Consider the following 56,447-nt stretch of genomic DNA (forward strand, 5'->3'; position numbering starts at 1 on the left):
CTGGTGATATAGCTCAGTTGGTTAGAGCGCAGCATTCATAATGCTGATGTCGGTGGTTCAAATCCACCTATCACCACCACCTTTCGGTTTCAGATCATGTCAGGAACCTTCAAAACCCGCTCTGGCTATAGCTGCAGCGGGTTTTTTGTTGTCTGATGTCGGCTCACCTCGTAACATTACATACCAACACTTTGTTGGCATATTTGTTGGTACCTGCAAAAAAACACGGATACCAACCGGCTAGATACCAACAAACTGGGGGGGGTCATGGCTCTTACAGACACTTTCGTGAAGAACAGCAAGTACAGCGGCAAGAGCGCTGGAGACAAGCACAGCGACGGACAGGGTTTGTACCTGCACATATCGGCAACCGGGAAGTATTGGCGTTTGGCCTACCGTTTCACCGAAAAGCAGAAGACGCTTTCCCTTGGTGTCTACCCCGCAGTTTCATTGGCTGAAGCCCGTAAAGGCCGGGATCGGGCCAGAGTGCTATTGTCAGCCGGGACAGACCCTAGCACCGCCAAGCGCGAGGAAAAGGCGGCAAGGACAGCGGGTGGAGAAAACACCTTCAAAGCTATCGCAATGGAATGGTACGGCACCAAGAAGGAGGGATGGTCCGTCACCCACGCCGATACCACGTTGGAGCGTATGGAGAAGAATGTCTTCCCGTGGCTTGGGAAGCGACCCTTGGTAGAGATAGAGGCACCGGAGATATTGACCACGCTCCGCCGGATCGAATCGCGCGGTGCAATCGACACCACACACCGGATCAAGGCCATCATCAGTACCGTATTTCGTTACGCGATTGCCACGGGCCGCGCGGTAAGAAACCCCGCTGCTGATGTCGGGGTGGCGCTCAAAACCACAGTCAAAGGGCACCACCCAGCCATCACCGATCCAAAGCGCTACGGGCAGATGTTGCGGGATATTTATGCCTACTCTGGCAGCAACATCGCGCGGGCGGCGCTGCAAATCCATGCCCTGACCTTCCAGCGTCCCAATGAAGTACGGGATGCCGCGTGGGCAGAAATGGACCTTGAAGCGGGTGTCTGGGTCATTCCTGCGGCCCGCATGAAGAACAACCTTGCGCGAAAGGCGCACGGAGAGGCCCACACAGTGCCTTTGTCAAAGCAAGCCGTTGCCGTCTTGAGAGACTTGCAACCGCTAACGGGCCACGGCGTAAAGGTTTTCCCCAGCGAACGCGGCGAAGGCAGGTCAATCAGCGAAAACACTGCACGCCAAGCGCTGCGGAGCATGGGCTACCTTGACCACGTACCGCATGGGTTTCGGGCGTCAGCAAGAACACTTCTGAGGGAAGCTCTTCACTGGGACAAGGATGTCATTGAGCGTCAACTGGCCCACGGTAGCGATGAGGAACTGGGAGGAGCGTATGACCGCACTCAGTTCTTAGCGGAGCGGGAAAGAATGATGCAGGAGTGGGCAGACCATCAGGACAAGCTGCGCATTGGTGCTGACGTGATCCAGCTAAAGAAGGCATGAAACCACGACACCTTGACGCAGCATTCCACAGCCACATACCGCAATTGCAACCAGTCACACCAGCTTATAAGTAACCCGTTTGTTTTTGACCACGACAGGGTTCCGTGAGCCTCACCGGATCGTTGCCACTACACGTTAGTTAGAACTCTATTGACCCGTTGCCTTTTTGAACTCAGCTATCGCTTTTTCTTTATTGCACGCATCAGAAGATCCATTTTTGCAGCGATCAGCTTGACTACTTTGTTCTTGATTGATGGTTTCCTTGGGATTTGCTGTACGCGCTGTAGGAGCGTTTCCAGCATCACTACACCCCGATAGCCAAGCCAACAGCATTAGTGATATGGTAAAAATTGACGATGATTTGTACATGTAATTTTCTTCTTCTGTTACGACAAAAAAAGCGTTGCCGAACCGCTCTAACAATCAGCGTTTAGCCTTGCTCTAGCGGGCGTAGTGCAGCCAGCTGAATGCGTTGCCGTCACTTTGAAGTGGACTGGGCTTTAGTCTTTTCCTTGGCTGTTGAGGGGCCAGTAATCTGTCCATCGGCTATGTACCTACCACATCGGGCTTCGACATCAGCACGTGACTGTCCATCGTTGTCGAGGTTGCATTTAAGAATCCCAATTGAACGCTTGATCTCTTCGGCGCGGGATCTGGCTGCAGCGACAGAAAATGACTGATCGGAATCGCGCTTTGGAAAGACCGAGATAAATTCCCGCATTAAGTCGCGCGTCTTTTCATCGGGTGCAAACTCCGTGATGCAAATCTTGAATTCAAGCGACTGTGCAGAAGCCATCTGCTCGATCTCTTCGAAAGAGGTCTTCACTCTGACCCACTCCAGTACGTGGCCAGACCCGACGGAACCTTTGTGTTCGGACTCACCAAGCTTGACACGCACGCCGTCGACAAGGCCAACGACGTGATTGCACTCGAGGTATTCCCAATCATCGTGCGTCGAAAAGAACCCAATGGTTACATAGTTGGGCCTAGACGGAGTCGTGCCTTTAAATGACGCATGCAGGCTGAACTGAAGCTGGCCAGTGGGCGGGGACACACCTGGTTTTAGAGAGACGCTGGTGAAGTCCAAAAAACGGTCGTATTCCGACTTCACTTCAGCGTTGGGCTGGGCAAGCGCCTCAGTGGAACCTGCGAGCACGAGTGTCAGCGCTGGCAGAAGATGCATGAGTTTCATAATGATTCTCTGGTAGTAGCTGTCATGGGGTAGTGTGCAGCATGGTTCGAAGGCAACTGTTCAGGCTCGCTTATAAGTAATCCGTTTGTTCTTGGTAGCGATGGGGTTCCGGGATGCACGCCGGATCGTTACCTTTAGAACTCAGTTTTGCTGACTGTGTCTTACCATGCGCCCAAACCTCAGCGAGAGCTTCTGTGAAGAGGCAATCAACTCGGGTTCACCCGTGTTGGATGCACTGGTTGGCCCAAATGACGGCGATGCATCGATTTTTCCAATGGATGCTGGTGCTGACGAACGGCGGCTTACCGGTAGGCTGGTGTAATTTCCAACAAGGGCAATTTGTGTTGGACACCTTTGTGCCGATGTTGTCTCTACGCGAAGCGCCGGCGACTTCAGCAATGCCGCGAAAACGGTCGTTCAAGTTGTCAGTCCGGTGAGTGCATCAAGTGGACTTTTGGCGCCACCCGCTGCCACTTTCAATACATGGGTGTATATCATGGTGGTGCTCACATCCCCATGACCTAAAAGCTCTTGTACTGTGCGTATGTCGGCGCCTGACTGAAGCATGTGCGTCGCAAAACTATGCCGCAGCGTATGCACGGATACATGTTTGGCGATGGCCGCGTGCTCGACAGCAATCTTGAGCTTACGACCCAACCTCTCCTCAAAGAGATGGTGGCGCCGTTCGACGCCACTACGCGGGTCAATAGACAGCGTGGGGGATGGGAATACCCAATGCCAAGCCCACGACTGCCCGGCCCTGGGGTACTTGGCTTCCAAAGCATGTGGCATAGAGACGCCTGCTTGACCGGATGCTCTGTCTGCAGCCCAAAGGCTGCGTGACTTGGCCAATTGCGCTGTCAACACTGGAACTAAGGAAACTGGCAACATCACAATCCGATCCTTGTCACCTTTGCCACTGCGCACAACGATGACCTTGCGATCAAAGTCCACGTCCTTGACGCGCAGACTTAGACCTTCTGCCAAGCGCATGTCGGTGCCGTACAGAAGCTTGGCCAGCGTTCCTTCAACCCCATCCATCAAGCCCAACACAGATTGCACCTCTAGCATCGTCAAGACGACAGGAACACGCTTGCGCTCTGGCGGACGACCAATTGAATTCATCCATTCGAGGTCCTGACCAATGACCTGCTTGTAGAGAAACAGCAACGCATTGAGGGCCTGTCGATGAGTGGCAGGGGAAACTTGCCTTTCATTGGCCAGCATGGTGAGGAAGGACTCGACCTCCCGCTTACCCATATCTTTTGGGTGACGCATGGAGCCGTTGCGGCCATGCCAACGGATGAAAAACCGTGCCCAATAAAGGTAGGCTTTCTCGGTTTGAAGGCTATAGTGCAGGTAGCGAATGCGCTCGCGCAGTTGGTCAAGCAGCCGAATCGAGCGCAAAACGGGAGCGGCGACTTTGTCAGATTCAATATACCTGTACATAAAAACAGTATATTTCTGTAAGTCCATGAAAACAAGAGATTTTTGGATGAACAACGAACCACGTTATCTGACTGGCTCCCTTGTTATCCCGCAAAACTGCGGGATATATCAAAGTTAGGCAGCACAGCACCCACCGCCCTTCTCCTACCCCAAAACATCCATGGCATCCCAAACTCAAAGGCAACTCATCAGTTCCGGCTCACCCTTCGAGGAGCAGATTGCATACTCGCGAGCAGTCGTCCAAGGAGACTGGATTTTCGTTTCCGGAACAACCGGGTTCGACTACGCTTCAATGACCATCTCGCCCAAGGTCGACGAACAAGTCAGGCAATGCCTGGAGAACATCAGCAACGCGCTCGCGAAGGCTGGCTCTTCGCTTGCGGACGTAGTCAGAGTCCACTACATCCTTCCAAACGGATCGGACTTCGAGAAGTGTTGGCCCGTTCTTCAGGAGTACTTCGGAGCGGTTCGTCCTGCAGCCACGATGATCGTTGCGCATCTGCTAGATTCCCGCATGCTCATCGAAGTCGAGGTTACGGCCATGCGTCAACATACTCAGCGGCAACACGGTGCTGCCTAACCCCTCGCTCAACCGGAGAGCCAACGGCAGGCCACCAGGCCCGGGCCTGGCGTCCTGCCGTTGTCTCCCGGTTAGCTCGAACGTTAGCACCCAAAAATGTCACACCGCTATTTATTTCTTGCACTATTTTTGATATTGCCGCGTATAGCTTTTGCTGACTATGGGCTGCCAGCATTGCGCCTTTATTGTCCCGTCGCAGGTGGAGCTATCGAAATCGAGCCGTACATTGCATGGAATGACAACAACTCTCGTTATATAGAGTTCCAGGTAGAGCAGGCTGAAAGCACCTGTTGTCATCATCCGAACCGGGATACCAGTTTCTTTTCATATGCTTGGAAGGACCAAGACTTCATCTATACGCCGTGTGCATCCAAGTCACGGCATCTCGATATATTCGTCGTAAGGGAGGCCATTACAGTAGTCGAAGATGGCGAAGCGCCAATTCAAAACCATGAGATTGGTTACGTTTGGAAGGCGGCCGGAGGCATTTCGTACCTTCAGTCAGATAAAAAGGGCGATTGGGAAATTTGCGAAGGCAGTGAAGTAAATGAAAAGCAGCCAATTGTCTGCAAGGCGCTAACCCGTCGTTCAAACGGGACGCCGCAAAAGCGCGGCGCCCCTTAACTTTACGTTAGACCTCACTCGCTAATGCTTCGCTATATCCTGTCCTTCGCATTCATGTTTGCCGCTATTGCATCGGCGGAAGCAGCGCCTCCGGAAATTCCGCCGGGCCAATATGTCCGTGATGGCGACAGCGGTACGCTCACAATTAGACGGGACGAGCAGAACAAACAGATCTTCGAAATCGAGTCTATTGGAGGGAACTGCCACATCTGCGGGGTTTCAGGTGAGATTCGTGGCGCAACTGGCCACGCTGACAGTTGGGCCGGAGACGGAAGCGACTCAAAGTGCGATGTATCTTTCTCAGCTGGCCGTTCCGCTGTCGACGTTAACCCCATTACTCAGGAAGAGTGTCGTGCCTACTGTGGAGCACGAGCCGGTTTCGACGGCACGTACCGTGTTCCATCGGCAACCTGCACGTCTGCGGGTCGGCGTGCGCAGCGCGATCAATCCCTTCGCTTGTATCGTTCTCATCGCTTTTCCCAGGCAGCGAGCAAACTTCAAGCCCTGATGGCGCAGTGTCGGCCATTCATGAACTGGATCGAAATGGATCAAGTGCGTAACGACCTAGCACTAGCGCAATATCACAATGGCGACTTCTCACAATGTTTGCAAACACTGAATGGCACGTTAGCTGCCGATGTGAAGGACGAAGATGAACTCAAGTCCGGGAACGGCAACACTTACCTTCCACCTTGCGATTTCGATAACTACATCGGTGTGGCTAAGTCGACATGGTTTAACAAAGCACTCTGCACCAAAGCAATGTCAAGGGGACGGTGAGATGGCAAGGTCTAACCTTTCGGCCCACACGGACACACAGCAGCAGGTTGCCGCTGCGCGGCGCTTGCTGCGTGCCGGTGGCCTCCAACGTTAACCTGCCATTTGAGTGACTGCTTCGAGGCGCCGGGAAAGTCGGCTTCCAGCCCATAGCTGACGGCCAGACCGAAAATTATTAAGACTGCTGCTGGCCCACTGGAGGTGCTCGCCTTATCGTAACGGTCGATTCGAAGCCGACACTCATCCAGTGGCGTGCATGACCGGTTATGGTTCACCCGGTTGTTTTCAGTAGGGCCTTTTTTAAGCCTGGCTGAAGTGAGGGCAGAGCGATTGGCAGTCACTGCAAGCGATTTAAAGACTTTAAAAAACGCCCCGCTATAGCCAGGGACTACCTTTGCAGGCACTACCCGCACCGCCAATAGGCCCGCCACGGGCTTTTGTAGGCGGGGCTGGCACCCTATATAGGTGCCAACCAGTGCATTAGCCGCGCACAGCCCTTTTCTTGCTGGGTTTGTGTAGCCCTCCATTGTGGCGGCTTACAACGCCAATACTGTCCATGACAAAGTCCCGCGCCCATTCAGCATGCTTGAGGTTGATGATGGGTAGCCTGCAATCATCGGCCACAGCCAGTAAGGCGGCCACGAGCAGAGCGTTCTCATGCGCGTGGTTCCAAATGCGGCGCGTCACATCACCTACGCTGCCATTGATTACCGAGTCGCAATAGTTGTTAAACGTATCGAGGAACAGTGAGGCTTCCGCGTCAATTCCGACGGATGTGGGGCGATAACAATCCCCCTTGCTGGTTGCAACTTGGCATAAGTTGACGATGCGTTGGAGCAAGACATCGGGGACAGGATGATCCGCATTCTCGTTTGCAGGCGGTCGCACACGGGTGCATTCAATCATCATGAAAGTGTGTATGAAGTCAGTCCCAAGCACAGAAGCGGTGAGCGTCTTGCGAACCCTACCGAGCGTCATTCTGCTTATCAAACTGTATCCAGAACAGGTTGTTGTGTCACGATGCTGCATAGCACCTTGCAAGGCTGCCACGCGGTCGTTTTTAGACGTTGCCATGCCTTCCAGATGGCTGCCAATGTCCCCAACCAAGTTTAAGAAGGAAGGACGTGACGCCAGCGATTTGGTCAATGCAGGGCCGCTTGAGTATTCGCGGAAATCGACGAACTGAGTAATTGCGGGGTCGCTCTTGGACACTGCGCTGACTATGCTACCAATGCCCTGTTCCAAGGCTTTTTCTGCGACGCAGTCTTCGGCAATGAAGACTACGCGCAAATTGAGCCCATGCCTTCCAACTTCAAAGGCTTTGCCGCAAATACCGGCGAGGGTGCCGAGTGCGACCAGGATGGCGACCTCTAGCACTGGTCGCGTAGCCGTGTCGAAAGCGAACTTGGCGAGGTCTCCGGCAACGCCGGGAGGCAGGGATAGACGTGAGGTGGGAGTGGGAGTGGGAGTGGGCGGAATTTGATCGCATTTGGTAAGGGGGTGCATGGGGGGACTCCAATGTTTGCTAACTATGTTTTTTGCTAAATGGAACCCTGCTTCACAGGGGTTAAGTAGTGACCAATTGCTTAAGTTTGGAAACGACAATTAGGCTAATTTTTTGATGATGTTGGGATAGCGCATGGGTGGCACACAGGCACCACCCTAAAGGGTGGGTGCTGTGCGTGCCGTCATATCCCAATGCGCCGCAGCACATGTGCTACCCGTGTGCTGCTACTGTGCTGGCGTGCTGCAGGCCTGTCGTTTTCGGATCGCGTCGGCAATAAGCTTGTTTTGAATCCCAGAGGTAACCCCGGCAAGGCGATAGATGTCATTGTTGACATTCAACCTGCCAAGTTTCACGAGGTCTTTTCGCACGCGCTGAAACGCCACCTTTTTTGCATTGGCCGAGACAGCCATGGACTTGGCATGAAACTCATCACGCCATTGATCAACATGCAGACCGTCGAACTCACCCGCGCTATTCAGTAGTCCCACAAGTACAGCCGCACTGTTGAAGCTGGACAGTCCGTCGGACTGATGCTCAGTAAGCTCCTTTTCACGTGGCGGCAAATCATCATGATCAGGCACAACCACACATGACGTGATGGCGTCCCCGAACTCATCCATGCCCAGCTCTATCACCTCTAAAGCAAACCCATGCGAACCACCGTCGGCCCCGTCTTTGCTCTTTGAAACCTTCCACTCACGGTAGTCTTCACCGCGTAAGACTTCAATGACTGCATCACACGCGGCAAATAAGCTGCTATGACCCCGTAGCCCCCTAGTTGAATCCTTGCCAGTATGGTGAACCAGAACGACAAGCCCCTGAATAAGGCTTTGCAGCAATTTGGCTGCCTCCAGTATTTGTCCCATGTCCTTGGAGCTGTTTTCGTCAGCGGTTGGGGCCGCTCTATTCAAGGTGTCAATAAAAATCACAGTACCTTTTGGAATAGGTGTGGCCAATTCATGCACACTGGTGAGGTCTGTTAGGTTGAATGGCTGGATCATCAGCCGCACTGGGTCCGGCACCTTCCTCCCGTGATGCACTTCCCAAGCTTGCATTCTTCGGCTCAATCCCGCTTCGCCCTCCAGACATATGTAGAGAATACGGGCGGGCTGAATCCGGCACCCAAACCAGTGATCACCCTCGGTGATCGCAATAGCCAAGTCAATCGCAAGGAACGACTTGCCGCTACCGCTCGGGCCATACAGCGCGACCAAACCCTCAGCAGGGAGGACGCCGGACACCAGCCAGCGCAAAGGGGGCATACCTCGCAGGTCATCGGCGCTTAGCAGCTTGAAGCGGGGTATAGACGCGACTGTCTCGCCAACAGTGGGGCCATTTGTCGCCATGTTTGCCAGTAGGGCAGAAAAGTCAACAGGCAACCCATACTTAGCTTTGGCGCTGCTCACCAACGCGGGTATCTGTGCCCGACGTGCTTTCCAACGGTCATCGTGGGGCGCTTGACTGGAATCCATTAGGGCGCGTAGGTGGTTGACCACAGCGCCGTCGTGCATACCTGTTGCCACCAGCGATGCCGCCAAGTCGCGCAGGCTGTCATGGAGCACTTCACCTGTGAGGATGCGTTGCACTAGCTTTGCGTGCCTCTCGTCAGGCGCAGCGATCGTGGTCTCTCCCGTTTGTGGGTTCACCACTTTGTCTGCACGGATTCGATCCGCAAGCTCTGAAAAGTGATTCAGGGGGCCGATTGGTTCGCTCTTGATGCACTGGCCCGTAACTGTGAGATAGCGTGCCGTGGAGTAAAGCTCAACGTCCAACCCTCTAAATTTCCCCTTGGCTCCTGTCTGGAGGTTTTCAGCGTATCCAAACGCCCGCAGGCCGGTTCCGGACGGGCTTTTCTCTATGTAGCCAGCCCCCAGTTCATCTAGTAGCTCCAGTGCGGCAGGGTCTGGCACGCCGTTGGTGACGCAATGGTCAATGTCCACGCCAACCAGTCCGGAACCATTCAAGACAATACCGATGCCAGTGAATCCCCCCTGCTTATAGCTAGTAGTTGCCTGGTCAAATGTCCGCCATGTGGTGGGGTCGGTCGAACTGGCTCGACTGTTGGGGCTTCCAGCTATGTAGGGTACTTTGCGCGGCTTTTCGCTCGGGTTTCCTTCGGCCCGCCAGTTCACGAACGGGCGCGAGCGAAGCTCTAGGGGGATGTTGTCAAAGTTTGGAGTGAGAAAGAAGTTGGACATGGCACCACCTCTTACGCTGCCGACTGGACGGCCATCCATTGGCGAACGTCGCTGCATTTCCATGCAGTCACACGTGCAGACAGCTTGACTGGTGCAGGGAACGTACCAGCGCGCACCATGCGCCACAATGTCGCTGCTGAAAAAGGGACGACCTCTAAGACATGCGATTGCCGAATGAAGCCGGTATCAGGCCGGGTGTCGAATCCCGGTTTGGGTTTGCTGATTTCCGTCAGTTTATGAACGGGCGCGGTGAGTTTTGGCATGGCTTGGGGCCTCCTGTGAAGATGCCCCTGATTAAATCGACACCAAACAAAAACGCGAACCCAAAACCCCCCGATAGTTATGGGGTGAGACTCCAATTCGGATGCCCAATTGATTTCCAAACTTCATAGGTCATGCTGGGGCCCAGCCTCTCAACTAACCTGCGAATGGCATCAGGCTTCGCATTTCGCCGCTTCGCAACCGCTTCACAAGCCGCTTGTTTCGGGTCAGCTTTTGATCCTGTAGATTCAAGCCTCTTCCGCTCTGCAAACACCTCTGAGGCAATTACTCGCTCCACTCTCCCGCTGTATTCGACGGGTCTACCACCACGTTTTAGCGTGCTAGAAGCCAGATCCGCCAAAAATTCCCTCGCAAAGTCTGGTATCGGCCGCGCGACGTCGCGCAATAGGACCGCTAACGGTGCCGGGTCGCGCTCTTTGCCGCCCTGCATCCATTGATAAATTGCCCATCCCCATCGTTCTTTGTTGAATTCGTCTTTCACGGCAATTGCTCCTATGACAACGTTCTAAGAACTCGATCCACATGAATTTGCGGGAACAATGCGCTCTTCCCCCCTGTTGCCGTCATGACAGCAAAAATTAGCTCGCTATCAGACATAAAATCGATAGTACTTTGCTGTGCCCCCGGAGCGATAAGTTCTGAGTCATCTAAAGACAACAGTTTATTTTTTGTTGGTATTTTTGTTGGTATTTTTCAATAACACCTTGGATAAACCTAGGAACCATGCGGGTTTTCGGGCGATTTGCGGCGGCACCTATCCCATCCATTTTTAGCCAAACTCATTTCAGTTTGGCTTTTTTTTCCAAATCCCCAACGTTTTCAAACACTTACGGCAACTGCCTCTTGAGTGGTGTGCTCCTGTTTTTGCGTCATATTGGGCGTTTTTGGCCCAAAAACCCGCGTTTTCTCTCACTTCAGCAATCTGTTTGCCCAATTGGGGCTGGCCGACGATGCATCGAGCATTGCGGATTTTTTGACCAAGCACAAAGGCATGGCTGCCGGTATGAGGTTGCCGGACGCGCCCTACTGGACACTTGCGCAGGCCGAATTTCTAAGGGAATCACTGGTTCAGGATTCCGATTGGACGAGCTTGGTCGATCAACTCAGCAAGGCTTTGCTGGCTGAAACGCCGCATCAGACACCCGACTTAGACCCCCGGCATTTCACAGAACCACTCCACCAAAAAATGAATAAAGATTGCCACTTCATGGCATGGCAACATCCATCGGCATAGGGCGGAAAGACGAGCTATTCACTGTGATCGGAAATGTACGCTGCCGCACCGACAGTATTTGTACCCTTGGCATAACGTCGCCCAATAGTTGACAGACCGAGCCTCCTGCTCATTCCCTTGTTAACTGAACTGGAGAAGCATATGAATCTATCGAGCACCCCATTGCCAAGTACCCTATCGGCTGACTCGGACATGGCAGAGCAGGCCAACCCCGGCCACGGTATCCCCTCGCAGGACCCAGATGCGGCGGCGCAGACTCCGTTGGAACCCCAGGATGTCGAGCGCGAGGCTAACTCTGTGCTGATCGGTGGCGGCGTGATGGCAGGTGCGGCCACGGGTGCCGCCATCGGGGTTGCGGTGGCCGGTCCAGTCGGCGTTTTGGTCGGAGCCTCGCTGGGTGCGGTTGCCGGTGCGCTGGGCGGAGCCGCTGCCGGAGCTGTGGCGAACGCAGAGGATTCGAACAGTCTCGACACTGTGCCTGCGGACAACGTGCACCTCCACATCGACGACAGCGGTGGCGATGGCCGACCGGTGGTGCTGATTCATGGCTGGCCGCTGTCAGCCCAAGCCTGGGAACCGCAGGTGTCGGTGCTTCGAGCCGCTGGTTTTCGCGTGGTGGCGTACGACCGACGAGGCTTCGGGCGTTCAGACAAGCCGGAGTCAGGTTACAGCTACGACACGCTGGCAGACGATCTGCAAAGGGTGATAGTCCAATGTGGACTGCAAGATGTGACGCTGGTGGGTTTCTCCATGGGCGGGGGCGAAGTGGCACGCTATGTCGCACGCCACGGCGAATCGCGCCTGCGCAGCGTGGTATTTGCCTCAGCCGTACCACCTTACCTGATGAAGACTGTCGACAACCCCGAAGGGCCGCTTACGCCCGAGAAGGCGCAACAAAAGAAACACGCGCTTGAGCAAGATCGAAGTGCCTATTTCGACCAGTTCACCCAGAATTTCTTTTCCGCAAACGGGGTGCTCCAGGTCACCGAGTCGCAGCGCAGCGAAGCGGTCGCCATCTGTCACCAGTCAGCGCAGCATGCGGCCTTGGCGTGCATGGACTCGTTCAGCACCACCGACTTCCGCGAAGACCTGAAGAAGCTAGCCGTGCCAACGCTGGTGATTCACGGCGATGCCGACGCGATCGTACCCATCGAGGGCTCGGGCCTGCGCACCCACCGCGCCGTGCACCACAGCCAACTGGTGACGGTGAATGGTGCCCCCCACGGGCTGAACCTGTCCCATGCGAAGGCATTCAACGATGCGCTGCTTACGTTCCTGCGGACGCGTCCCTGAAGAACAGCCATCGGTCGGATCAGTTTTACGGATTTCTCCTGCCCAATTCAAACCCTAAAAGGATCTTTCATGCCGCAAAAAGCCTGGAGCGCCAAGCGCGAACGTCAGTACACCCACATCAAGGACAGCTTGCTGGAAGGCGGCAAGCCTGAGTCTGTGGCCCAAGAGATCGCGGCGCGGGTCGTCAACAAGGAGCGGGCGCAGCACGGTGAATCGGTGACTGCCAGCGCCTCTTCGATCAACGACATGCCCGCAGGTCGACGTGGTGGCTTGCGCTCCCACCAAGGACCCGGTGGTCGAACCGTACTTCAGCTTCGCAATGAGGCACGTCAGCGCGGACTGAAGGGGCGTTCCGCAATGAACAAAGCGCAGCTTGAAACTGCCCTTTCGAAATGACTACGCCGCCACCCCTCACTCCTGACACGGGTAGCCCCGAAAGCCCTCCGGTGGCCGCAGCAGAGGCGCGAACCGTAGCGCCTTTGCTGGTCAGTAGCATAGAAGCTGTGGCTCAATCGCGGCTGTTTACAGTGCCTTCGGATGCGACGCTCGTAGAAGTGGCTGCGCGCTTATCCGGCGCGCAAATCAGCGTAGTGGTGGTCTGTGATGCGGCGGGTGCGGCAATGGGCATCATCACCGAAACCATACTGGTTAGGCGCTTGGGTATGGGTCAGGCCGACTTCTTCACCACCCATGCCGGAGACGTGATAACGCAAGATTTCACAACCTGCGCGCCCGAGGAGTTGCTGTCCGATGTACTGGCGACGATGCACGCGCGCGGCCTCATTCACGTGCTGCTAATGGGTGCTGACAACCATCCAACGGGGGTGCTGAATGCGCGCGACGGGTTGCGGGCGCTTCTGGCCGCTGGCAACCACGAAGAGGCGCTACTGCGCAACTACGTGATGGGCATAGGCTACCAATGACAACACGAACGTGAGCGCCACCCCAATCAAGCCCATCGTCCTGATCACCGGGGCCAGTGGCAACCTGGGTCGCTCGGTGGCCAAGGCCTTGGGTGGTCACTACAAAATTGTGGGCCTGGACCGCGAGGCCAAAGAGGTAGCGACGGACAGCGACGACTTCCCCGTTTTGGCTGTTGATCTCGGTGCGGATGAATCGGTGGTGTTGGCGCTACAGGCGTTTCGCGCGACACACGGTTCGCACATTGCCAGCGTGGTGCACTTGGCCGCCTACTTTGATTTCACCGGTGAAGACAACCCACTGTACCAATCAGTCAACGTGGACGGGACGCGGCGTTTGTTGCACGTGCTGCAGGGCTTTGAGGTGGACCAGTTTCTGTACCCCAGCACCATGCTCGTTCACGCGCCCTGCAAACCGGGTGAGCGCATCAATGAAGGGCAGCCCATCGCCCCGGGGTGGGCCTATCCAAAGTCGAAGGCGGCCGCCGAGGCCGTCGTGCGCACGGAGCGTGGGCACATCGCCGCCGTCATCCTGCGGCTTGCAGGTGTCTACGACACGAACACGATGGTGCCCACCATGGCGCAGCAAATGGCCCGCATCTATGAGCGCGACCTGCAGAGCCACCTGTATTCCGGCAGCACGCTGGTGGGCCAGTCCGCGCTGCACCGTGACGACATGCTGGATGCGCTCAAACGCACCGTGGACCGGCGCGGCGTGCTGCCGCCCGATACTGAAATCCTGATCGGCGAGGCCGAGGCGGTCGGCTACGGCGTGCTGCAAGACACCTTGGGCCAACTGATGCATGGCGCCAACGAATGGGTCACGCTGCAGGTCCCCAAGCCGCTGGCCGCAGCGGGTGCCTGGGTGCAGGGCCAGTTGGAACCTTTGGTGCCAGATGCCATCGACGGCGGCAAGCCACCCTTTGTGCGGCCGTTCATGGTGGCCATGGCCGACGACCACTATGCGCTCGACATCCGACGCGCACGCCTGTTGCTGGATTGGGAACCGACACACCGCCTTGCCGATGCGTTGCCACAGATGGTGAGCAACCTGAAGGCCGACCCGGCCGCCTGGTACACCGCCAATGGCGTCGTGGCGCCGGGATGGGTCACCAGCGCTATGGATGCCGAAGCGTCGAAATCCTCCGAAGCGCCCGCCGCGCCAGCGCCGCCCATTGCCCCCGTGGGAGATGGAAACCCGGACGTGCTGCGCACACACCACGATGCCCAGCGCCGGGACGAGCACGGCGCCTGGCGCTGGGCGCACTTTGTCAACATCGGCCTGGGTACTTGGTTGCTGACGCAACCCCTGTTGATCGGCGTTCAAGAGACCGGACTGCGCGTCAGTGAAATGGCCATGGGTCTGTTGTTGATGGCGGCTGCGGGCCTGGCGCTCTCCTGGCGCGCCGTGTGGGCGCGCTGGCTGTGTGCGGCAATCGGCACGGTAGTGATGGCGTTGCCCTTTTTGTGGTCCACCGCCAATGGCGCGGCATACCTTTCGGACACGCTGGTGGGCGCCCTCATCTTCGGTCTGGCTGTGTGCAGCAAGCCCGAGCCGGGGTCATCGGCCATCGCGGCACTGACAGGCCCCACCGTACCGCCGGGCTGGAGCTACAACCCGTCCGAATGGAGCCAGCGGATACCCATCATCGTTCTGGCGTTGCTGGGCCTGTATGTTTCGCGTTATCTGGCGGGCTACCAGTTGGGGCACATCCCTGGCGTGTGGGACCCTTTCTTTACCGGGTCGCCCGCTGACCCGCGCAACGGCACTGAAGAAATCGTGACGTCCTGGGTGTCAAAAGCGCTGCCGGTGTCTGATGCGGCGCTGGGCGGCTACACCTACCTGCTGGAAATTCTCACCGGCCTGGTGGGGTCGCGTCGCCGCTGGCGCACGGCTCCCTGGCTGGTGCTGTTGTTCGGCCTGATGATCGTGCCGCTGGGTATGACAACCATCCTGTTCATTGTGATCCAGCCGGTTGTGCTGGGTACCTGGAGCACGCTGGCGCTGGTGGGTGGCGCGGCAGTGCTGATTCAGATCCCGTATTCGCTGGACGAACTGCTGGCCACCTGCCAGTTCTTGCGCCGCCGCGCCCTTGCGGGCAAGTCGTGGATGCGGGTGCTGTTCGTCGGGGATACCGATGACTTGCCTGCCGCTGGTGCGGCCAGGCCAGTATTGGCCGGTGACAGTGACGACGAGTTCGACCGTCCGCTGGGCGCAGTCTTGAAAAGCATGCTCGGTGGTGGCGTCAGCCTGCCCTGGAATCTGGCCTTGGCGGGCACTATTGGCCTGGCACTGCTGTTCACCCGCGTCACGCTCGGAACCGACGGCACCCTAGCTCATGCCCACCACATCATCGGCTGCCTGGTGTTGACGGTGTGCGCCATTGCAGCGGCCGACGTGGCCCGGCCGGCTCGGGCACTGAATGCGGTGCTCGGCGTGGGTCTGGTGCTGGTGCCATTCGTGTTCAGTGGCAACACGGTGACAACCGCTGTTACCGTTGGACTGGGGGTGGCTCTGGTTCTTCTCAGCATTCGCCGTGGGCCTATAAAAGAGAATTACGGCAACTGGAATCGCTGGTTGGTCTAGCACTGACAGTGCAGCGGTACGCTGAAGCGTCTACCCATGGTTTGCCATCGCACAGACCTGGCTCCACTGGCACCGCAAAGTGCATTTCTATCAACCATTTTGGAAAACCATGAACTACATCGATGGATATCTGATTCCAGTGACAGCAGGAAACAAAGAGGCCTATCGCGACCAGGCGACCAAGGCGGCTGCGCTGTTCAAAGAATTTGGCGCAACACGCGTCGTGGAATGCTGGGGCGATGCTTTACCGGATGGCAAGGTCACCGATTTCAAGCGCGCTGTCAAAGCCGAGGGTGAAGAAAACGTGGTCTTCTCATGGATCGAGTGGCCCTCGAAAGCGGCGCGCGATGCAGGCAATGAAAAGTTTATGAACGACCCGCGCATGAAGGCGTGGGGCGAAATGCCTTTTGATGGCAAACGGATGATCTACGGCGGCTTTGAGCCGCTACTGGACGCGTGATCGACGATCGCTTCAAATTCACCACCACCCGAGAGGAATTCACTATGAAGGTTCAAGCCTACGTATCTTTCAGCGGACGTTGCGAAGAGGCGCTGGAGTTCTACAAAAATGTCATTGACGCCAAAATCACGAGCTTGCACCGCTGAAAGGAAAGCCCTGACGAGGCCATGAAGTCGCCACCCGGCTATGAAGAAAAAGTCATGAATGCAACTTTTAGAATTGGCGAAACCGAGCTGATGGCCGACGACGGCATGGGTGAGAAACAAACCGAGTTCAAGGGGATGACGCTCGCGATCGAGGTGGCCGACGACGCCGAAGCTAAACGCATTTTTTTGGCGCTTGGTGAAGGCGGGATGGTCACGATGGCCCTGGCGAAAACGTTCTGGACCTCTTCATGCGGCATGTTGACCGACAAGTTTGGTGTGCCGTGGATGCTGAATGTGGCAATGCCGAAGGCGCAATAAAGAAACCGCCAGGAAGGCAACCCGCAGTGTGAGCTCTGCGTTTTGCGCGGCTTCAACGGGGCTTCGAATTCAGGGTCAGATCAGTGAGCGCCGCATCGTGAATTCCCGCGCTCGCGCTTGGGCAAAACACAGCTCGATGGTCAGACTTGTCCTGCTCGCCGCCGGTGAGTTGATCCACAAAAAGCCCCGTATTGCCGAGGAGCCAGCGCCACATCCAGGAGTGCTTGCTGATGCTGTGCCGTACCTGTGCGCAACGGAATAGCTCTGGATGAAGCAGGTAAGCCGCCGCGGTCAGGTCAAAAGAGAAGAAGCCAGGTTGCCCGATTTCTTCGTGCCAAAACGACAACCACTCGCGGGACCTTTCGCTTACCCAAAGCGCCGCCGAACCAGCACGAGCCATTGCATTGAGATCAGCGTCAGTGATGGTTAACGCCTGCGCAGCCTCATAGGGAACAAACGTCATTCGAATGCCAAGTGCGAGAAGCTCCGCTGCTGCCGCACGGTCCTTGGCAAAGTTGAAGTCCTTGAATACGGGGCCGTGGCCGAAAACCATGCGGGCCACACCGCCTTCAACGGGATGGAATACATGCCCGGACCGTTGGCCCATGACCGCGACAATTTCACGAACCTGCGGAGCAATGGCAGGATGGCTTCGCAGGGCGGCTGCAATGTTCGTGAGCGGACCGAGTGCAACGATTGTCATCGGTGCTTCGGTAAGTGCGTTGCGAATGGCGCGCTCAGCCAAAGTCGGATCGATGGGGTTGTTGCCATCCAGACTTGAACTTCGACCGCGGAACACCAGTGGAAGTTGAAAACCTTCGCTGGCGAGTCGCGAAACGAGATCGCGTGTGGTGCGATCAGTCACCTCAATCGCCGCGTTCCCAAAAATGGTCGAAATACCTGCCACCTGCAAGCCTGGCGCTTTGATCAGTGCGAGCAGGGCCAAGCAGTCATCCGGGTCGGTGGTTCGACTGGCTCCACACGCCGCGTCGGTATCGATCCAGATTCGTCGGCCTGTGACAGCATGGGCGCCTGCAGGTGCCAAAGTAAGCGGTTTGATGTCCCCCCGCCCGCTTCTCCAATCTGTCACTGGTAGTGTCAGCACCACGGCAATCACGAGGGCCAATCCCAGCACAACCACCAATACAGTTAAAAGCTTGCCCGATACTCGCAACGGATACCCCCTTATCCTCGTTTCAACACCAACACTGCGAGAAACCCGCAACGCTTAAGGTGGGTGCACTTGCGATGGTCACTTTAGTTTTGTGTCTTCTAGCTTCACTTCCGCCATGGCCTCCGGTTCGAGTTCTTCGGCGTATCGATTCATCCGTACGAACAGGCCCCAGCAGGCGAGTAAAACTCCGGCAGCAAGCACGATGCTCGCTGCGTACAGCATGTGCTCGGGGTCTTTGTACGACGCCTTGAAGGTTGCGACCAAGCCTTCAATGGCCAGCGCAACCACAATGACAACGAGAAACCTTGACAGGAAACGCCGCACGCGAGTTGGCCCACTTATATGAGCGTCGCGTAAAACTTCCTCTTCCGCGATGGTCTGTGCAATCTGCAACGCCACCACTGCCGCTGCCAGTAGGCCCACAGCTTCAATAATTTGCTGTGCGGCATTGCGATCCAGTCCGCCCGAAAAGGCTTCCCAGCCAACCTTTGCGGCGATGATAATGAGCATGGATGCGGCGCAGGCGAAGAGAATTGACATCAGACCGTGGATGATCGTAAACGCTCGCAGAAAGGATTTCATTGGGAGATGATGACACAGAAGTAAAAGAACAATGGTTCTGTGCACCTCAACAAACTGCGTTTAACTTGCGCGCAAAAGATTGATCAATCGTTCGTACGCGAACTTGCAACCGATAAAAGTGATCAAGCGATCGTACGCACCATCATCGCGATGGCGCAGAACCTGAACCTGGATGTCATCGCAGAAGGTCAAGACAAAGGAACAACAGCGCATCCTCCTAAACGAGGGATGCGCCGATTGGGCCGCAAACGCCATCTCACTGGAGTCGAAATGGGCAACTAGTAAGCAGCCATTCGTGAGCGGATCTTGTAGACCTATATGCATACCTATATTCATAAGGGTCTATGGCCGAACTCGCGATGGTGACTTAGAGTGTCGGGAATCAACTAAGTTCCAGCCCCTGCTGCTCACTTTTCAGAGTTGCTCGTTGATCGACCCATCTGCCAGCGAGACAAGCTAGAGCCAACTGCTCTAGTTTCAGATTTTCACATCCATTGGTAAGACATGATTCGACAATTTCCGGAGACAGCCGTGTCAATCGTGCCGTCCGGCTAGCTTGGCCGAGATCAACGCCTTCCGCTGAAGCAATTTCCGTCAACGACCGATACCTAAAGGCCTATCCAAATGGTCGTGATGGTATTGCTACCGCAACCCGCTTACTCACCATGAAGCGACCTGATTTATTTGTTTGTGTTGACTCGGCTAACAGACGGTTGCTGGCACAGGACATCGGCATCACGCGTCCGGACAAGCTGGATTACGAACGGTACTGAGAAGAAGTCATCCTTTGCCTCCGTGATGCCACTTGGTGGCAGTCTTCTGAGCCAACCATCGATATCGAAAAGGCCGTGTGGCATGGAAGATCTGCAATGCTCGACGCGATTTTCTACGAACAGAGCAAGTTATTAATTTAAAAAATCACCGTTGGGAAAGTATCAGCCCACGACAACACCGCTGTGCAGTGCGGAGTCGGCTCGATACCAGCCTTACTTTGACTACCTTGGCAGGTGCGGCAGCGGCTCTTGACTAGCGCATCAAACTTGAGTTAACGCCAGTCTGATGGTTGCCACAATGTGAAAAGGACAATCTCCAAAAACGGGGACAAGCACCCTATACTTGCCCAACGGTCTTGGAGATCGGATTTGAACCGGCGTCCGCACTCCACCACCAGAACATAGCCCGCAAGGGCACTAGCCCCGCAGCTACTTCATTGATAGCACGGGGCTTTTTACTTGGTGTTCTAGCTTCGCCTTGAAGGCAACCAGTTGGCAGGTTGCCCCCATGCCGCGCCAGCACCAATCAGTTTTTATTTCCTATCGAGGTGCGCCATGGCTGATTTAACTTTAGAACAACTACGCGCAGCGGAGGCGGGATGCAAAGGATGCGTCCACAGCGTCCCCGTTCAGTTCGTTGGCGCAAAAACTCCGCTCAATGTCTGCGAATTCGGTGGCAAGTACGGCACACGCTGCGACGACTTCAAAGCAAAGGCTTTGGTTCACTAACGACAAGCGGTTCAAAGCCTTCACAGGCAATGTGGAGCCCCACTTTATGCAAGGCTTTGCACTGAGCTTTTCAGCAATACCTGGTTCCCAGGTATCGGGGTCTTGGGCAATCCGCTCGATCGAGTATCAGATCACAACCCATGAAATTTCCGATATAAGGATGGATTTCCACCCATTTGTGATCACAAATGCAAATGTCGGTATGATTCTGGCATCCCGTTAGTGGAGCCCCCATGACCCCGTCCCTCGCCGAATTCCTCACGCAGCACCGCATCCACGAGGTGGAATGCGTCATACCCGACATGACCGGCATTGCCCGCGGAAAAATTCTGCCGCGGGACCTGTTTCTGGCCTCGGGCGAGATGCGGCTACCCAAAAGCGTGCTGCTCAATACCGTCAACGGCCAGCAACCCGACAACGGCCCGTTTGTGGGCGACACCGACCCCGACATGGTCTGCATTCCCGATGCCAGCACGGTGCGCATCGTCCCCTGGGCTGCCGAGCCGGTGGCAGTGGTGATTCACGATTGCCAGGAATGGGATGGCAGCCCGGTGCAGCTTTCCCCGCGCGGCGTCTTGCGCCGCGTGCTGGCGCTGTATGCAAAGGAAGGCTGGCAGCCTGTAGTGGCGCCGGAGATGGAGTTCTACCTGGTGGCGCGCCAGCAAAACCCGCATGAACCCCTGCAACCACCACTGGGCCGAACCGGCAAACCCGAGGCTGGGCGCCAAAGCTATTCGATTGACGCGGTCAACGATTTCGATCCTTTTTTCATGGAGTTGTCCACCTTTTGCGGGCAGCACAAACTGGGCGTGGAGACGCTGATCCACGAAGCCGGCGCGGGCCAGATGGAAATCAACTTTTCACACGGTGAGCCGCTGGACCTGGCAGACCGGGTCTTTCTGTTCAAACGCACGGTGCGTGAGACGGCCTTGCGCCACGGCATTTTTGCCACCTTCATGGCCAAGCCCATGGAGCAGGAGCCAGGCAGTGCCATGCACATCCACCAGAACGTCAACGACGCCGCCACCGGGCGCAACCTGTTCAGCAACGCCGACGGCAGCGACAGTGCGCTCTTCATGCACTACATCGCCGGGCTGCAAACCTATATTCCGTTGGTGATGCCCATGTTTGCGCCCTACGTCAACTCGTACCGGCGGTTGACGCCCTTCATGTCGGCACCCATCAATGTGCGCTGGGGTCTGGACAACCGCACCTGCGGTATCCGGGTGCCCAAGTCGGGGCCTGAAGCGCGGCGCGTCGAAAACCGCGTACCCGGCGTGGACGTGAATCCTTATCTGGCCATGGCCGCCACGCTGGCTTGCGGCTACCTCGGTATACGCGATCAACTCAAAGCCAGCGCACCCACCCTGGACAGCGCATGGAACGTGAGCCACGAGCTGCCGCGCCACCTGGAAGACGCCATTGAGGCGATGCGTGCCTGCGAGCGCATGCGCGAGCTGCTGGGTCCCTCGATTGTTGACGCGTTCTGCGCCGTCAAGGAGCTGGAGTTCGCCACCTATAACCGCGTCATCAGTTCCTGGGAGCGCGAGCACTTGCTGCTGCTGGTGTGAGTTCGCCATGAATCCTTCCAGCTTGCCCTTGCCTGCCACCGGCATCGATCCCGAGCGCGTGCGTGCGCTCGCCGAGCGGGAGCGTGACACCTACATTCAACGCAATCCGAAGTCCAAAGCCCAGGCGCAGCGCGCGGCCCACCACCTGATGTTTGGTGTGCCCCTGCACTGGATGAACGACTGGGGCACCCCGTTTGCCCTGCAGGTGGCCAGCGCCCAGGGCGCGCACCTGACGGACGTGGACGGCCACGAGTTGGCCGACTTTTGCCTGGGCGACACCGGCGCCATGTTTGGCCATTCCCCCGACGTGGTGGCGCAAGCCTTGCGCGCCCAGTCCAGCCGTGGCTATACCACGATGCTGGCCAACGAAGATGCCGCAGTCGTGGCCGAGACGCTGGCCGAGCGCTTTGGCCTGCCCCAATGGCAGTTCGCGATGACGGCCACCGACGCCAACCGATTTGTATTGCGATGGGTCCGCGCGGCCACGCAACGCAAGGTGCTGCTGGTGTTCAACGGGTGCTACCACGGCACGGTGGACGATGTGTTTGTGGACCTGGTGGAAGGGCAGGCCGTGCAGCGCGACAGCCTGCTGGGGCAGGTGCAGGACCTGACGCAGACCACGCGCGTCATCGAGTTCAACGACCTGGCGGCACTGGAAGCCGCTCTGGCCCCCGGTGACGTGGCCTGCGTACTGGCCGAGCCGGTGATGACCAACATCGGCATGGTGCTGCCGCGCCCCGGCTTTTGGGAAGCCGCTATTGAACTGATCCACCGCCACGGCAGCCTGCTGGTGCTGGACGAGACCCATACCATCAGCAGCGGGCCAGGCGGTTACGCGCGTGCCAACGACCTGGCGCCGGATGCAGTGGTGGTGGGCAAACCGCTGGGCGGCGGCATGCCCTGCGCCGCCTATGGATTCAGCAGCGAACTGGCCGCGCGGGCGGAAGCGGCCAAGCGCAAGGCCCCACCGGGACACTCCGGCATTGGCACCACGCTCACCGCCAATCTGCTCGCCATGACCGCCATGCGCGCCACACTGACGCAACTGATGACGCCTTCCGTATACGCCCCCATGCTCGCGCTGGCCAGTCATCTGAGCGAGGGCCTGCGTCACGCAATCACCGGGCATGGAGTGCCTTGGTGTGTCACTCAGGTAGGTGCGCGCGTCGAGTTTCAGTTTTGTACCGTTGCCCCCGTCAATGGCACCGAGGCCGGTAAGGCCATGGACCCCGAACTGGAGCACGCCATTCACCTTTACCTGTTCAACCGCGAGGTGCTCATCACCCCCTTTCACAACATGATGCTGGTCTGCCCTGACACCACGTTTGCCGACGTGCAGCGCTTGCTGCAGGCCTTTGACGCGGCACTGCAAGAGCTCACAAGCAACACCACCGCATGAGCAAAACCACTTCGCCAATGCCCGTACCCACCAGCACCCAGCAGGACGGCACCTACGCCACCTTGCGCCAGTGGATCACGGTCGGCCGCTTCCTCCCCGGCGAGCGGCTCAAAATCCGCACGGTGGCCGCCGCCATGGGCGTGGGCCAAATGCCCGTGCGTGCCGCACTGCAGCGCCTGGCCGCGGAAGGTGCACTGATCAACGTGCCCAATGCCGGCGTGACCGTGCCCAGATTGTCCGTACCCGAGTTCGATGACCTGCTGCAGATGCGCATGCTGCTCGAAGGCGAGGCGGCTGAGCGCGGCTGCCTGCGCCTTGATGCCGCGCAAATCGGCACGCTGGCCGCCCTGTGCGAACGCATGGGCCGGGCGCTAGCCGCCAACGATGCCACCGACTACCTGGCGGCCAATGAAGATTTTCATGTGCTGCTGTACCGCGCGGCCGGCTCGCCCTTGCTGTTCGAGTTGATTGACACGCTGTGGCTCAAAGCGGGGCCCATCTCCAACCAGCTGTTCGACAGCCCCGAGGCCTCCCGCGTTTTAGATGATGCCCACACCGATCTGATGCGCGCGCTGGAACGGCGCGACAGCGCAGGCGTTCGCAGCGCGGTGGAAAAGGACATCTTCGTGGCCGGGCAGTTTCTGCGCCGCCGATGCAAGGGCGCATGAGGTCACGCGGCTTGCCCGCTGCTTGAAGGTCAATGCACCCGCACTCAGCGCGGAGTCGGCTCGCTTGGTAGAGTCAGGCGCATGATGAAAACGCGCGCGCTGGTGTGGTTTAAACGTGATTTGCGGGTGCACGACCACGCGCCGCTGCTTGCTGCCCAAAGCTTGGACGCCACCGTCGGCATTTTTGTCGTCGAGCCGGAATGGCTGCAGAGTCCCGAGTGCGATGCCAGCCATGTGGAAACCTGCCTGACTTGCCTTGCAGAATTGCGCGAAGCGCTTGCCCAGCGCGGTGTGCCGCTGCTGGTGCGGGTGGGCTCCATATTGCCGGTCTTTCAGGCCTTGCAGGCGCAGTATGCGTTCACCCATGTGCTGAGCCACGAAGAAACCGGCTCTGGCTGGAGCTACGCCCGCGACGTGCAAGTCGCAAAGTGGTGCCAAGGCACGGGTGTGAATTGGCAGGAGTTTTCACAAACCGGCGTCGTGCGGCGGCTGCGCTCGCGCCAAGGGTGGGCCGGCCGCTGGCAAGCCCGTATGGACGCCCCGCTGCACCTGCTGCAAGGCAGCTTTAACGCAGGGCAAAGCCTTCACGCTGATTTGGCGGTGGATGACATTCCCACCCTGGCCGCGCTGGGTTTGGCGCCCCACGGCAAAACACTGCAGGCCGCAGGTGAGCGCGCCGCCCGCCAGACACTGAAGACCTTCTTGCTGGGCCGAGGCCGCGACTACCGCAAGGCGCTGTCAAGCCCACTGACCGCCGAGACGGGTTGCAGCCGCCTGAGCCCGCACCTGGCCTTTGGCACCCTGTCGATGCGCACGGTGCACCAGGCCACCGAGGTCAGCATGGCCCGCACGGAAGACCGCGCCTTGGCGTACGGACTCAAAGGCTTTTCCAGCCGCCTGCGCTGGCACTGCCATTTCATGCAGAAGCTGGAGAGTGAGCCAGCCATCGAGTTTCAGAACTTTTCGCGTGCCTGCGATGGCTTGCGCCCCGGCGACATTCAAGGCGGCGCGGCGCCCTTTGGCGAGTTGGAAGACACGCTTTTTAAAAGCTGGTGTGAAGGACGCACCGGCTACCCGATGGTGGATGCCTGCATGCGTTCGCTCATCGCCACCGGCTGGCTGAACTTTCGCATGCGCGCCATGCTGGTGAGCTTTGCGTCCAACCACCTTTGGCTGCACTGGCGCACCACCGGTATTTTTCTGGCACGCCAGTTTCTCGACTTTGAGCCCGGCATCCACTGGAGCCAGATGCAGATGCAAAGCGGCACCACCGGCATCAACACCCTGCGCATGTACTCGCCCACCAAGCAGGCGCAGGACCAGGACCCGCAGGGTCTGTTCATTCGCCGCTGGGTGCCCGAGCTGGCGCGGGTACCCCTGCCCTACCTGGCAGCCCCCTGGACCATGGACATTGCCGTGCAACGCATGGCGGGCTGCTTCATCGGGCACGACTACCCCGCACCCGTGGTGGACGACAAGACCGCCATGAAGGCGGCCAAAGACCGCATGTATGGGCTGCGCAGCACCGCAGAGGCACACCAGGAAGCCGGGCACGTGCTGGCGCGCCACGGTTCACGCAAGAGCGGCTTGCCCCCAACCACCCGGCGGCGCACCGGCCCCATTGCAAAAAAGACCGAGACCGTGCCCTCTGCCCAAGGCGACTTGTTCGGGCCGGACAGCACATGAAAAACGATTTCAAAGGCAACAAGCAATCGCTGCCCAGCAAGCTGTGCGCCGTGTGCGGCCGCACCATGACCTGGCGCAAAGCCTGGGCCAAAAACTGGGAGTCGGTGCTGTACTGCTCCGATGCCTGCCGGACCAACAAAAAAGAGAAGCAGAAAAATGGCTGAGAGCAGGATCCGTAACCTCGTTCTGGTGCTGGGCGACCAGCTCGATGAAACCTCCAGCGCCTTCGATGGCTTCGACCCTGCGCTGGACCTTGTTTGGATGGCCGAGGTGGCCGACGAATCGGAGCACGTGTGGTCTGCCAAACAGCGCATTGCCGTGTTCCTGAGCGCCATGCGCCACTTTGCGCAAAGCCTGCGGGCGCGGCAGTGGCCGCTGGCCTACACCGCACTGGATGCGCCCGACAACCCGGGCACACTGGGTTTGGTATTGGCAGCCGACATTGCACGGCTTGAACCTGTCGCGCTGGTGATGACAGCGCCGGGCGACTGGCGTGTCTTGCAGGCCATTCGTGCAGTTGCCCTGGCTGCAGCCCTGCCGCTGGACCTGCGTGATGACCGGCATTTTTTCACCACCGTGCGCGACTTTGCTGCGCACGCCAAGGGTAGAAAACAGCTGCGACTGGAGTACTGGTACCGCGAACTGCGCCAAAAAACCGGCATTTTGATGGCCGGCAAAGAGCCCGAAGGCGGCCAGTGGAACTTCGATGCGGACAACCGCGAATCGTTTGGCAAGGCCGGCCCGGTGAACGTGCCACCGCCCACGCGCTTCGTGCCCGACACCATCACGCTGGAGGTGATGGCGCTGGTGAACACCCGCTTCTCGGCGCACCCGGGCACGCTCGCCACCTTCGGCTGGCCGGTGGAGCGCGCCCAGGCGCTGGTGGCATTGCAGACCTTCATAGCCCAGCGCCTGCCCTTGTTCGGACAATATGAAGATGCCATGTGGTCGGGCGAGCCCTGGCTGTACCACTCGCATCTGTCGGCGGCCATGAACCTCAAGCTGCTGAACCCGCGTGAAGTGGTGCAAGCTGCCGAAGACGCTTACCGCGCAGGGCACGCGCCGCTGGCCGCGGTGGAGGGCTTTATCCGCCAGATTTTGGGCTGGCGTGAATTTGTACGCGGCATCTACTGGACACAGATGCCCGGCTACCTGGAGCGCAACGCGCTGGATGCCCAGGCCGCATTGCCTGCGTTTTACTGGACCGGCGACACCAACATGGCTTGCCTGAAAGACGCCATCACCCAGACGCTGGAACACGGCTACGCCCACCACATCCAGCGCCTGATGGTGACCGGGCTCTATGCCTTGCTGCTGGGCGTCAAACCGCAGGCGGTGCACGAGTGGTACCTGAGCGTCTACGTGGACGCGGTGGAGTGGGTGGAGTTGCCCAACACCCTGGGCATGGGCCAGTTTGGCGATGGCGGCCTGATGGCCAGCAAGCCTTACGTGGCCAGTGGCAAGTACATCCAGCGCATGAGCAACCACTGCAAAGGCTGCCGTTTTGATCCGGCCCTATCGACGGGCGAGACGGCCTGCCCGTATACCAGCTTGTACTGGGACTTTTTGATGCGCCACGAAGCTCTCCTCAAGAAGAACCCCCGCATGGCCATGCAGCTCAAAAACCTGGCGCGGCTCGACGGCCCTGCACGCGAAGCCATCCAAGCCCAAGCCAACACACACAAGATTGCGCATTGTCATGCCCCACTTTGAACCCACGGTGCAGGCAGCGCAGCTGCGTTTGGACGCCGTGCGGCCCGACGACTACGCCCGCACCCGCAACGCACTGGATGGCGCAGTCACCCGGCTGTCGCCCTACCTCACCCACGGGCTGTTGAGCCTGAGCGAGGTCTACAACACGGTGCACGCGCGCCATGCGCTACACCCCCAACACAAGCTGGTGTTTGAACTGGGCTGGCGCGCCTACTACCGGCATGTGTGGGAACACTTGGAGGGCGGTATTGACCAATCGCTACACGCCGGGCTGCTACCCGACAGCGCCTACCAGAGCGAAATACCTTTGGACGTGTTGGAAGCGCGCACCGGCATCCCCGCCATGGATTTGGCCGTGCGTGAACTCTATGAAACAGGCTACATCCACAACCATGCGCGCATGTGGCTGGCCAGCTACCTGGTGCACCTGCGCAAAGTGCACTGGCACGCAGGCGCGCAGTGGATGCTGGGCCATCTGCTGGATGGCGACCATGCCAGCAACCATTTGAGCTGGCAATGGGTGGCTGGCACCGGCAGCAGCAAGCCGTATTTGTTCAACGCCGAAAATATTGCCAAATACGCGCCCGCGCACTGGCATAGCCCGGGCACAGCCATCGATGTTTCTTATGAGGTCATGGAGAGGTTGGCGCGCGGCACAAAACCGATTTGTCTGCCCCAAGACGCCCGCCGGGAAAATGATGGCGTGAGCACCCCGGAACTGCTCGGGTCACCCTGGGAAACCCGCTCAGGAGAAGATTCGAGTGGGCTATGGTGCGCGCTCGGTACGCTCGGTGGACACGATGCGCCAGACGCGCTGGTCCTGCAACACCTGGCGGGCCGCGATGTCTGGTTGCATCACCCGTGGTCGCTAGGCCCTGGTCCCACCACGCTCCCTGCGGACGTGCTGCATATCGGGGTCGGCATTGCGACTTGCCACACACAGAACCCGTGGAGTCCACTGCGCTGGGACTTTGTTGCCCGGGGGCTCAGGGCACAAGCCAATCCATTGCTTCCTTTGTATTGGGGCAGCGTGGAACAAATCGCCCAGGCTTTGCAAAGTGCCCGATCCGTGCACTGGCAACCCGACCCCCACATGGACGCAGCACTGGCACGCCTGCAGACGCTACTGCAAACCACCCATCCACAATGCGCCACGGGCCCTCAGCCAACAGCCGACTTGTTTGAACCGGTCAGCACCTACTGCCGGAGCTTTTCTGAATGGTGGAGACAGACACGCATCCGCGGTACCCGCCCGACCAGCCAAGACCCCTATTTGTGGAATTCAGCAACATGAAAATGATCAAGCACTCTGCCAACCCTGCGCTCAGCGCGGCCGACATCTCCCGCGTGGTTGAAATGGCCTGGGAGGACCGTACCGCTTTCGAAGCGATAGAGATCCAGTTCGGTCTGAACGAGTCGGCCGTAGTAGCGCTCATGCGGCGCACGATGAAACCGTCGTCCTTTCGCATGTGGCGCACCCGTATGGCAGGTCGCGTCACCAAGCACGCAGTCTTGCGGGGCGCCACGCACTTGCGCCACTGTGCCAGCCACACCCGGCAGTGAGCGTCACCGGACGGCTGTAAAATTACGCCTTCTTTCACTCAGCCTCTGGTACACACCATGAATCGCTGCCCTAGCCGCCCTGCCCTGCGCCTGACCGCCGCAAACATGGCTATCGCCATCAGCCTAGTAGCTGGTTTGATCGGCCTGTCGGCACCCGCCGCCGCGCAACTGACGGTTCGCCCTTTTCCCGTGGCTGTCAAGCGTGGTGCCCTGCAGGTGACCAATCCGCCTGATCTGGTGATCGACGGCAAGGTCGAACGCCTGTCGCCCGGTGCACGTATCCGGGATATGAACAACATGCTGGTGATGTCGGGCGCCATCGTCGGTCAGAACCTGCTGGTGAACTATGTGCGTGAACCGCAAGGCCTGATTCACGAGGTGTGGATCCTGACCGAAGCGGAAGCGAAGCTCCCGCTGCCCAAAGCCCCGTGAGGCCGGCGGGTGACGCCAGCGCGTCACTCCAGCATAGATTTCAAGCGTTTAGGGCTCTAGCCCCCGTAGAACCTGCGAAAGCAGCTACTAAATTCATAGCAAATTTCAGAATTCGTCAGGATTGACCATGTCCAAAAAAGTCTTTATCAAAACCTTCGGCTGCCAGATGAACGAGTACGACTCCGACAAGATGGTCGACGTCATGCACGCAGCCCAGGGCTATGAGTCCACCCAAAATGTAGACGAGGCCGACCTGATTTTGTTCAACACCTGCTCGGTGCGCGAGAAGGCGCAGGAAAAGGTCTTCTCGGACCTGGGGCGTGTGCGCCATCTGGCCAAAAAAGGCGTGCTGATCGGCGTGGGCGGCTGCGTCGCCAGCCAGGAAGGGGCAGAGATCATCAAGCGCGCACCCTATGTGGACGTGGTTTTTGGCCCGCAAACCCTGCACCGCCTGCCGGAACTCCTGAACCAGCGCGCGCTGCAAAAGCGCCCGCAGGTGGACATCAGCTTTCCCGAGATTGAAAAGTTTGACCATCTGCCACCCGCCAAGGTGGACGGCGCGTCAGCCTTTGTGAGCATCATGGAAGGCTGCTCCAAATACTGCAGCTACTGCGTGGTGCCCTACACCCGTGGCGAAGAGGTGAGCCGCCCGTTTGAAGACGTGCTGGTGGAAGTGGCTGGACTGGCCGACCAGGGCGTGAAAGAAGTCACGCTCTTGGGGCAAAACGTCAACGCCTACCGCGCCAAAATGATTGGCGATGCCTCGGCGCTGTCCGCTGAAATGGCCGACTTTGCCACCCTGTTGGAATACGTGGCCGACATCCCTGGCATTGAGCGCATCCGCTACACCACCAGCCACCCCAACGAGTTCACACCCTCGCTGATTGCCGCGTACGACAAGCTCCCCAAACTGGTGAGCCATTTGCATCTGCCGGTGCAGCACGGCAGCGATCGCATCCTGATGGCCATGAAGCGTGGCTACACCGCCATGGAATACAAGAGCACGGTGCGCAAGCTGCGCGCCATTCGCCCCGACATGGCCATGAGCTCGGACTTTATTGTCGGCTTCCCCGGCGAGACCGAAGACGACTTTGGCAAGATGATGAAGCTGATCGACGACGTCGGCTTTGACAACAGTTTCAGCTTCATCTTCAGCCCCCGCCCCGGCACGCCGGCAGCCAATCTGCACGACGATACCCCGCACGAAGAAAAGCTGCGCCGCCTGCACCTGCTGCAAGCGGCCATCAACGCGAACATCACCCGAATCAGCGAGAGCCGTCTGGGAACGGTGCAGCGCATTCTGGTGGAGGGCGCGTCCAAACGCGATGGGGGAGAACTGATGGGACGCACCGAGTGCAACCGGGTGGTGAACTTTATCGGTCAGCCACGCCTGGTAGGGCAACTGGTCGATGTGAAGATTACCGAGACCCGCAGCTATACGCTGCGGGGTGAAGTCTTGATGCAGGAAGTCCTTACGGGCCGAGATTTTGCCGTTCGGGTTGAAGAAGCGCAAAAAAGCGCATACTGACCTTTGCTGAATTCGGCATGTTCAACGTGCACTTTTGCTCGTTGGAAAGTTGCCGCAACTTATTGCGGACCTCACAGTCAAAAGTAGAAAAATCATGGTTTACGAAGAACGTTTTTCTGACGTCGAGCTGGCTCAGATCATTTCAGAAGGATTGATCTACATGTGCGCCTGCCCGGCGCAGGTGGCAGAGGCCGTTCGCAAAGTGCGCGAACTCTATCGCTACCAAATGAACTGTCTGAAAGATTCTGAAAATGAATCCACCGTGCACCAAACGATTGCACAAACCGCGGCTGCAACGCACGGTCAGTTGCAGGATTGCATGGAGCAGATTCTCGTACTGGAGAAATGGGATCGAGAAACCCTGCAAATGCCCGAGTACCTGCGCGTCAAGCAACTGAAAGAAATTTCAAGCGACTGAACTAGAACGGCATCTTCGGCATGCCCTTCATGCCGCCAATGCGTTTCATCATCTTCATCATGCCGCCGCCCTTCATCTTCTTCATCATGTCCTGCATCTGCTCAAACTCCTTGAGCATGCGGTTCACTTCCTGAACCTGCACACCGGCACCTGCGGCGATGCGGCGCTTGCGGGTGGCTTTGATGAGTTCGGGCTTGCAGCGCTCCAGCGGGGTCATGCTCTGGATGATGCCTTCCTTGCGCTTGATGTCCTTCTCGGCGCGGTCCATGTCCACATTGCCCGCCTTGGCAGCCATGGACGCAGGCAGTTTATCCATCAGGCTGGACAGGCCACCCATTTGCTTCATCTGCTGAATCTGGGCCAAAAAATCGTTCAAGTCGAAGCCAGCACCGCTCTTGACCTTGGCCGCCAGCCGCTGAGCTGCCTGAATATCCACACCGGCGGTGACCTGCTCGACCAACGCCAGAATGTCGCCCATACCCAGGATGCGTCCCGCGTGGCGCTCGGCATCAAACACTTCGAGGCCATCGAGTTTTTCGCTGGTACCGGCAAACTTGATAGGCGCTCCGGTAACCTGGCGTACTGACAGCGCCGCACCGCCGCGAGAGTCACCATCCAGCTTGGTCAGGATAATGCCCGTCAGTGGCAGGGCTTCCTTGAACGCTTTGGCGGTGTTGACCGCATCCTGGCCCTGCATGGCGTCGACCACAAACAGGGTCTCAATCGGGTTCAGGGCGGTGTGCAGGTCCTTGATCTCGCGCATCAACGCTTCATCAATGGCCAGACGGCCCGCGGTATCGACCAGTAGCACGTCAAAGAAGTGCCTCTTCGCGTAGTCCAGGGCTGCCAATCCAATGTCAACCGGCTTTTGGTCCGGCGTGCTGGGGAACCATTCCGCTCCAGCCTGCGCGGTTACGGTTTTCAGCTGCTCGATGGCGGCAGGACGGTACACGTCGCCCGAAACCGTCAGCACTTTCTTTTTGCGCTTTTCGATCAGGTGCTTGGCCAACTTGCCCGTGGTGGTGGTTTTACCCGCACCTTGCAGACCGGCCATCAGGATGACCGCGGGTGGCTGGGCGGCGAGGTTGATGTCACTCACACCCTCGCCCATGGTAGCCGCCAGTTCCTTGCTGACAATGCTCACCAGCACCTGCCCCGGCTGCAGGGAGCCCAGTACTTCCTGACCCAGGGCTTTTTCTTTCACGCGGGCAATGAAGTCGCGCACCACGGGCAGGGCCACGTCGGCCTCCAGCAAGGCCATGCGCACCTCGCGCAACATGTCGGTCACATTGGTTTCGGTGATGCGGGCCTGGCCTCGCATTTCCTTGACGAGGCGGGAAAGTTTGTCGGAAAGAGCGGAGGCCATAGTGGGTCCAGTGGTGGAGGTTTCCGGTACGCGGAATCTCAAGTGAATGCCAGCCGGAGCCAGCAGGGTGCGAAACGCTAAACTGTACCCATGATTTTAGCCAGTGCGTCCCCCATTCACCTGATTTTGTCGGTTTCAGCCGCTGCAGCCTATGCGTGGCCTGCAATCTTGGCCAACCGCCTCAGCCAGCGATCGGCGCGCCTGTGGGTAGCTGTGGCTTGGCTGCTGCATGGCGCCATGCTGGCCTGGACGCTCTTTGGAGAGCAACCGCACTTTGGTTTTGCACCCGCCATGTCAGTCACCGCCTGGCTGGTGGCGGCCGTCTATGCCGTAGAGAGCCAGATCTACCCACAACTTCCAACCCGGTGGACCTTGTGCGCGCTGGGTGCATTGGCCGTGCTGGTAGCGCTTCTGTTTCCTGGCAGCCCCATGCCCGCCACCGCATCAGCCTGGCTGGCCCTGCATCTTGCATTTGGCGTGGCCTGCTACGGACTGTTCGGTATCGCGGTTGTGCATGCCTGGTTCATGACGCGTGCCGAAGCTCGCATTCGCCATGCAGAAGATCCTCAAAGCGGTTTACCCCTGTTAACACTGGAGCGACTGACCTACCGTTTTGTGGGCGCAGGCTTTGTTCTGCTCAGCGCCACTTTGCTTGCAGGGTTCTTGTTTGGCGACTCGCTGTATGGCCATGGCCACGCGTGGCGCTGGGACCACAAGACAGTTTTCTCCGTGCTGGCATGGATCACTTTTGCGGTGCTGCTCATCGGGCGGGCCGCTTTCGGATGGCGCGGCAAACGGGCCGTGAATGTGCTCTACATCGGCTCTGCGCTTTTACTTCTGGCGTATGTGGGCTCGCGCTTTGTGATGGAAATCGTACTGGGGCGTACACCATGAAGTACCTGCTGATTTTTCTGGTGGTGTTGTTGCTGGCGTGGCGCTGGCGCTCGTCACGCTCAACCGCGCAACGCGATGTTTCGCGAAAAAAGCCCGCCTCTGCGATCCCGCAGGACATGGTTCGTTGTACCCAGTGTGGTGTGCATATCCCCGCAAACGAAGCGGTGCTTGGCACCAGAGGTTCCTATTGCAGCGCAGCCCACCGCCAAAAAACAGAGTCTTGAATGGGCGAGCCAGACTACCAACACTCATGGTTTGATCCTGCCGGGATCAAAGGGCCTTCGGATACGCCCGATGATTTGAACGAACTAACCCGTTTGTGGCAGGGCTTCATGACCGCCCGGCTCATTCTGGGACTTGTGCTGGTGGTGCTGCAAACGGCATTAGTTGCCACCGGCACATCCCACAGCGTTTTGTTGATTGCCATCAGTGCCGCCTATTTTGCGGGCACGTTGGCAGCCCGGCTATATATCAAGCCACGGCCACTGGGTGAGTCGTTCAACCGCGCCTGGGTGGCGCTGGTGGGACTGGACGTCGTTGCATTTTCCGCGTTGCAGCTGTTGCAGGGCAACAGCATTAACTACACCCCCCTTTTCGCACTTCCGATACTGCTGGCGTCCATTTTGGGCTCCCTGAGCCTGGCACTGGGTACCGCAGCCGGAGTGACCGTTGTTTTACTGGGAAGCACCTTGTGGGCCTACGTTCAGGCCCCGACCGATGCCGCACCGTATTTTGTACAGGCCGCGCTCAGCGGAGTAGGCTACTTTGTGATTGCGCTACTGGGAAATCAGCTTTCCACCCGATTGGCGAGCGAAGGACAGCGCGCCCGCCAGAGCCAGCTCGCAGCAACCATTCAGCGTCAGGTCAATGAACTGGTCATCGAGTCACTCCCGGACGGCGTACTGGTTGTGGATGACAAGGGTCGTGTGCGCGCTGCCAACCCCGCAGCGCGGCAGCTACTTGCTTCCGAGCGAGCCTCGCACGCGAATGTTTTTGACCTGAAAGACGAAGCAGGCTGGCTTCCTCTGCTGAAGTTGACGCGCTTGACGGTCGGAACCCACCAGAGCCAGGAACAGGATGTGGTCATTCATCACTTGGCCCATGGTCCGCGCCGATTGCATGCGCGCACCCGTCTTGCTGCGCCGCACGGCAGCAGTGGCGAAAGCCTGTGCGTGCTCTTTCTGGAGGATCAACGCGAACTGGAGGCGCGCATGCGCACGGAAAAACTCGCCAGCATGGGCCGCTTGTCTGCCGCAGTGGCACACGAAATCCGCAATCCCCTGGCCGCCATTGCGCAGGCCAATGCGCTGCTCGACGAAGACCTCACCGATCCCAGACACAAGCGATTGACCGTGATGGTGAGCCAGAACGCCAAACGACTTGCAAAAATCGTGGATGACATCCTCAATGTATCAAGAGCACAACCCCACGACAATCCGCACACAACACTTGCACTGAACGAGTCGATTCAGCGCATTTGCACTGATTGGGCGGGGCAAAACGGCAGCCAGAGGCAAATGGGCATCCATTTGCTCGATCCAGAAGCCAACGTCCGCTTTGATGACGATCACTTGCGTCGGGTGTTGGTCAATCTACTGGACAATGCACTGCGATATGCCAGCGGTAAGCCCGACTCCATCCAGGTCAGCAGGCTCCTGGTTGATTCACAGCATACTGGCATTTCTGTCTGGAGTGACGGCGCCGCCATGGAGCAGTCCGTGGAACGCCACTTGTTTGAACCCTTTTTCTCATCGGAGAGCCGCTCCAGCGGTCTGGGGCTCTACATTTGCAGGGAACTCTGCGGAGGGCATGGCGCGTCCCTGATTTACCAGCGCACTACCCGAAAAACCGATGACCACCAGACAGGTGGCAATGAGTTTGTAATCACGTTCCTGCGCACCGACGCACAAGGCAACGCCGCTTTGACGGAAACTAATGCGACACCATGGCAAACCACACTGTATTGAGCAACGCCCAGATTCTGGTGATCGACGACGAGCCCGATCTGCGAACTCTGTATGAGCTGACGCTGTTGCGCGAAGGCTACCGGGTGGAAACCGCGGGCAGCCTGCAGGATGCCTGGCAACTGCTCAACACGCGACGTTTTGACGTAGTTATTACCGACATGCGCTTACCTGACGGACTGGGGATTGAAATATTGTCCAGCATGAAGACGCAACAGCGGGCGGAGCGCTGCATCGTGATAACGGCCTACGGTTCGGCAGAAAACGCGGTGGAATCGTTAAAGGCCGGCGCTTTCGACTACCTCACCAAGCCAGTGGATTTGAAACAATTCAGATCGGCAATTGCTTCTGCAGTCCAGGGTACAGCGCCGCACAGTGGTCCGGCGCGCCGGGCTACGGACGCCAGGTGGTCTGAATCATCGCCCTCAACCTCTGCCGGCCAGTTGACCCTGTCGAAGTTGGCCGGTGACTCTGCTGTCATGCGCAGCGTGAAGGACCGGATCGTCAAGGTTGCTCGCAGCATGGCTCCTGTCTTGATACGCGGCGAGTCGGGCACCGGCAAAGAACTGGTCGCGTCCGCATTGCATGCCAACAGCCACCGGGCGGCAGGGCCCTGGATCGCGGTGAATTGCAGTGCGATACCGGAAAACCTGCTGGAGACCGAGTTTTTTGGCGCGAAGAAGGGCGCCTACACCGGGTCGACCCAAGATCGGCAAGGTTTTTTCCAGGCCGCGACCGGAGGGACACTGTTTCTGGATGAGATTGGGGATCTGCCATTGGCCATGCAGTCGAAACTACTTCGCGCCATCCAGGAGCGCTGCGTGCGGGCAGTGGGCTCCAACCAAGAGGAGTCAGTTGATGTGCGCATCATCAGTGCCACACACAAGGACCTCCCCGAGGAAGTGCATGCGGGTCGGTTCCGGCAGGATCTCTTCTACCGGCTGAACGTCATTGACATAGTTATTCCCCCGTTGCGTGAACGTCGCGAAGACCTTCCCGCATTGTGCGAGGCGCTGCTTGCGCGAATCGCTCAGGAATCGGGGATGCCCGCACCGCGACTGGCCCCAAGCAGCATCGAACAGCTTGCGATGCTGCCGCTCAACGGCAACGTCCGAGAACTTGAAAATCTGTTGCACCGCGCCGTTGCCCTGTGTGAGGGCGACGAGCTTCATTTTGATGACCTGCAGACACCCATCAGTGGAACCATGCCGCTGGAAACCGTCACGTCGCCCGCGCGCCTCGCACCGACGGACTCGCCCCTGCCCACGGATCTGCAAAGCCACCTGGATCAGCAGGAGCGCGACATCCTGGTCAAGACACTGAAAGAGACCAGTTTCAACCGCACCCTGGCAGCCTCTCGCTTGGGCTTGAGCCTCAGGCAAATCCGCTACCGGATAGCGCGGCTAAAAATCGATGCACCCCGGGACGAAGACCCCGATGCCTGACAAACATCTTTTAAATCCTGGACTTTGGGATGGCGGGTGGTACCGCTTTGCGCACCGGGTGCCATCGCCCAACTTCGGCCCCCGCCCAACAAAGGCCCACATAGACCTTATCGTGCTGCACTCCATCAGCCTGCCGCCTGGCGTCTACGGCGGCAATCAGGTTCATGAGCTATTTACGAACCAACTCGACTGGGAACAGCACCCCTACTTCAAACAGATAGAAGGCATGGAGGTATCTGCCCACTTCTACATTCAGCGCGGAGGCGAGGTATGGCAGTTCGTCAGTTGTGATGACCGTGCCTGGCACGCAGGCGCATCGCACTACCGAGGGCGCAATGACTGCAACAACGACTCCATAGGCATTGAGCTTGAGGGCCTGGAGGGAGGCATATTTGAGTCCGCGCAATACGAAGCACTGCAAGCCCTGTGTCCCGCACTGGGCCAGCGGTATCCGATTTCGTACCTTGCGGGTCACGAACACATTGCACCTGGTCGAAAAGGAGACCCTGGCGCTGGCATGGATTGGTCGCTTCTGCAGAAAACCCTGGGATTTTCTCCACCGTGTTTTCCCGCAAGCGTTTAAAAAATAATTGACTCCAGGGTCTGTTGGACGCCACCCGAAAAGTCCAGCGCTGACATTTTTCAAATGCATCGCTGCGATGTCCCGTAGACATCAAACCGCCACCGCATGCGGTTTTTCCAGGCAAAAGCGTTTGAAAGCAGCGCCAGCATTGGGTTTCCTGGCTCAAACACACGTCAGATAAGGCCTGCAAAGCATTGCCCACTTTACGGGCGCCGCGTAGGCATGCAGCGCAGGCCAATAGCACAAGCCAAGCAACTGCCGCGGTTTGGCAAACTTTGACCGGATACACTACCGGTAGCGTCTTGCAACCACCCTGCACCCCATATATAGTGTGTGCTGCTTTCACCGGCTTTTCAGAAATTCCGCCAAAAAAGCCGGCAACCAGGTTCATTTGAGCCCAATAAAAATACCGATTTAGACGAGGAAATCATGCAATCTGTTTCAAACGCCACCGCTCTCGCCTCCAGCGCAGTCCCACCCGCCCTCAGTGAGCCGATGGCTGACAGTGGCGCCATTAACCTGCTTGACCACTACCAGATCATTCGTCGCAATGGCGCCGTCGTACCTTTTGAGCCCAACAAAATTGCGGTGGCCATGATGAAGGCCTTTCTGGCCGTTCACGGAACCCAGGGCGCGGCGTCTGCCAGCGTTCGCGAAATGGTTGACGTTTTGACGCAGCAAGTCATCCGGGCGCTGATGCGCTCGCGCCCAGGCGGTGGAACCTTCCATATTGAGGATGTACAGGATCAGGTGGAACTCGGCCTCATGCGGGGCGGACACCACGAAATCGCACGTGCCTATGTTCTGTATCGTGAGCGCCGCACCCAGGAGCGCGCCAAACAAGTCGCGCAAGTGGCGCCAGTCGCACCCGTATTACATGCCATTGAAGGCGGTCAGCGCGTGGTGCTGGACCTCGGTCAACTCAAGTCGCTGATTCAGACAGCCTGCATGGGTTTGGGAGCCGATGTCAGCGCTGAGCCCATTCTGGCCGAAACCATGCGCAACCTGTACGACGGCGTGCCCATGGACGAGGTGTACAAGGCCTCCATCCTGGCGGCCCGAACACTGATTGAAAAAGACCCCGACTACACGTACGCCACAGCACGCCTGCTGTTTCACACCATTTCCCGCGAAGTACTGGGGCGTGACGTCGCGCCTGCCGACATGGCTGCGGCCTACACCGATTACTTCCCCGGATTCATCAAGCGAGGCGTTGGCGCCGAGTTGCTGGATGAACGATTGATGCAGTTTGATTTGAAGCGTTTGGGCGCAGCCCTCAAGGCCGATCGTGATCTGCAATTTGATTACCTGGGCTTGCAGACGCTGTATGACCGCTACTTCCTGCATGAAGGCAAAATCCGCATTGAATTGCCCCAGGCTTTCTTCATGCGCGTGGCCATGGGTCTGTCCCTCAACGAGATCGACCGCGAGGCGCGGGCCATCGAGTTTTACGAAGTACTTTCCAGCTTCGACTTCATGTCTAGCACCCCGACACTGTTCAACAGTGGCACGCTGCGCTCCCAGCTCTCCAGCTGCTACCTGACCACGGTGCCCGATGACCTGGACGGCATCTACGAATCCATCAAGGAAAACGCGCTCCTCTCCAAATTCGCGGGCGGCCTGGGCAACGACTGGACGCGTGTGCGTGCCTTGGGCGCCCACATCAAGGGTACCAACGGCGAATCACAAGGTGTGGTGCCGTTCCTGAAGGTGGTCAATGACACGGCCGTTGCCGTGAATCAGGGCGGCAAGCGTAAAGGTGCCGTTTGCACCTACCTGGAGACGTGGCACCTCGACATCGAAGAGTTCCTGGAACTGCGCAAGAACACTGGCGATGACCGCCGCCGCACACACGACATGAATACAGCCAACTGGATTCCTGATCTGTTCATGCGCCGCGTGATGGAAAAAGGCCAGTGGACCCTGTTCTCCCCCAACAATGTGCCCGACCTGCACGATTTGTTTGGTGCGGAGTTCGAAAAGGCCTACGTGGCCTATGAAGAAAAAGCAGCCCGCGGCGAGATCAAACCCTCCCGCACCGTCCAAGCCAGCGACCTGTGGCGCAAGATGCTCACCATGCTGTTCGAAACCGGACATCCCTGGATTACCTTCAAGGACGCCTGTAACGTTCGCTCGCCCCAGCAGCATGCGGGTGTCGTGCACTCATCCAATCTGTGCACCGAGATCACACTCAACACCTCCGACACCGAAACGGCCGTCTGCAACCTGGGTTCCGTCAATCTGCGCCAGCACCTGAAGAACGGCGCACTGGACCACGACAAGCTCAAGCGCACCATTTCGACCGCCATGCGCATGCTGGACAACGTCATCGACATCAATTACTACGCCGTCAAAAAAGCGCGTGACTCCAACCTGCGCCACCGCCCGGTCGGCCTGGGAGTCATGGCTTTCCAGGACAGCCTGTATGAGTTGCGCATCCCCTACGCGAGCGATGCTGCCGTGGATTTTGCCGACCAGTCCATGGAAGCCATCAGTTACTACGCCTATTGGGCATCCACTGATCTGGCCAAAGAGCGCGGCAAGTACTCCAGCTACAAGGGATCGCTGTGGGACAAAGGCGTTTTGCCACTCGACACCCTCGACATGCTGGCCAGCGCACGTGGCGGCTATGTGGAAGTGGACCGTTCGTCCACTATGGATTGGGATGCGTTGCGCCAAAAGATTGCGGTTGACGGCATGCGCAACTCCAACTGTGTTGCCATTGCGCCGACGGCAACCATCTCCAACATCATTGGCGTCGATGCCTCCATCGAGCCCAGCTTCGGCAACCTGTCGGTCAAATCCAATTTGTCGGGCGAGTTCACCGTCATCAATGGCTATCTCGTCAAAGACCTGAAACGCCTGGGCTTGTGGGATGACGTCATGGTGATGGACCTGAAACACTTCGATGGATCGCTGAGCCCGATCGATCGCGTACCCCAGGACGTGAAGCAGTTGTACGCGACAGCTTTTGAAGTGGAGACCCAGTGGCTGGTTGAGGCTGCAGCGCGTCGTCAGAAGTGGATTGACCAAGCGCAATCACTGAATATTTATATGGCAGGCGCTTCAGGCAAGAAGCTGGACGAGACCTACAAGCTTGCCTGGCTGCGTGGCTTGAAGACCACTTACTACCTGCGCACCATGTCGGCAACGCATGCAGAGAAATCGACTGTCACGGCCGGACGCATGAATGCAGTGTCCAGTGGCAATGACGCCAAGGGTTCCATGCGGAGTTCCAGCGCGTTGGAGACCGCAGCAGCCGCCGCACAAATGCAAATGGAGATGGCGACAAACGCGGCGACGGACATCAAGTTTTGTGGCGTTGATGACCCAACCTGTGAGTCATGTCAGTGAAGAAAAAGCATGTGTCGCGTTTCACGCGATGCAATTGAACAACACATGCGAGCAACGAAATGCATGATTACTTTTCATTTCATTTCGCTGCTCTCATAATCCGCTGATTGGAATTATTTATGTTGACCTGGGACGAAGAAATCAAGCCCACATCGCTACCGAATTTTGCGCACACGCCGACGGAAGAACTGTCTGCGGTGCAAGCGCAAAGCGCTCCCGTTGTTCGTACATTGAATGATGGCGCGCATCTAGCACCCCTCCCCATGCCATCGACGCCTGTTGCAGCCCGCCCATCTGAGGCGCCTCGGCGCATGAAGGCTTCGGACAAACGAATCATCAACGGTCAGACCGATGTCAATCAGCTGGTCCCGTTCAAGTACAAATGGGCGTGGGAGAAGTACCTTGCGAGCTGCGCCAACCATTGGATGCCGCAAGAGGTCAACATGACCAGGGACATTGCGCTATGGAAAGACCCGAACGGCCTGACTGAAGACGAGCGCCGCATCATCAAACGCAATCTCGGGTTTTTTGTTACTGCAGATTCACTGGCCGCCAACAATATTGTGCTCGGCACGTATCGGCACATCACTGCGCCCGAATGCCGCCAGTTCTTGCTGCGTCAGGCGTTTGAAGAGGCCATCCACACGCATGCATATCAGTACATTGTGGAGTCGCTGGGGCTGGACGAGAGCGAAATCTTCAACGCCTACAACGAAGTGCAGTCCATCCGGGACAAGGATCAATTTCTGATCCCGTTCATTGATGCAATCATGGACCCCAACTTCCATACAGGAACACCCGAAGCCGATCAGACACTGCTGAAGTCGCTGATCGTGTTCGCCTGTCTGATGGAAGGCCTGTTCTTCTATGTTGGCTTCACGCAGATCCTGGCGCTGGGACGGCAGAACAAGATGACCGGCGCCGCAGAGCAGTACCAGTACATCCTGCGCGATGAGTCCATGCACTGCAATTTTGGCATTGACCTGATCAACCAGCTCAAGCTCGAAAACCCGCAACTCTGGACTGCGGAATTCAAGAGCGAAATCAAGGCTTTGTTCGAGAAGGCTGTGGAGTTGGAATACCGTTACGCAGAAGACACCATGCCACGTGGCGTGCTGGGCATGAACGCTTCCATGTTCAAGGGCTACTTGCGCTACATCGCCAATCGACGTGCCACCCAGATCGGACTGGAAGCATTGTTCCCCAATGAAGAGAACCCGTTCCCCTGGATGAGCGAGATGATCGACTTGAAGAAGGAGCGTAATTTCTTCGAGACACGCGTGATTGAGTACCAATCGGGCGGCGCGCTGTCCTGGGACTAAGACGTTGAAAATGGTTCTGCGAATTTCACAAATCCACCAGCACTCTGTAAAGGATGCGATGGGTTTGTGTCACCAAGTTCATGCTGCTGGGCCTTTGCCCAACAACATGAATCGCTTCTTGCGATCCAACCGGCAAGAAGTGCTCTTTGTAAATTGATCAAGGAGAAAATAATGGCAACTGCAAAAAAATCGGCTCCAAAAAAAATGGCCGCATCCGTAAAGAAAGCTGCACCAGCGAAAAAAGCTGCGCCAGCAAAAAAAGTAGCTGCTAAAAAAGCAGCTCCTGCCAAGAAGACTGCTCCGGCAAAAAAAGTAGTTGCTAAAAAAGCAGCTCCTGCCAAGAAAGCCGCTCCGGCAAAAAAAGTAGTTGCTAAAAAAGCAGCTCCTGCCAAGAAAGCCGCTCCGGCAAAAAAAGTAGTTGCTAAAAAAGCGGCTCCTGCCAAGAAAGCCACTCCGGCAAAAAAAGTAGTTGCCAAAAAAGCGGCTCCTGCCAAGAAAGCTACTCCGGCGAAAAAAGCGGCTCCTGCCAAGAAGGCGGCCGTAGCAAAAAAGCCAGTCGCTAAAAAGGCAGCCAAGAAGTCGGCTGCGAAGAAAGCCGCGAAAGCACCCGCTGCTTCCGCCGCGCCTGCTGCTCAGACCACTTTGAGCCCGCAGGCCGCATGGCCCTTTCCAACATCCAGCAAACCCTAAACGGTCTGCTGATTGGAATCAAAGCCCGGAACTGCAAGGTTCCGGGCTTTTTTATGGGTAGAAAGCAAGCAACCGATACCCCGACACCCGATCGGAGGGCGCTGGCAAGCGCACATTAATGGCGAGACTCGCGGCCAACTCAACACCGGGAGCCATGGCGGCCTGCTCGATCCCCAATTCGCTGGCCGCAAAAATCCGCCGAACCAGCGGACGATCCTGCATATCGGTTAGTGCCAACTCCATCGCTGGCGTCGCCACTTCGATTGGAGCGCTGTTCTTGAGCGTGAAAGTCAAACGGTACACATCGGCACGGACTTTGGTGAAAGAAGAACTGTCTATCACCACAGATTCAATTTGCCGCAATGGCGCAATCTTGCAGGCCAGCGCTTCACATATCAACGACACAAAGGGTTTTGTGGCGGGCTCCATTGCGGTAATCCGGTCCCGCTCCTGAACGGTAATCTGCAGAAAAAGCACGCCTGCCAGAAGGACGCACAGTAGCACCAATGAAGCGCGAATCAGCGGCCGGCTCCATATAGTTGCCTCGCGAGCGGATCGCATAAATGACAGATTGGGGTCACTCTCGGCCGGACTCTCTATGGCGTCTGCCTGCACGAACCGGAGCGGTGACACCTCTGCCGCTGGTTCGACACATGCATCTTCGTCGACCACATCACCCGGAACATCGGCGACAACCGAATCGTCAAGAGGTAGATTCTCTGGTTCTGGTTCTGGTTCTGGCTCAAGATCAACATCAGAATCAACGGGAAACTCCAGAATCCGTGACAGCTCAGAAGGACTCTGCTCAGGAAACGAATCCGGGGGAACCTCGGCCACCGCGAGGTCAGGCTCGGGCGTTGGCTCCGGCTCAATGGAAAGAAAATCGAACCGGTCAGGAACTACGCTATCGGGGAGTTCGTCGGCAACCTCATGGGCAGCGAACTCTGGTTGCGCCTCGGTCTCAGTCTCGGGCGCTACCGCGCCAAGAAGATGCGCATTGGCGTCAAAAACCTCGTCACATTGCCCGCAACGGACCCAACCGTCTGAAATACGAAGTTGATCCGGCACCACTTTGAACATCGTGGAGCAGGCGGGACATTGGGTTATCAGGCTCATCGGTAGGCCATTGTAGATGGCCTGAAATGCACGTTCAGATTGATGCGGTCATCAATATCCAGCCATCTTCCCGGTCGGCGACCGCAAGACGACAATGCGGCGCGTACGCCTCGATAAGCTCATCGGCTTGCCGCTCCAGAATGCCCGCAAGCACCAGATCACCACCCGGCACGACATGTGCACACAGTAAGGGAGCCAGCACCTTGAGTGGCGTGGCCAGAATATTGGCCAACACCACTTCGTACACACCCTCAGCCCGGTCCGGCAGACCCGCCAGCAAGATCACCCCGTTTGCAGAGGCGTTCAATTCGGTGGACTGAACCGCCGCGACATCAATGTCGACCGCGACGACTTCGCTCGCCCCGAATTTCGCAGCCCCAATGGCCAGAATACCGGACCCGCAGCCGTAGTCCAAAACGCGTCCTTGCACGGAGTGGGTTGCAATCCAGCGCAGACACATGCGGGTAGTGGGGTGGGTTCCCGTGCCGAAGGCAAGTCCCGGGTCGAGCCGAATCACCTGGCGCGCCTGGGCAGGTGGTTCATGCCAGGTCGGCACGATCCAGAATTCGGGTGTAATCTCCACCGGCGTGAACTGCGACTGCGTCAACCGCACCCAGTCCTGATCGGGCACTGCTGCCATAGCCAAGACCAGGCACCCCGCAAACAGTTCCTGCACCTTGAGCAATCCAGCAGCTTCTGCAGCAAGGGACTCTTCGGCAAACAACGCAGTCACCCGCGAACGCTGCCATCCATCTTTAGGTGGCGGCATGCCGGGCTCACCAAAAAGGGCCTGTTCGGCATCCGTCTGGGCATCTGCGTCTTCGACACTCACGCTCAAGGCGTCCAGCGCGTCGAGGGCATCACTCAACCATTCCACCCGGTCTTCGGGGCACATCATGCTCAGTTCAAACATCGCCATGGTGATTAGCGCTTGTGCTGTTCTAGCCAGTGCTCAAGGTAATGGATGTTGGTCCCCCCATCCATAAACTTGGCGTCCACCATCAATTCTCGGTGCAGCGGAATATTGGTGTTGATACCCTCCACCACCGTCTCCGCAAGCGCCGTCCGCATGCGGGCCATGGCTTGCTCACGCGTGTCACCGTGCACAATGATTTTTCCGACCATGGAGTCGTAGTTGGGCGGCACAAAATAATTGGTGTACACATGAGAATCCACCCGCACACCTGGGCCACCCGGTGGATGCCACATCGTGACCCGACCTGGTGAGGGAATGAACTTGAAAGGGTCTTCTGCGTTGATACGGCATTCGATCGCATGACCCCGGATCTCGATCTGGCGCTGGGTAAACGGCAACTTTTCACCTGCTGCCACCATGATCTGGGTCCGGACGATGTCGATGCCGGTCACCATTTCTGTGACGGGATGCTCCACCTGCACACGGGTATTCATCTCAATGAAGTAGAACTCGCCGTCTTCGTACAGGAACTCAAAGGTTCCGGCGCCCCTATAACCAATCTTCTTGCACGCAGCCACGCAGCGCTCGCCTACGCGATCGATCAGCTTGCGATTGATACCGGGTGCGGGCGCCTCCTCCAGAATTTTCTGGTGCCTACGCTGCATGGAGCAATCCCGCTCGCCCAGATAGACGGCGTTTTTATGCTTGTCCGCAAGAATCTGGATTTCAATGTGGCGCGGGTTCTGGAGAAACTTCTCCATATAAACGGCCGGATTGTTGAATGCAGCACCGGCTTCTGCCTTCGTCATCGCGACTGCGTTGATCAGCGCCGCCTCTGTGTGCACCACCCGCATGCCGCGCCCACCGCCACCGCCTGCCGCCTTGATGATGACGGGGTAACCCACCGCCTTGGCAATGCGGCGAATCTGGACCGGGTCATCCGGCAATTCACCCTCGGATCCGGGCACGCAGGGAACGCCGGCGCGGATCATGGCTTGTTTGGCTGACACCTTGTCGCCCATGATGCGGATCGATTCAGGCGTGGGTCCAATGAACTGGAAGCCGCTTTTCTCCACCCGCTCGGCGAAATCCGCGTTCTCGCTCAGGAATCCGTAGCCCGGGTGAATGGCTTCAGCGTCCGTAACCTCGGCAGCCGAGATAATCGCCGGCACATTCAGGTAGCTGAGAGACGACTGGGCTGGTCCGATGCAAACCGCCTCATCGGCCAGTTTGACGTATTTGGCCTCCCGGTCAGCTTCAGAATAGACCATCACGGCCTTGATACCCATTTCGCGGCAGGCACGCTGGATTCGCAGCGCAATCTCGCCACGGTTGGCGATCAGGATTTTTTTGAACATGAGAATGCGTGTGAGAACTTACTCTATGACGAACAGGAATTGACCGTATTCAACGGCTTGACCGTTCTCGCACAGGATGCGAGTGACCGTGCCGGACTTGTCGGCCTCGATCTCGTTGAGAATCTTCATGGCTTCTATGATGCAGATCGTCTCGCCTTCCTTGATGGAGTCACCCACCTCCACATAGGCCTTGGCGCCAGGAGAGGACGAGCGGTAAAAGGTACCCACCATCGGCGACTTGACTGCGTGACCGGCGGCCGCTTCGGCGACGACAGGCACCGCGCTCGCCGCTGGCACTGGCGCAGCCGCAAGAGGCGCGGCATAAACGGGCGCGGGCGCATAGCCTTGCACCATGGCTCCACCGCCTTTAACGATGCGAACTTTGCCTTCTGCCTCGGTGATTTCCAGTTCAGACACATTCGAGTCCGACACCAGATCGATCAAAGTTTTGAGTTTGCGTAAATCCATGATATCTCCAACAACCGACATTTAGTAAGCGGCGAATTTACAGCAAAAAACGCCATCTGGCGATAAAACTATTTATTTACAGCCGAAGTCCCTGCAAAGACTCAGGGAACTCTGCGGACCCGGGAACAACCCTGAAGAGAGTATTCTGGTTTTTTTGTCCGCCGCACGCCTATTTTAAACGCACCCACGCGTCCAGGTCGGACGCACTCAGACGGCCCATCTTGCGTTGAAGCACCTGCCCATTGCCACCCACAACGACGGAGAACGGCAGTCCACCTGCCAGATTACCCAAGCCACGCCCCAGATCTGCGCCCGCCAACCCGGCCATTCCGACCGGAAAATCCAGTGGCATTTTTTGCAGAAACGCCTGCACGGATGCGAGCTTGTCGACCGCCAGCCCCAGCACTTGCCAACCGTTGGCTTTATTTTGCTGATAGAACGCGTTTATTAAAGGCAATTCTTCCACGCACGGCGGGCACCACGTTGCCCAGAAGTTCAATAGCAGTGGACGCCCCCGAAATGACTGCATGGGTACAACGCCACCTTGCGGGGTTTCCCATTGCATGGACCAAAAACCCTCCACGGGCATCGCGCCCGGCGGTATTTCGGGCATTTTGGTACGCCACCATGCCACGCCTGCACCCGCCAGTGCGGCCGCTGCGGCAGCACCGCCCAAAATCGCCCGGCGGCCCATCACGGGTGCAACAGCGGGAGGAGTCGGGATGTCAGATTGAGAATCGGTCATGGGCCGCCATCATGCAGCAAATTGCGCAAAGCTGCCAGATCGCCCCTTGGCCGCCTGCCCCGCGCATCGGGTTTCAGGGCACCGCGCAAATCATCAAAGTCGTAAATCAACAAGTGCAAACCGATGTACTCACCAAAGTCCGGACAGAGCACATGCACGCTCAGTGCATCCACAGAGTCCCCCTGAAAGCCGGTCACGGTGCGCGGCTCGAAGCGGACGTTCATGTCAATTAGGCCAATTTCGGCCGATTTCGGGTCATCACAGAACAATTGAAGATAAATGTCTGATCGGCGCGTAGCCGTTCCATGCCATACCGACCCACCGATGTGTGGCCGAAAGCGCTCCAGCCGCTCCATCCACGAAAGCGCCAACACCCGCAGTGAGCGCAGTTCGGCAGGTTGCGTGTCCGCACAAAAGATGGCGATGTACTCCTCGACCGCCGCCTCAACTTGGTCGTTATCGGGCAAGCCCGTACGCGGCGACAAGCCCATCTGCTTGACCGCGCGGCGTTTGGCGGTGCCGTATTCCAGCCCCTCCTCCACCACCATACGGGCGGATACGGCCGCAATTTCTTCTTTCAATGATTCCATGGCGCCATTTTGCACCTGTGCACCCATCAACGTCTCGAGACAGGGCGCTCCATTTTTGATAGCGGCCTGCACAATCGACACGCGGGCCCGCGGCCTCAATCGCCATGAGCCTCGACTTAGAATAAGCGCATGCACATTCATATTCTTGGCATTTGTGGCACCTTCATGGGTGGTCTGGCCGCACTCGCCCGCGAAGCGGGTCACCGCGTAACCGGCTGCGACGCCGGCGTCTACCCGCCCATGAGCGACCAGCTGCGCGGCTTGGGCATTGAGTTGATCGAGGGCTTTGGTGCAGACCAGATGGCGCTGGCTCCCGACATGTTTGTCATCGGCAATGTCGTCAGCCGTGCGCGCCTGCCCGATGGCACGCCCAAGTTTCCGCTGATGGAAGCCATTTTGGACGCCGGCTCGCCCTACACCAGCGGTCCCCAATGGCTGGCCGAACATGTGCTGCAGGGCCGCCATGTGCTGGCGGTGGCCGGCACCCACGGTAAAACTACCACCACGGCCATGCTGGCCTGGATACTGGAATGCGCCGGCCTGCAGCCCGGGTTTCTGGTCGGCGGCGTGCCCATGAACTTCAGCGTCTCCGCCAGGTTGGGCTCGGGGGCCTTTTTTGTCATAGAAGCCGACGAATACGACACGGCATTTTTCGACAAGCGCAGCAAGTTCGTGCACTACCGGCCCCGTACCGCCGTGTTGAACAATCTGGAATTCGACCACGCCGACATTTTTGACAACCTGGCCGCCATCGAACGCCAGTTTCACCACTTGGTGCGCACCGTACCATTGACGGGCCGCGTGGTGGTCAATGGCCTCGAAGAAAGCCTGACCCGCGTGCTCCACCAGGGTTGCTGGAGCGAAGTACGCACCTTTGGCGCAGCCGTCAGCGACTTCACTGCAGTGGGTGAACCGGATGCATTTGACGTGGTCCACCAGGGTAAGACCGTGGGCCGCGTCGAGTGGCCTTTAGGCGGCGTGCACAACCAGCTCAACGCGCTGGCGGCCATTGCGGCGGCAGAGCATGTCGGGGTGGCGCCCGCGCAAGCGGCATCGGCACTGGGACGGTTCGAGAACGTCAAGCGCCGCATGGAGGTGCGCGCCTGCGTGCCATGGCACGGCCCGGCAAAACCCGGCGAAGTGGCCGCACCGGTCACTATTTATGACGACTTCGCCCACCACCCGACCGCCATCCGCACCACGGTCAATGGCTTGCGTCGCAAGGTGGGCTCCGCACGCATCCTGGCCGTTTTTGAGCCACGCAGCAACACCATGAAACTCGGCGCCATGAAGTCGCAGTTGCCTTGGAGCCTCGAAGAGGCCGATCTGGCTTTTTGCCATTCCGGTGGACTCGACTGGGACGCTGCGCAAGCCCTGTCTGGCATGGGGGCACGCGCGCAGGTGGCCGACAACATCGATTTACTGGTGACACAGGTACTGGCGAGCGTGCGTCCCGGCGACCACATTCTGTGCATGAGCAATGGGGGGTTCGGCGGCATTCACCTCAAACTGGCCGCGGCGCTACAAAAACGATAGCTGCTTGTGCAGTATCGGCGGGAGCTAGTGCCATTTTTTGTTTGCACCGGTGGTCAATTGCGCCTGATCAAAACGTCGCCGTCGGTTATGCCGACAATGGCAGCATGAATTGGCTGCAAAAAATCCCCAACTCCATTCGCACGGCCAGTGGACTCGAATGGCGACTTTGGCGCAAGCTGCCGAAAATTGCGCTGCTGGGAACCGTGCTGCCCTTGGTGGGTTTGGGCGTTTTGCACTGGATGAACGACCCGCAAGCCAGCGCTGCGCAAGCGCGCTGGCTCCAGATGGCTGACTATTTTGTGGGTGCCGTCATTGTTTTCCACTGGACCATGGTGCTGACGATCGCCATCGGCTGCATCATCGTCATGGTGATGAAAGGCCCGGGCTACATGGCGGATAGCTATCCGGTGTCGCACAGCGACCAGCCGCGCGCGCAGCACGAAACCGAAGCAGAGGCCGCCAGCAAACGACCTGGCGGCACACCCACCCCTACCGACAAGTCAGGATCTTCACCGTGAGCAGCATTTTTGAATTGGGCGAGCAGATTGACGGCTACGCGGTGCGCGTGGTCAACGAGCGGGCGGTTCGTGCAGCGGCGGGTCTGCTTTTTGTTCCGGCGTTCATTTCCTTCATGAATGCCATGCTGCTGGGCAACTTCCAGCCCACGCGGCTGTTTGTGGTGGTGTTTTTGCTGGACATGGCCATCCGCCTGTTCATCAGCCCGAAATGGTCGCCCAGCATGATCGTGGGGCAATGGTTTGTCCGACACCAGCAACCCGAGTGGGTGGGTGCGCCGCAAAAACGCTTTGCCTGGGGCTTGGGGCTTCTGCTGGCGGTCACCATGTTTTTCCTGATGGTGGTGAACCAGGTGATCGGCCCCATCAACATGCTGGTGTGCGGCACCTGCCTGCTGTTGATGTTTTTTGAGTCGGCGTTTGGCATCTGCCTGGGTTGCAAGCTCTATACACTGTTCAACCGTGAACCCGCCCAGTTGTGCCCCGGTGGCGTATGCGAAGCGCCTGCCCAAGGCGTGCAGGGGTTGGGGTGGACGCAACGCCTTGTTCTGGTCGCGTTTGTGGGTATCGTGGTGGTCACTGCGCAATGGGTTCGCCAGACGGCACCCGAAGCCCGCACGTTCAGTGTCCTGCCCGATGCTGCGGCCATGTCTGGCCTTGCAGCGCAGCCGCCAGCCACGCAAGAACCTGTCGAGGCCGCGCGCTGCAAGGTGCCCGATTTCGCCAAAGCCATTGGCCACGAGGCGCAGTGGAAATTGCATAACCACTGCCCGTAGCACCCGGGCCTGGACCGTACCCACCCAGTCGCACTTGGGCGAATCCATTGCGGCGCAGCTCAACGACGACAGTTGCAACTGCAGCCTGCTGTCATTTAAAGCAACAAATAAATACCCCATACCGTATGTAATTTGTGCTTACAATTCATGTAATTACTCAATTACTTGAATATGAAGGCAACACCCAAGCGCCCCAAACAAGTCACGGAAGTTCGCCAAGCCAGTCTGGTCGAGGCGGCCTTGCAACTGGCGGCGCAGCGCAGCCCGGCCGACATCACCACCGGCGACCTGGCGCAGGCAGTGGGAATTACACAAGGGGCGGTATTCAGGCACTTTTCCAGCAAAGAGGCCGTCTGGCTGGCCGCACTGGACTGGGCTACTGACACCCTGATGGCCCGGCTGCAAGCCGCCGCCACGCTTGCCATCACCCTTGAAAGACCCGAACCCAACGCGCTGGCGGCTTTGCAGAACGTGTTTCTGGAACACGTGAACTTCGTGATCGCCCACCCCGGTGTGCCGCGCATCATTTTTCAGGAATTGCAGCACACCGAGGACACGCCGCTCAAGGCCCGCGTGCGCGGGCTGATGCAGCAATACCGGGCCCTGCTCATGGGCCTGCTGACACAGGCAAAAAAACAGCATTCGCTGGCACCTGGCACCGACTTGCAGTCCGCGACCGTGCTCTTTATGGGCGCGGTGCAAGGCCTGGTCATGCAATCGCTGCTCAGCGGTCAAGTACACGCCATGGCGGCCCAGGCGCCCGGCGTGTTCTCCATTTACCTGCGCGGACTCACACTGAAGGAAACCCCATGAAACGCAACCCATTGCTGCTACGCCGGATGGGCATCGGTGCACTGCTGGTGATACTGATCGGTGCACTGGTCTTTGTGGCCCGCAACGCCGGCCCTCTTGCGCCCACGCGCGTCACGGTTACCTCCGTCCAGGAAGGACGCATCACCCCCGCCATTTTTGGCATCGGCACCGTGGAAGCGCGTCGCAGCTGGATGGTGGGCCCCACCGTGGCGGGACGGGTGCTCAGCGTCAAGGTGGATGTGGGCGACACGGTGAAGGCTGGCCAGCTGTTGGCTGAGATGGACCCGGTGGACTTGGACCAACGCCTGAGCGCTTTGGACGCCGCGCTCGCCCGCGCAGGCAGCACACAGGCGGCGGCACTGGCCCAGGTCACGGACGCCACCGCGCGGCGTGAGCTGGCCGCCATCAACGCCAAACGCAACCAGGAACTTGCCGCCCAGAACTTCATCAGCCCGGGCGCACTGGAGTCTCGCTTGCAGGAGAAAGCTTCGGCCGATGCGGCGCTGCAGGCTGCACAGGCCAACCTCACCGGCGCCGGCCAGGACGTGAGCCGGCAAAAGGCTGAGCGCGCTGCTTTGCAACAACAGCGTGGCAACGTGCGCCTGTTGGCCCCGGCCGATGGGGTGGTCACCAGCCGCGATGCCGAGGCGGGCAGCACCGTAGTGGCGGGTCAGCCGGTAGTGCGCGTCATCGACCCCGGCAGTCTGTGGGTCAAGTTGCGGGTGGACCAGGGACGCTCTGCCGGATTGGCTGCAGGTTTGAAGGCCAGCATCGTGCTGCGCTCGCAACCGCGCACCCCATTGACAGGCCAGGTCGCTCGAGTGGAGCTACTGGCCGACAGCGTGACCGAAGAGCGCATGGCGCAAGTGGCGTTTGATGCGCCACCTGCGGGCACTGCCATCACGGCGTCGGTTGGTGAACTGGCAGAGGTAACGCTGCAACTCCCCCAAACCGACTCCACCCTGGTGCTGCCTAACGCCAGCATCCAGCGCGTGCAGGGCCAAACAGGCGTGTGGCGGCTGGAAGGCGGCAAGCCCGTATTCGCAGCCGTGCGATTGGGTGCCAGCAACTTGGGTGGCCAGGTGCAGATTCTGGAAGGGCTCCAAGCCGGCGACACCGTGGTGGTGTACAGCCAGAAGGCCTTGACCGAGGGCGCCCGCGTGCAGGTGGTGGACACACTGGTCAAAGCCAAGGCGGCACCATGATCAGCCTGGCCGGGCGCGACATTGTCCACAGCTGGGGCAAATTTGTACTCACCGGGCTGGGCCTGGGCCTGTTGATTGGCGTGACGCTAACCATGGCCGGCGTCTACCGCGGCATGGTGGACGATGCCCACGCCCTGCTCGACAACAGCCGGGCCGACCTGTGGGTGGTGCAAAAAGACACGCAGGGGCCCTATGCCGAATCGTCCAGCCTCAAAGACGATGTGGTGCGCAGTGTGCGCGGCATGCCCGGCGTGGCGCAGGCCGCCAATGTGACCTACTTCACCATGCAGGTGCAGGGTGCGGATGGTGACGACACCCGCGCCATGGTGGTCGGTATGGAGCCCGGCCAATCGGGCGAGCCAGGCTATCTGGTGGCGGGGCGCCAGCTCACCCGCAGCCATTACGAGGCGGTGGCCGATGTCAAAACCGGCTTTGCGCTGGGCGAGCACATCCGCATTCGCCGCCACGACTACACCGTGGTAGGCCTGACGCAGCGCATGGTGTCCTCGGGCGGTGACCCGATGGTTTTCATTGCGCTCAAGGACGCGCAGGAAGCGCAGTTCTTGAAAGACAACGACGCCATTCAAAACGACCGTACTCGCACGGCGGCCAACCCGGCCTTCAACCGCCCGGGCGTGCCCGGTCTGCTGGACGCGGTTCAGGCGCTGCAAGCCAGCAGCCACAACGTGAACGCGGTGCTGGTACAAATCGCACCTGGCTTTGATCCCGAGCAGGTGGCCGAGCCGATTCGGCGCTGGAAGCACCTGCAGGTGTTCACCCGCGCGGGCATGGAAGAGATTCTGGTGGCCAAACTGATTGCCACCGCCGCCAAGCAGATCTTCATGTTTCTGGTGATTCTGGCCATCGTCAGCGCGGCCATTGTGGCCTTCATCATCTACACCATGACGCTAGGGAAAATCCGGGAGATTGCAGTGCTTAAGCTCATTGGCACGCGCAACACCACCATTGCCAGCATGATCCTGCAGCAGGCGCTGGGCCTGGGCCTGATTGGCTTTGTGGTGGGCAAGATAGCGGCCACCATCTGGGCACCGGTGTTTCCCAAATTCGTGCTGCTGCTCACACAGGATGCCCTCACCGGACTGGTGGTCACGATGGTGATTTGCGCGCTGGCCAGCACGCTGGCCATTCGTGCGGCGCTGAACGTCGACCCGGCAGAGGCCATTGGATGATCCCCATGAAAAAACCACCCCTTCCCGGCGGCATTCTGATTGAAGGCCTGCGCAAGGTGTACGGCAAGGGCGACACCGCCGTCGAGGCCCTCAGGAACGTGAACATGCAGGTCAGCCCCGGCGAGGTGGTGGGCCTGGTCGGGCCCTCGGGCTCGGGCAAAAGCACGCTGCTCAAATGCCTGGGCGCCATCATTGAACCCACGTCGGGCCGCATGACCCTTGGCAATGACGTGATCTATGACGACGGCTGGAAGGTGAGCGACCTGCGCGCCCTGCGGCGTGACCGCATCGGCTTTGTGTTTCAGGCGCCCTACCTGATTCCGTTTCTGGACGTGACCGACAACGTGGCCCTGTTGCCCATGCTGGCCGGCATGCCCAACGCACTGGCCCGCGCCCGCGCGATCGAACTGCTGACCGCGCTGGACGTGCAGCACCGCGCCAAAGCCGAGCCGTCGCAACTGTCAGGGGGCGAGCAACAACGGGTGTCGATTGCCCGTGCACTGGCCAACCGCCCGCCGGTCATCCTGGCCGACGAGCCCACTGCACCGTTGGACAGCGAACGTGCTCTGGCGGTGATGCGCATCCTGAACCAGATGGCGCAGCAGGCTCAGACCGCGATCATTGTGGTGACGCACGACGAGAAGATCATCCCCACCTTCAAACGGATTTATCACATCCGCGATGGACAAACCGTGGAAGAAGCGGGCGAAGGCCGCTCGCTCTGACTATTCGAACGACGGCGCCTCAGGCTTGGCAACGGGTTTGCCCGCCGCCGCCCAGGCATCAGAACCGCCCGCAATGGACTGCACGTTCAAGTAGCCCATCTCGTGCAAAGCAGCAGCAGCAAGTGCAGCGCGGCCGCTGGTTTTGCAATACAGCACGATCTTGAGGTCGCGGGCTTGCAGGGCTGGCATGCCGCTGAAACGAAACTCCAGCATGCCACGCGAGATGTGCACCGCACCGGGCACATGGCCTGCGGCAAATTCATCGGCCTCGCGCACATCCACCAGCACATCGGCTTCGCGAATGGCCTGCTCGGCATCTTGAACACTGATTTCCTGCACGCGGGTTTTGGCGGCGGCTACGAGGTCGTGGGCGGTTTTCATGGGTTTCTCCTGAAGAGTTTACTATTAAAATAATAGCTGCTTACGCAATAGATACGGGGGCTAGAGGCCTTTTTTATGCATAACGCCGCCCCACCCAGCGCGTCACATGCGCCAACCCCCGGTGGCCCGGCCCTTCGGACAAGGTGGTCTCCCCCTGCCACACGAGCTTAGGCGCAAGCAGGCCCGCAAAGTCGGCCTCCAGCAGTTCGGGGGTGTACAGCATGTCGGCATCTTTGGGGCCACCGCTGTTATGCGCCAACTGCGCGGGGTGAAACGCTTCCAGTATCAGCCAGCCCCCGCTTTGCAGGCCTTCGGCCATGCGCCGGTGCGCCGCAGACCGGATGGCACTGGGCAAGTGGGTATAGATCAGCACCACGGCGTCCAGGCTGTCGGCCTCGGGCGCCCAGTCAGCCAGATCCACCCATTCGGTGTTGAGCGACACGCCACGGGCAGCAGCCAACGCGCGCGCTTTTTTCAGACCGACCTCCGAGCTGTCCACCGAGAAGACAGTGTGCCCCTGCTCGGCCAGCCAGACCCCGTTGCGGCCTTCGCCATCGCCAGGTACCAGCACCCGGCTGGCGGAATGCAGGCGCACGGCCTGTTCGCGCAAAAAGGCATTGGGCTCTGTGCCGTACTTGTAGCCAGGCTCAGTAAACCTTTGGTCCCAGAAGTTCATACATCAGCCTTGAACATCACCAGGCGACGTAGGCGTAGCCCTTTTCCTGCAGCTCCATCACCGCTGCCGCACCCACGTCCTCTACTTGCACAAAATCAAACATGTCCGACGGTGACCAGCCCACACTGTGCATGGTGTTGCCGCAGGCAATGAACCGGATGCCATAGGCTTCCGCCATGCTGCGTGCCCGGTCTTGCAGGAGCTTGGGCACCGGGCGTTTTGGTTTTTTCGCCAGAAGGTGAATGCCCGGCCCCCACACCACCACCACAATGCTGACGTCGTCCACGTATTTTTTGAGCACCGCACTGATGGAGTTGAAGATGGCTTCCTGGTAGGCGTCGTCCGCCTTGTTGAGCTGGAAGACGATCTTGTGCAGCGTGTTTCCCACCAAGTCACCGGTTTTTCCGGAAGCCGTGGCGGACGACGTGGCCTGCGCGGGTGCGCTGAGGGCCGCGAGGCTGGCCATACCCGCCAACAGGTGGCGCCGTGTGGGCGTATTGCTGTTCTTCATGTTGG

57 protein-coding genes and 1 tRNA gene are annotated in these 56,447 nt (G+C 58.5%); 39 read left to right on the plus strand and 19 right to left on the minus strand.

Annotation, left to right across the window (positions count from 1 at the left end):
* The first annotated feature begins 2 nt into the window (after positions 1-2).
* Both AC097W_RS12580 and AC097W_RS12585 read left to right on the plus strand, forming a co-directional pair.
* Positions 3-79: transfer RNA gene (locus tag AC097W_RS12580), tRNA-Met, on the plus strand.
* Between the two features lie 188 nt (positions 80-267).
* Positions 268-1,500 carry a tyrosine-type recombinase/integrase gene (locus AC097W_RS12585; RefSeq protein ID WP_479602906.1) on the plus strand — a complete coding sequence of 411 codons (1,233 nt, stop codon included), beginning with the start codon at positions 268-270 and terminating at the stop codon, positions 1,498-1,500.
* Positions 1,501-1,647: 147 nt separating this feature from the next.
* Here AC097W_RS12585 and AC097W_RS12590 read toward each other — a convergent pair whose 3' ends face one another.
* The 3 genes from AC097W_RS12590 to AC097W_RS12600 all read right to left on the minus strand — a co-directional run bounded on the left by AC097W_RS12590 (position 1,648) and on the right by AC097W_RS12600 (position 4,195).
* Entirely contained in the window at positions 1,648-1,869 is a 222-nt protein-coding gene (locus AC097W_RS12590; RefSeq protein WP_479602907.1) for a hypothetical protein, read from the minus strand.
* Positions 1,870-1,978: 109 nt separating this feature from the next.
* Positions 1,979-2,692 carry a hypothetical protein gene (locus AC097W_RS12595; protein WP_479602908.1) on the minus strand — a complete coding sequence of 238 codons (714 nt, stop codon included), beginning with the start codon at positions 2,690-2,692 and terminating at the stop codon, positions 1,979-1,981.
* Positions 2,693-3,109: 417 nt separating this feature from the next.
* Positions 3,110-4,195: an integron integrase gene (locus tag AC097W_RS12600; RefSeq protein WP_479602909.1), complete on the minus strand. Its 1,086-nt coding sequence runs from the start codon at positions 4,193-4,195 to the stop codon at positions 3,110-3,112.
* A gap of 106 nt (positions 4,196-4,301) precedes the next feature.
* On the opposite strand from AC097W_RS12600, the gene AC097W_RS12605 reads away from it, so the two are divergent.
* The 3 genes from AC097W_RS12605 to AC097W_RS12615 all read left to right on the plus strand — a co-directional run bounded on the left by AC097W_RS12605 (position 4,302) and on the right by AC097W_RS12615 (position 6,125).
* Positions 4,302-4,721 (plus strand): RidA family protein, encoded by a 420-nt coding sequence (locus tag AC097W_RS12605; protein ID WP_479602910.1) that lies wholly within the window; start codon positions 4,302-4,304, stop codon positions 4,719-4,721.
* A 96-nt stretch (positions 4,722-4,817) separates the two neighbouring features.
* On the plus strand, positions 4,818-5,345 hold the full coding sequence (locus AC097W_RS12610) for a hypothetical protein (RefSeq protein ID WP_479602911.1): 528 nt from the start codon (positions 4,818-4,820) through the stop codon (positions 5,343-5,345).
* Between the two features lie 24 nt (positions 5,346-5,369).
* Positions 5,370-6,125, plus strand: a complete 756-nt coding sequence (locus tag AC097W_RS12615) for a hypothetical protein (protein WP_479602912.1) — start codon at positions 5,370-5,372, stop codon at positions 6,123-6,125.
* 477 nt (positions 6,126-6,602) lie between these two features.
* Here the strand turns inward: AC097W_RS12615 and AC097W_RS12620 are convergent, their stop codons facing one another.
* The 4 genes from AC097W_RS12620 to AC097W_RS12635 form a co-directional block, all read right to left on the minus strand.
* Positions 6,603-7,628 (minus strand): hypothetical protein, encoded by a 1,026-nt coding sequence (locus AC097W_RS12620; RefSeq protein ID WP_479602913.1) that lies wholly within the window; start codon positions 7,626-7,628, stop codon positions 6,603-6,605.
* Between the two features lie 225 nt (positions 7,629-7,853).
* On the minus strand, positions 7,854-9,827 hold the full coding sequence (locus tag AC097W_RS12625; RefSeq protein WP_479602914.1) for an AAA family ATPase: 1,974 nt from the start codon (positions 9,825-9,827) through the stop codon (positions 7,854-7,856).
* An 11-nt stretch (positions 9,828-9,838) separates the two neighbouring features.
* A complete protein-coding gene (locus AC097W_RS12630) occupies positions 9,839-10,090 on the minus strand; it encodes a helix-turn-helix transcriptional regulator (protein WP_479602915.1) in 252 nt (83 codons plus the stop codon).
* A gap of 77 nt (positions 10,091-10,167) precedes the next feature.
* Positions 10,168-10,590 carry a hypothetical protein gene (locus tag AC097W_RS12635; RefSeq protein WP_479602916.1) on the minus strand — a complete coding sequence of 141 codons (423 nt, stop codon included), beginning with the start codon at positions 10,588-10,590 and terminating at the stop codon, positions 10,168-10,170.
* Positions 10,591-10,983: 393 nt separating this feature from the next.
* On the opposite strand from AC097W_RS12635, the gene AC097W_RS12640 reads away from it, so the two are divergent.
* The 7 genes from AC097W_RS12640 (at position 10,984) to AC097W_RS12670 (ending at position 17,067) form a co-directional block, all read left to right on the plus strand.
* Positions 10,984-11,343, plus strand: coding sequence for a DUF2789 family protein (locus AC097W_RS12640; RefSeq protein WP_479602917.1), 360 nt, complete (start codon positions 10,984-10,986; stop codon positions 11,341-11,343).
* 141 nt (positions 11,344-11,484) lie between these two features.
* Positions 11,485-12,636 (plus strand): alpha/beta fold hydrolase, encoded by a 1,152-nt coding sequence (locus AC097W_RS12645; RefSeq protein WP_479602918.1) that lies wholly within the window; start codon positions 11,485-11,487, stop codon positions 12,634-12,636.
* Positions 12,637-12,705: 69 nt separating this feature from the next.
* Positions 12,706-13,032 carry a plasmid stabilization protein gene (locus tag AC097W_RS12650; protein WP_479602919.1) on the plus strand — a complete coding sequence of 109 codons (327 nt, stop codon included), beginning with the start codon at positions 12,706-12,708 and terminating at the stop codon, positions 13,030-13,032.
* Positions 13,029-13,559 carry a CBS domain-containing protein gene (locus AC097W_RS12655; protein WP_479602920.1) on the plus strand — a complete coding sequence of 177 codons (531 nt, stop codon included), beginning with the start codon at positions 13,029-13,031 and terminating at the stop codon, positions 13,557-13,559. The genes AC097W_RS12650 and AC097W_RS12655 overlap by 4 nt, the downstream gene beginning before the upstream one ends.
* A gap of 10 nt (positions 13,560-13,569) precedes the next feature.
* Positions 13,570-16,143, plus strand: coding sequence for an NAD-dependent epimerase/dehydratase family protein (locus AC097W_RS12660; RefSeq protein WP_479602921.1), 2,574 nt, complete (start codon positions 13,570-13,572; stop codon positions 16,141-16,143).
* 109 nt (positions 16,144-16,252) lie between these two features.
* Complete coding sequence (locus tag AC097W_RS12665) at positions 16,253-16,603, plus strand: DUF1428 domain-containing protein (RefSeq protein ID WP_479602922.1); 351 nt, start codon at positions 16,253-16,255, stop codon at positions 16,601-16,603.
* Between the two features lie 167 nt (positions 16,604-16,770).
* Positions 16,771-17,067: a VOC family protein gene (locus AC097W_RS12670; protein WP_479602923.1), complete on the plus strand. Its 297-nt coding sequence runs from the start codon at positions 16,771-16,773 to the stop codon at positions 17,065-17,067.
* Between the two features lie 52 nt (positions 17,068-17,119).
* Here AC097W_RS12670 and AC097W_RS12675 read toward each other — a convergent pair whose 3' ends face one another.
* A complete protein-coding gene (locus AC097W_RS12675) occupies positions 17,120-18,292 on the minus strand; it encodes a nucleoside hydrolase (protein ID WP_479602924.1) in 1,173 nt (390 codons plus the stop codon).
* A gap of 27 nt (positions 18,293-18,319) precedes the next feature.
* Positions 18,320-18,823 carry a hypothetical protein gene (locus tag AC097W_RS12680; protein WP_479602925.1) on the minus strand — a complete coding sequence of 168 codons (504 nt, stop codon included), beginning with the start codon at positions 18,821-18,823 and terminating at the stop codon, positions 18,320-18,322.
* A gap of 39 nt (positions 18,824-18,862) precedes the next feature.
* Here AC097W_RS12680 and AC097W_RS12685 point away from each other — a divergent pair, with 39 nt between their 5' ends.
* The 12 genes from AC097W_RS12685 (at position 18,863) to AC097W_RS12740 (ending at position 31,303) form a co-directional block, all read left to right on the plus strand.
* Positions 18,863-19,105 carry an EAL domain-containing protein gene (locus AC097W_RS12685; protein WP_479602926.1) on the plus strand — a complete coding sequence of 81 codons (243 nt, stop codon included), beginning with the start codon at positions 18,863-18,865 and terminating at the stop codon, positions 19,103-19,105.
* A gap of 1,453 nt (positions 19,106-20,558) precedes the next feature.
* Positions 20,559-21,896 carry a glutamine synthetase family protein gene (locus AC097W_RS12690; RefSeq protein WP_479602927.1) on the plus strand — a complete coding sequence of 446 codons (1,338 nt, stop codon included), beginning with the start codon at positions 20,559-20,561 and terminating at the stop codon, positions 21,894-21,896.
* Positions 21,897-21,903: 7 nt separating this feature from the next.
* The gene (locus AC097W_RS12695; RefSeq protein WP_479602928.1) at positions 21,904-23,295 is read left to right on the plus strand and encodes an aspartate aminotransferase family protein; all 1,392 of its coding nucleotides are present in this window, start codon (positions 21,904-21,906) and stop codon (positions 23,293-23,295) included.
* The gene (locus AC097W_RS12700; RefSeq protein WP_479602929.1) at positions 23,292-23,963 is read left to right on the plus strand and encodes a GntR family transcriptional regulator; all 672 of its coding nucleotides are present in this window, start codon (positions 23,292-23,294) and stop codon (positions 23,961-23,963) included. Before AC097W_RS12695 ends, AC097W_RS12700 begins: the two co-directional genes overlap by 4 nt.
* Before the next feature lie 81 nt (positions 23,964-24,044).
* Positions 24,045-25,649 (plus strand): cryptochrome/deoxyribodipyrimidine photo-lyase family protein, encoded by a 1,605-nt coding sequence (locus AC097W_RS12705; RefSeq protein WP_479602930.1) that lies wholly within the window; start codon positions 24,045-24,047, stop codon positions 25,647-25,649.
* Positions 25,646-25,813 carry a DUF2256 domain-containing protein gene (locus AC097W_RS12710; protein WP_479602931.1) on the plus strand — a complete coding sequence of 56 codons (168 nt, stop codon included), beginning with the start codon at positions 25,646-25,648 and terminating at the stop codon, positions 25,811-25,813. Before AC097W_RS12705 ends, AC097W_RS12710 begins: the two co-directional genes overlap by 4 nt.
* Positions 25,806-27,362 (plus strand): cryptochrome/photolyase family protein, encoded by a 1,557-nt coding sequence (locus AC097W_RS12715; protein WP_479602932.1) that lies wholly within the window; start codon positions 25,806-25,808, stop codon positions 27,360-27,362. Before AC097W_RS12710 ends, AC097W_RS12715 begins: the two co-directional genes overlap by 8 nt.
* Positions 27,349-28,656, plus strand: coding sequence for an FAD-binding domain-containing protein (locus AC097W_RS12720; protein WP_479602933.1), 1,308 nt, complete (start codon positions 27,349-27,351; stop codon positions 28,654-28,656). Before AC097W_RS12715 ends, AC097W_RS12720 begins: the two co-directional genes overlap by 14 nt.
* Positions 28,653-28,925 carry a TIGR03643 family protein gene (locus tag AC097W_RS12725; RefSeq protein ID WP_479602934.1) on the plus strand — a complete coding sequence of 91 codons (273 nt, stop codon included), beginning with the start codon at positions 28,653-28,655 and terminating at the stop codon, positions 28,923-28,925. Before AC097W_RS12720 ends, AC097W_RS12725 begins: the two co-directional genes overlap by 4 nt.
* A gap of 57 nt (positions 28,926-28,982) precedes the next feature.
* Positions 28,983-29,357, plus strand: coding sequence for a hypothetical protein (locus tag AC097W_RS12730; protein ID WP_479602935.1), 375 nt, complete (start codon positions 28,983-28,985; stop codon positions 29,355-29,357).
* A gap of 127 nt (positions 29,358-29,484) precedes the next feature.
* Positions 29,485-30,885: a tRNA (N6-isopentenyl adenosine(37)-C2)-methylthiotransferase MiaB gene (miaB, locus tag AC097W_RS12735; protein WP_479602936.1), complete on the plus strand. Its 1,401-nt coding sequence runs from the start codon at positions 29,485-29,487 to the stop codon at positions 30,883-30,885.
* Positions 30,886-30,979: 94 nt separating this feature from the next.
* Complete coding sequence (locus AC097W_RS12740; RefSeq protein ID WP_479602937.1) at positions 30,980-31,303, plus strand: hypothetical protein; 324 nt, start codon at positions 30,980-30,982, stop codon at positions 31,301-31,303.
* 1 nt (position 31,304) lies between these two features.
* On the opposite strand, the gene ffh is transcribed toward AC097W_RS12740, so the two are convergent.
* Positions 31,305-32,669, minus strand: coding sequence for a signal recognition particle protein (ffh, locus tag AC097W_RS12745; protein ID WP_479602938.1), 1,365 nt, complete (start codon positions 32,667-32,669; stop codon positions 31,305-31,307).
* Between the two features lie 90 nt (positions 32,670-32,759).
* Between ffh and AC097W_RS12750 the strand changes: the two genes are divergently transcribed.
* From AC097W_RS12750 to AC097W_RS12785, 8 genes are all read left to right on the plus strand, one after another.
* Positions 32,760-33,563 (plus strand): cytochrome C assembly family protein, encoded by an 804-nt coding sequence (locus tag AC097W_RS12750; protein ID WP_479602939.1) that lies wholly within the window; start codon positions 32,760-32,762, stop codon positions 33,561-33,563.
* A complete protein-coding gene (locus AC097W_RS12755) occupies positions 33,560-33,787 on the plus strand; it encodes a PP0621 family protein (protein ID WP_479602940.1) in 228 nt (75 codons plus the stop codon). Before AC097W_RS12750 ends, AC097W_RS12755 begins: the two co-directional genes overlap by 4 nt.
* The gene (locus AC097W_RS12760; RefSeq protein ID WP_479602941.1) at positions 33,788-35,530 is read left to right on the plus strand and encodes a two-component system sensor histidine kinase NtrB; all 1,743 of its coding nucleotides are present in this window, start codon (positions 33,788-33,790) and stop codon (positions 35,528-35,530) included.
* Positions 35,509-36,972 carry a sigma-54-dependent transcriptional regulator gene (locus tag AC097W_RS12765; RefSeq protein ID WP_479602942.1) on the plus strand — a complete coding sequence of 488 codons (1,464 nt, stop codon included), beginning with the start codon at positions 35,509-35,511 and terminating at the stop codon, positions 36,970-36,972. The genes AC097W_RS12760 and AC097W_RS12765 overlap by 22 nt, the downstream gene beginning before the upstream one ends.
* On the plus strand, positions 36,965-37,555 hold the full coding sequence (ampD, locus tag AC097W_RS12770) for a 1,6-anhydro-N-acetylmuramyl-L-alanine amidase AmpD (RefSeq protein WP_479602943.1): 591 nt from the start codon (positions 36,965-36,967) through the stop codon (positions 37,553-37,555). The genes AC097W_RS12765 and ampD overlap by 8 nt, the downstream gene beginning before the upstream one ends.
* Positions 37,556-37,984: 429 nt before the next feature.
* Positions 37,985-40,909, plus strand: a complete 2,925-nt coding sequence (locus AC097W_RS12775; RefSeq protein WP_479602944.1) for a ribonucleoside-diphosphate reductase subunit alpha — start codon at positions 37,985-37,987, stop codon at positions 40,907-40,909.
* Positions 40,910-41,028: 119 nt separating this feature from the next.
* Positions 41,029-42,231 carry a ribonucleotide-diphosphate reductase subunit beta gene (locus AC097W_RS12780; RefSeq protein WP_479602945.1) on the plus strand — a complete coding sequence of 401 codons (1,203 nt, stop codon included), beginning with the start codon at positions 41,029-41,031 and terminating at the stop codon, positions 42,229-42,231.
* Positions 42,232-42,354: 123 nt separating this feature from the next.
* Entirely contained in the window at positions 42,355-42,921 is a 567-nt protein-coding gene (locus AC097W_RS12785; protein ID WP_479603091.1) for a histone H1-like DNA-binding protein, read from the plus strand.
* A 51-nt stretch (positions 42,922-42,972) separates the two neighbouring features.
* On the opposite strand, the gene AC097W_RS12790 is transcribed toward AC097W_RS12785, so the two are convergent.
* The 6 genes from AC097W_RS12790 to AC097W_RS12815 all read right to left on the minus strand — a co-directional run bounded on the left by AC097W_RS12790 (position 42,973) and on the right by AC097W_RS12815 (position 48,114).
* Complete coding sequence (locus tag AC097W_RS12790; protein ID WP_479602946.1) at positions 42,973-44,001, minus strand: zinc-ribbon and DUF3426 domain-containing protein; 1,029 nt, start codon at positions 43,999-44,001, stop codon at positions 42,973-42,975.
* A gap of 70 nt (positions 44,002-44,071) precedes the next feature.
* Positions 44,072-44,950: a 50S ribosomal protein L11 methyltransferase gene (prmA, locus tag AC097W_RS12795; RefSeq protein ID WP_479603092.1), complete on the minus strand. Its 879-nt coding sequence runs from the start codon at positions 44,948-44,950 to the stop codon at positions 44,072-44,074.
* An 11-nt stretch (positions 44,951-44,961) separates the two neighbouring features.
* Entirely contained in the window at positions 44,962-46,311 is a 1,350-nt protein-coding gene (gene accC, locus AC097W_RS12800; RefSeq protein ID WP_479602947.1) for an acetyl-CoA carboxylase biotin carboxylase subunit, read from the minus strand.
* Positions 46,312-46,329: 18 nt separating this feature from the next.
* Positions 46,330-46,779, minus strand: coding sequence for an acetyl-CoA carboxylase biotin carboxyl carrier protein (accB, locus tag AC097W_RS12805; protein ID WP_479602948.1), 450 nt, complete (start codon positions 46,777-46,779; stop codon positions 46,330-46,332).
* Between the two features lie 169 nt (positions 46,780-46,948).
* On the minus strand, positions 46,949-47,524 hold the full coding sequence (locus AC097W_RS12810; protein ID WP_479602949.1) for a TlpA disulfide reductase family protein: 576 nt from the start codon (positions 47,522-47,524) through the stop codon (positions 46,949-46,951).
* Positions 47,521-48,114, minus strand: coding sequence for a hypothetical protein (locus AC097W_RS12815; RefSeq protein WP_479602950.1), 594 nt, complete (start codon positions 48,112-48,114; stop codon positions 47,521-47,523). Before AC097W_RS12815 ends, AC097W_RS12810 begins: the two co-directional genes overlap by 4 nt.
* A 129-nt stretch (positions 48,115-48,243) precedes the next feature.
* Here AC097W_RS12815 and mpl point away from each other — a divergent pair, with 129 nt between their 5' ends.
* From mpl to AC097W_RS12850, 7 genes are all read left to right on the plus strand, one after another.
* Positions 48,244-49,650 (plus strand): UDP-N-acetylmuramate:L-alanyl-gamma-D-glutamyl-meso-diaminopimelate ligase, encoded by a 1,407-nt coding sequence (gene mpl / locus AC097W_RS12820; protein WP_479602951.1) that lies wholly within the window; start codon positions 48,244-48,246, stop codon positions 49,648-49,650.
* A 104-nt stretch (positions 49,651-49,754) separates the two neighbouring features.
* Positions 49,755-50,168, plus strand: coding sequence for a hypothetical protein (locus AC097W_RS12825; RefSeq protein WP_479602952.1), 414 nt, complete (start codon positions 49,755-49,757; stop codon positions 50,166-50,168).
* A complete protein-coding gene (locus AC097W_RS12830; protein ID WP_479602953.1) occupies positions 50,165-50,941 on the plus strand; it encodes a DUF4395 domain-containing protein in 777 nt (258 codons plus the stop codon). The genes AC097W_RS12825 and AC097W_RS12830 overlap by 4 nt, the downstream gene beginning before the upstream one ends.
* Before the next feature lie 171 nt (positions 50,942-51,112).
* Positions 51,113-51,754, plus strand: coding sequence for a TetR/AcrR family transcriptional regulator (locus tag AC097W_RS12835; protein WP_479602954.1), 642 nt, complete (start codon positions 51,113-51,115; stop codon positions 51,752-51,754).
* The gene (locus AC097W_RS12840) at positions 51,751-52,959 is read left to right on the plus strand and encodes an efflux RND transporter periplasmic adaptor subunit (protein ID WP_479602955.1); all 1,209 of its coding nucleotides are present in this window, start codon (positions 51,751-51,753) and stop codon (positions 52,957-52,959) included. The genes AC097W_RS12835 and AC097W_RS12840 overlap by 4 nt, the downstream gene beginning before the upstream one ends.
* The gene (locus AC097W_RS12845; RefSeq protein WP_479602956.1) at positions 52,956-54,149 is read left to right on the plus strand and encodes an ABC transporter permease; all 1,194 of its coding nucleotides are present in this window, start codon (positions 52,956-52,958) and stop codon (positions 54,147-54,149) included. The genes AC097W_RS12840 and AC097W_RS12845 overlap by 4 nt, the downstream gene beginning before the upstream one ends.
* Before the next feature lie 5 nt (positions 54,150-54,154).
* Positions 54,155-54,874, plus strand: a complete 720-nt coding sequence (locus tag AC097W_RS12850; protein WP_479602957.1) for an ABC transporter ATP-binding protein — start codon at positions 54,155-54,157, stop codon at positions 54,872-54,874.
* On the opposite strand, the gene AC097W_RS12855 is transcribed toward AC097W_RS12850, so the two are convergent.
* The 3 genes from AC097W_RS12855 to AC097W_RS12865 all read right to left on the minus strand — a co-directional run bounded on the left by AC097W_RS12855 (position 54,875) and on the right by AC097W_RS12865 (position 56,442).
* Positions 54,875-55,255 (minus strand): rhodanese-like domain-containing protein, encoded by a 381-nt coding sequence (locus AC097W_RS12855; RefSeq protein ID WP_479602958.1) that lies wholly within the window; start codon positions 55,253-55,255, stop codon positions 54,875-54,877.
* Positions 55,256-55,328: 73 nt separating this feature from the next.
* Entirely contained in the window at positions 55,329-55,931 is a 603-nt protein-coding gene (locus AC097W_RS12860; RefSeq protein ID WP_479602959.1) for a class I SAM-dependent methyltransferase, read from the minus strand.
* Positions 55,932-55,947: 16 nt separating this feature from the next.
* Positions 55,948-56,442, minus strand: coding sequence for a DsrE family protein (locus tag AC097W_RS12865; protein ID WP_479602960.1), 495 nt, complete (start codon positions 56,440-56,442; stop codon positions 55,948-55,950).
* Positions 56,443-56,447 lie beyond the last annotated feature (5 nt).

It is taken from the genome of Rhodoferax sp. GT1R46 (assembly GCF_056521285.1).

Excerpts from the sequence above, each read along its gene's own strand:
- AC097W_RS12775 (WP_479602944.1), top strand. The coding sequence starts at position 37,985 with ATGCAATCTGTTTCAAACGCCACCGCTCTCGCCTCCAGCGCAGTCCCA.
- AC097W_RS12690 (WP_479602927.1), top strand. The coding sequence starts at position 20,559 with ATGACCCCGTCCCTCGCCGAATTCCTCACGCAGCACCGCATCCACGAG.
- AC097W_RS12740 (WP_479602937.1), top strand. The coding sequence starts at position 30,980 with ATGGTTTACGAAGAACGTTTTTCTGACGTCGAGCTGGCTCAGATCATT.
- AC097W_RS12585 (WP_479602906.1), top strand. The coding sequence starts at position 268 with ATGGCTCTTACAGACACTTTCGTGAAGAACAGCAAGTACAGCGGCAAG.
- AC097W_RS12630 (WP_479602915.1), bottom strand. The coding sequence starts at position 10,090 with ATGCCAAAACTCACCGCGCCCGTTCATAAACTGACGGAAATCAGCAAA.
- AC097W_RS12620 (WP_479602913.1), bottom strand. The coding sequence starts at position 7,628 with ATGCACCCCCTTACCAAATGCGATCAAATTCCGCCCACTCCCACTCCC.
- AC097W_RS12680 (WP_479602925.1), bottom strand. The coding sequence starts at position 18,823 with ATGAAATCCTTTCTGCGAGCGTTTACGATCATCCACGGTCTGATGTCA.
- AC097W_RS12610 (WP_479602911.1), top strand. The coding sequence starts at position 4,818 with ATGTCACACCGCTATTTATTTCTTGCACTATTTTTGATATTGCCGCGT.
- AC097W_RS12655 (WP_479602920.1), top strand. The coding sequence starts at position 13,029 with ATGACTACGCCGCCACCCCTCACTCCTGACACGGGTAGCCCCGAAAGC.
- AC097W_RS12720 (WP_479602933.1), top strand. The coding sequence starts at position 27,349 with ATGCCCCACTTTGAACCCACGGTGCAGGCAGCGCAGCTGCGTTTGGAC.
- AC097W_RS12865 (WP_479602960.1), bottom strand. The coding sequence starts at position 56,442 with ATGAAGAACAGCAATACGCCCACACGGCGCCACCTGTTGGCGGGTATG.
- AC097W_RS12815 (WP_479602950.1), bottom strand. The coding sequence starts at position 48,114 with ATGGAATCATTGAAAGAAGAAATTGCGGCCGTATCCGCCCGTATGGTG.
- AC097W_RS12825 (WP_479602952.1), top strand. The coding sequence starts at position 49,755 with ATGAATTGGCTGCAAAAAATCCCCAACTCCATTCGCACGGCCAGTGGA.
- AC097W_RS12700 (WP_479602929.1), top strand. The coding sequence starts at position 23,292 with ATGAGCAAAACCACTTCGCCAATGCCCGTACCCACCAGCACCCAGCAG.
- AC097W_RS12860 (WP_479602959.1), bottom strand. The coding sequence starts at position 55,931 with ATGAACTTCTGGGACCAAAGGTTTACTGAGCCTGGCTACAAGTACGGC.
- ffh (WP_479602938.1), bottom strand. The coding sequence starts at position 32,669 with ATGGCCTCCGCTCTTTCCGACAAACTTTCCCGCCTCGTCAAGGAAATG.
- prmA (WP_479603092.1), bottom strand. The coding sequence starts at position 44,950 with ATGTTTGAACTGAGCATGATGTGCCCCGAAGACCGGGTGGAATGGTTG.
- AC097W_RS12595 (WP_479602908.1), bottom strand. The coding sequence starts at position 2,692 with ATGAAACTCATGCATCTTCTGCCAGCGCTGACACTCGTGCTCGCAGGT.
- AC097W_RS12730 (WP_479602935.1), top strand. The coding sequence starts at position 28,983 with ATGAATCGCTGCCCTAGCCGCCCTGCCCTGCGCCTGACCGCCGCAAAC.
- accC (WP_479602947.1), bottom strand. The coding sequence starts at position 46,311 with ATGTTCAAAAAAATCCTGATCGCCAACCGTGGCGAGATTGCGCTGCGA.
- AC097W_RS12850 (WP_479602957.1), top strand. The coding sequence starts at position 54,155 with ATGAAAAAACCACCCCTTCCCGGCGGCATTCTGATTGAAGGCCTGCGC.
- AC097W_RS12665 (WP_479602922.1), top strand. The coding sequence starts at position 16,253 with ATGAACTACATCGATGGATATCTGATTCCAGTGACAGCAGGAAACAAA.
- AC097W_RS12645 (WP_479602918.1), top strand. The coding sequence starts at position 11,485 with ATGAATCTATCGAGCACCCCATTGCCAAGTACCCTATCGGCTGACTCG.
- AC097W_RS12705 (WP_479602930.1), top strand. The coding sequence starts at position 24,045 with ATGATGAAAACGCGCGCGCTGGTGTGGTTTAAACGTGATTTGCGGGTG.
- accB (WP_479602948.1), bottom strand. The coding sequence starts at position 46,779 with ATGGATTTACGCAAACTCAAAACTTTGATCGATCTGGTGTCGGACTCG.
- AC097W_RS12790 (WP_479602946.1), bottom strand. The coding sequence starts at position 44,001 with ATGTTCAAAGTGGTGCCGGATCAACTTCGTATTTCAGACGGTTGGGTC.
- AC097W_RS12650 (WP_479602919.1), top strand. The coding sequence starts at position 12,706 with ATGCCGCAAAAAGCCTGGAGCGCCAAGCGCGAACGTCAGTACACCCAC.
- AC097W_RS12715 (WP_479602932.1), top strand. The coding sequence starts at position 25,806 with ATGGCTGAGAGCAGGATCCGTAACCTCGTTCTGGTGCTGGGCGACCAG.
- AC097W_RS12670 (WP_479602923.1), top strand. The coding sequence starts at position 16,771 with ATGAAGTCGCCACCCGGCTATGAAGAAAAAGTCATGAATGCAACTTTT.
- mpl (WP_479602951.1), top strand. The coding sequence starts at position 48,244 with ATGCACATTCATATTCTTGGCATTTGTGGCACCTTCATGGGTGGTCTG.
- AC097W_RS12810 (WP_479602949.1), bottom strand. The coding sequence starts at position 47,524 with ATGACCGATTCTCAATCTGACATCCCGACTCCTCCCGCTGTTGCACCC.
- AC097W_RS12780 (WP_479602945.1), top strand. The coding sequence starts at position 41,029 with ATGTTGACCTGGGACGAAGAAATCAAGCCCACATCGCTACCGAATTTT.
- AC097W_RS12750 (WP_479602939.1), top strand. The coding sequence starts at position 32,760 with ATGATTTTAGCCAGTGCGTCCCCCATTCACCTGATTTTGTCGGTTTCA.
- AC097W_RS12845 (WP_479602956.1), top strand. The coding sequence starts at position 52,956 with ATGATCAGCCTGGCCGGGCGCGACATTGTCCACAGCTGGGGCAAATTT.
- AC097W_RS12590 (WP_479602907.1), bottom strand. The coding sequence starts at position 1,869 with ATGTACAAATCATCGTCAATTTTTACCATATCACTAATGCTGTTGGCT.
- AC097W_RS12625 (WP_479602914.1), bottom strand. The coding sequence starts at position 9,827 with ATGTCCAACTTCTTTCTCACTCCAAACTTTGACAACATCCCCCTAGAG.
- AC097W_RS12615 (WP_479602912.1), top strand. The coding sequence starts at position 5,370 with ATGCTTCGCTATATCCTGTCCTTCGCATTCATGTTTGCCGCTATTGCA.
- AC097W_RS12760 (WP_479602941.1), top strand. The coding sequence starts at position 33,788 with ATGGGCGAGCCAGACTACCAACACTCATGGTTTGATCCTGCCGGGATC.
- AC097W_RS12755 (WP_479602940.1), top strand. The coding sequence starts at position 33,560 with ATGAAGTACCTGCTGATTTTTCTGGTGGTGTTGTTGCTGGCGTGGCGC.
- AC097W_RS12710 (WP_479602931.1), top strand. The coding sequence starts at position 25,646 with ATGAAAAACGATTTCAAAGGCAACAAGCAATCGCTGCCCAGCAAGCTG.
- AC097W_RS12725 (WP_479602934.1), top strand. The coding sequence starts at position 28,653 with ATGAAAATGATCAAGCACTCTGCCAACCCTGCGCTCAGCGCGGCCGAC.
- AC097W_RS12835 (WP_479602954.1), top strand. The coding sequence starts at position 51,113 with ATGAAGGCAACACCCAAGCGCCCCAAACAAGTCACGGAAGTTCGCCAA.
- AC097W_RS12855 (WP_479602958.1), bottom strand. The coding sequence starts at position 55,255 with ATGAAAACCGCCCACGACCTCGTAGCCGCCGCCAAAACCCGCGTGCAG.
- AC097W_RS12695 (WP_479602928.1), top strand. The coding sequence starts at position 21,904 with ATGAATCCTTCCAGCTTGCCCTTGCCTGCCACCGGCATCGATCCCGAG.
- AC097W_RS12840 (WP_479602955.1), top strand. The coding sequence starts at position 51,751 with ATGAAACGCAACCCATTGCTGCTACGCCGGATGGGCATCGGTGCACTG.
- ampD (WP_479602943.1), top strand. The coding sequence starts at position 36,965 with ATGCCTGACAAACATCTTTTAAATCCTGGACTTTGGGATGGCGGGTGG.
- AC097W_RS12605 (WP_479602910.1), top strand. The coding sequence starts at position 4,302 with ATGGCATCCCAAACTCAAAGGCAACTCATCAGTTCCGGCTCACCCTTC.
- AC097W_RS12765 (WP_479602942.1), top strand. The coding sequence starts at position 35,509 with ATGGCAAACCACACTGTATTGAGCAACGCCCAGATTCTGGTGATCGAC.
- miaB (WP_479602936.1), top strand. The coding sequence starts at position 29,485 with ATGTCCAAAAAAGTCTTTATCAAAACCTTCGGCTGCCAGATGAACGAG.